40 protein-coding genes, 1 tRNA gene and 1 pseudogene (1 of these 42 running past the window's edge) are annotated in these 57,671 nt (G+C 36.9%); 19 read left to right on the top strand and 23 right to left on the bottom strand.

Going from position 1 to position 57,671, the window contains the following annotated elements; genetic code table 11:
- The 11 genes from nspC to uvrA all read left to right on the top strand — a co-directional run.
- Nucleotides 1-455: the final stretch of a carboxynorspermidine decarboxylase gene (gene nspC / locus B3P17_RS13235; protein ID WP_252639095.1), read on the top strand. It extends 688 nt beyond the left edge of the window; the window shows 455 of its 1,143 coding nt (coding positions 689-1,143); the start codon falls outside the window, past its left edge; its stop codon occupies nucleotides 453-455.
- 381 nt (nucleotides 456-836) lie between these two features.
- Nucleotides 837-1,487 (top strand): ribulose-phosphate 3-epimerase, encoded by a 651-nt coding sequence (gene rpe / locus B3P17_RS13230; protein WP_252639096.1) that lies wholly within the window; start codon nucleotides 837-839, stop codon nucleotides 1,485-1,487.
- Between the two features lie 33 nt (nucleotides 1,488-1,520).
- The gene (locus B3P17_RS13225; RefSeq protein WP_291105817.1) at nucleotides 1,521-3,494 is read left to right on the top strand and encodes a ComEC/Rec2 family competence protein; all 1,974 of its coding nucleotides are present in this window, start codon (nucleotides 1,521-1,523) and stop codon (nucleotides 3,492-3,494) included.
- A gap of 45 nt (nucleotides 3,495-3,539) precedes the next feature.
- Complete coding sequence (locus B3P17_RS13220) at nucleotides 3,540-4,586, top strand: DHH family phosphoesterase (RefSeq protein WP_252639098.1); 1,047 nt, start codon at nucleotides 3,540-3,542, stop codon at nucleotides 4,584-4,586.
- Nucleotides 4,587-4,597: 11 nt separating this feature from the next.
- Nucleotides 4,598-5,215 (top strand): DUF4827 family protein, encoded by a 618-nt coding sequence (locus B3P17_RS13215; protein WP_252639099.1) that lies wholly within the window; start codon nucleotides 4,598-4,600, stop codon nucleotides 5,213-5,215.
- Nucleotides 5,216-5,248: 33 nt separating this feature from the next.
- Nucleotides 5,249-6,634, top strand: coding sequence for a phosphoglucosamine mutase (glmM, locus tag B3P17_RS13210; protein WP_291105814.1), 1,386 nt, complete (start codon nucleotides 5,249-5,251; stop codon nucleotides 6,632-6,634).
- A gap of 102 nt (nucleotides 6,635-6,736) precedes the next feature.
- A complete protein-coding gene (locus B3P17_RS13205; RefSeq protein WP_252639101.1) occupies nucleotides 6,737-7,423 on the top strand; it encodes a DUF2461 domain-containing protein in 687 nt (228 codons plus the stop codon).
- 52 nt (nucleotides 7,424-7,475) lie between these two features.
- On the top strand, nucleotides 7,476-8,372 hold the full coding sequence (locus B3P17_RS13200; protein ID WP_252639102.1) for a diaminopimelate dehydrogenase: 897 nt from the start codon (nucleotides 7,476-7,478) through the stop codon (nucleotides 8,370-8,372).
- Between the two features lie 120 nt (nucleotides 8,373-8,492).
- Nucleotides 8,493-9,317 carry a 4-(cytidine 5'-diphospho)-2-C-methyl-D-erythritol kinase gene (ispE, locus tag B3P17_RS13195; RefSeq protein WP_252639103.1) on the top strand — a complete coding sequence of 275 codons (825 nt, stop codon included), beginning with the start codon at nucleotides 8,493-8,495 and terminating at the stop codon, nucleotides 9,315-9,317.
- Between the two features lie 143 nt (nucleotides 9,318-9,460).
- The gene (locus B3P17_RS13190) at nucleotides 9,461-10,438 is read left to right on the top strand and encodes a lytic transglycosylase domain-containing protein (RefSeq protein ID WP_252639104.1); all 978 of its coding nucleotides are present in this window, start codon (nucleotides 9,461-9,463) and stop codon (nucleotides 10,436-10,438) included.
- Between the two features lie 41 nt (nucleotides 10,439-10,479).
- Nucleotides 10,480-13,317 (top strand): excinuclease ABC subunit UvrA, encoded by a 2,838-nt coding sequence (gene uvrA, locus B3P17_RS13185; RefSeq protein WP_252639105.1) that lies wholly within the window; start codon nucleotides 10,480-10,482, stop codon nucleotides 13,315-13,317.
- Nucleotides 13,318-13,735: 418 nt separating this feature from the next.
- On the opposite strand, the gene B3P17_RS13180 is transcribed toward uvrA, so the two are convergent.
- Nucleotides 13,736-14,527 carry a tetratricopeptide repeat protein gene (locus tag B3P17_RS13180; RefSeq protein ID WP_291105810.1) on the bottom strand — a complete coding sequence of 264 codons (792 nt, stop codon included), beginning with the start codon at nucleotides 14,525-14,527 and terminating at the stop codon, nucleotides 13,736-13,738.
- A gap of 160 nt (nucleotides 14,528-14,687) precedes the next feature.
- Here B3P17_RS13180 and B3P17_RS13175 point away from each other — a divergent pair, with 160 nt between their 5' ends.
- The 6 genes from B3P17_RS13175 to B3P17_RS13150 all read left to right on the top strand — a co-directional run bounded on the left by B3P17_RS13175 (nucleotide 14,688) and on the right by B3P17_RS13150 (nucleotide 25,313).
- Complete coding sequence (locus tag B3P17_RS13175; RefSeq protein WP_252639107.1) at nucleotides 14,688-15,287, top strand: RNA polymerase sigma factor; 600 nt, start codon at nucleotides 14,688-14,690, stop codon at nucleotides 15,285-15,287.
- A gap of 516 nt (nucleotides 15,288-15,803) precedes the next feature.
- Nucleotides 15,804-16,331, top strand: coding sequence for a FecR family protein (locus B3P17_RS13170; RefSeq protein ID WP_291105807.1), 528 nt, complete (start codon nucleotides 15,804-15,806; stop codon nucleotides 16,329-16,331).
- Nucleotides 16,332-16,444: 113 nt separating this feature from the next.
- On the top strand, nucleotides 16,445-19,750 hold the full coding sequence (locus B3P17_RS13165; RefSeq protein WP_252639109.1) for a TonB-dependent receptor: 3,306 nt from the start codon (nucleotides 16,445-16,447) through the stop codon (nucleotides 19,748-19,750).
- 12 nt (nucleotides 19,751-19,762) lie between these two features.
- Nucleotides 19,763-21,406: a RagB/SusD family nutrient uptake outer membrane protein gene (locus B3P17_RS13160; protein WP_252639110.1), complete on the top strand. Its 1,644-nt coding sequence runs from the start codon at nucleotides 19,763-19,765 to the stop codon at nucleotides 21,404-21,406.
- A 128-nt stretch (nucleotides 21,407-21,534) separates the two neighbouring features.
- Nucleotides 21,535-24,162, top strand: coding sequence for a glycoside hydrolase family 2 protein (locus B3P17_RS13155; RefSeq protein WP_252639111.1), 2,628 nt, complete (start codon nucleotides 21,535-21,537; stop codon nucleotides 24,160-24,162).
- A gap of 230 nt (nucleotides 24,163-24,392) precedes the next feature.
- Nucleotides 24,393-25,313, top strand: coding sequence for an AraC family transcriptional regulator (locus B3P17_RS13150; RefSeq protein WP_252639112.1), 921 nt, complete (start codon nucleotides 24,393-24,395; stop codon nucleotides 25,311-25,313).
- Between the two features lie 129 nt (nucleotides 25,314-25,442).
- Here B3P17_RS13150 and rhaD read toward each other — a convergent pair whose 3' ends face one another.
- From rhaD to B3P17_RS13050, 20 genes and pseudogenes are all read right to left on the bottom strand, one after another.
- Nucleotides 25,443-26,243, bottom strand: a complete 801-nt coding sequence (gene rhaD / locus B3P17_RS13145; protein WP_252639113.1) for a rhamnulose-1-phosphate aldolase — start codon at nucleotides 26,241-26,243, stop codon at nucleotides 25,443-25,445.
- A 10-nt stretch (nucleotides 26,244-26,253) separates the two neighbouring features.
- Nucleotides 26,254-27,278, bottom strand: a pseudogene (gene rhaT, locus B3P17_RS13140) (L-rhamnose/proton symporter RhaT).
- A gap of 33 nt (nucleotides 27,279-27,311) precedes the next feature.
- On the bottom strand, nucleotides 27,312-28,571 hold the full coding sequence (locus B3P17_RS13135; protein WP_252639115.1) for an L-rhamnose isomerase: 1,260 nt from the start codon (nucleotides 28,569-28,571) through the stop codon (nucleotides 27,312-27,314).
- A gap of 10 nt (nucleotides 28,572-28,581) precedes the next feature.
- Nucleotides 28,582-30,060 (bottom strand): rhamnulokinase, encoded by a 1,479-nt coding sequence (locus B3P17_RS13130; RefSeq protein WP_252639120.1) that lies wholly within the window; start codon nucleotides 30,058-30,060, stop codon nucleotides 28,582-28,584.
- Between the two features lie 128 nt (nucleotides 30,061-30,188).
- The gene (locus B3P17_RS13125) at nucleotides 30,189-30,872 is read right to left on the bottom strand and encodes a response regulator (protein ID WP_252639126.1); all 684 of its coding nucleotides are present in this window, start codon (nucleotides 30,870-30,872) and stop codon (nucleotides 30,189-30,191) included.
- 5 nt (nucleotides 30,873-30,877) lie between these two features.
- On the bottom strand, nucleotides 30,878-33,547 hold the full coding sequence (locus B3P17_RS13120; protein ID WP_252639131.1) for a sensor histidine kinase: 2,670 nt from the start codon (nucleotides 33,545-33,547) through the stop codon (nucleotides 30,878-30,880).
- Complete coding sequence (gene kdpC, locus B3P17_RS13115) at nucleotides 33,544-34,119, bottom strand: potassium-transporting ATPase subunit KdpC (RefSeq protein ID WP_252639132.1); 576 nt, start codon at nucleotides 34,117-34,119, stop codon at nucleotides 33,544-33,546. The genes B3P17_RS13120 and kdpC overlap by 4 nt, the downstream gene beginning before the upstream one ends.
- Nucleotides 34,120-34,125: 6 nt before the next feature.
- Nucleotides 34,126-36,201 carry a potassium-transporting ATPase subunit KdpB gene (kdpB, locus tag B3P17_RS13110; RefSeq protein WP_252639133.1) on the bottom strand — a complete coding sequence of 692 codons (2,076 nt, stop codon included), beginning with the start codon at nucleotides 36,199-36,201 and terminating at the stop codon, nucleotides 34,126-34,128.
- 12 nt (nucleotides 36,202-36,213) lie between these two features.
- A complete protein-coding gene (locus B3P17_RS13105) occupies nucleotides 36,214-36,861 on the bottom strand; it encodes a potassium-transporting ATPase subunit KdpA (RefSeq protein WP_291105801.1) in 648 nt (215 codons plus the stop codon).
- Nucleotides 36,854-37,891, bottom strand: a complete 1,038-nt coding sequence (gene kdpA, locus B3P17_RS13100) for a potassium-transporting ATPase subunit KdpA (protein ID WP_291105799.1) — start codon at nucleotides 37,889-37,891, stop codon at nucleotides 36,854-36,856. Before kdpA ends, B3P17_RS13105 begins: the two co-directional genes overlap by 8 nt.
- 11 nt (nucleotides 37,892-37,902) lie before the next feature.
- Nucleotides 37,903-37,992 (bottom strand): K(+)-transporting ATPase subunit F, encoded by a 90-nt coding sequence (gene kdpF / locus B3P17_RS13095; RefSeq protein WP_006844131.1) that lies wholly within the window; start codon nucleotides 37,990-37,992, stop codon nucleotides 37,903-37,905.
- Nucleotides 37,993-38,274: 282 nt separating this feature from the next.
- Nucleotides 38,275-39,915, bottom strand: a complete 1,641-nt coding sequence (locus tag B3P17_RS13090; RefSeq protein ID WP_252639137.1) for a RagB/SusD family nutrient uptake outer membrane protein — start codon at nucleotides 39,913-39,915, stop codon at nucleotides 38,275-38,277.
- A gap of 75 nt (nucleotides 39,916-39,990) precedes the next feature.
- A complete protein-coding gene (locus B3P17_RS13085; RefSeq protein ID WP_409517030.1) occupies nucleotides 39,991-43,134 on the bottom strand; it encodes a SusC/RagA family TonB-linked outer membrane protein in 3,144 nt (1,047 codons plus the stop codon).
- Between the two features lie 499 nt (nucleotides 43,135-43,633).
- On the bottom strand, nucleotides 43,634-44,437 hold the full coding sequence (gene pyrF / locus B3P17_RS13080; RefSeq protein ID WP_291105797.1) for an orotidine-5'-phosphate decarboxylase: 804 nt from the start codon (nucleotides 44,435-44,437) through the stop codon (nucleotides 43,634-43,636).
- Nucleotides 44,438-44,493: 56 nt separating this feature from the next.
- The gene (gene prfA / locus B3P17_RS13075) at nucleotides 44,494-45,579 is read right to left on the bottom strand and encodes a peptide chain release factor 1 (RefSeq protein WP_252639141.1); all 1,086 of its coding nucleotides are present in this window, start codon (nucleotides 45,577-45,579) and stop codon (nucleotides 44,494-44,496) included.
- Between the two features lie 297 nt (nucleotides 45,580-45,876).
- On the bottom strand, nucleotides 45,877-46,386 hold the full coding sequence (locus tag B3P17_RS13070; RefSeq protein WP_252639143.1) for a lipid-binding protein: 510 nt from the start codon (nucleotides 46,384-46,386) through the stop codon (nucleotides 45,877-45,879).
- A 52-nt stretch (nucleotides 46,387-46,438) separates the two neighbouring features.
- Nucleotides 46,439-48,007: a SusD/RagB family nutrient-binding outer membrane lipoprotein gene (locus tag B3P17_RS13065; protein WP_252639148.1), complete on the bottom strand. Its 1,569-nt coding sequence runs from the start codon at nucleotides 48,005-48,007 to the stop codon at nucleotides 46,439-46,441.
- 20 nt (nucleotides 48,008-48,027) lie between these two features.
- A complete protein-coding gene (locus B3P17_RS13060) occupies nucleotides 48,028-51,111 on the bottom strand; it encodes a SusC/RagA family TonB-linked outer membrane protein (RefSeq protein ID WP_291105794.1) in 3,084 nt (1,027 codons plus the stop codon).
- Between the two features lie 1,843 nt (nucleotides 51,112-52,954).
- Nucleotides 52,955-53,302: a hypothetical protein gene (locus B3P17_RS13055; RefSeq protein WP_252639151.1), complete on the bottom strand. Its 348-nt coding sequence runs from the start codon at nucleotides 53,300-53,302 to the stop codon at nucleotides 52,955-52,957.
- Between the two features lie 133 nt (nucleotides 53,303-53,435).
- A complete protein-coding gene (locus tag B3P17_RS13050) occupies nucleotides 53,436-54,383 on the bottom strand; it encodes a M28 family peptidase (RefSeq protein ID WP_252639152.1) in 948 nt (315 codons plus the stop codon).
- Between the two features lie 400 nt (nucleotides 54,384-54,783).
- Between B3P17_RS13050 and pheS the strand changes: the two genes are divergently transcribed.
- On the top strand, nucleotides 54,784-55,803 hold the full coding sequence (pheS, locus tag B3P17_RS13045) for a phenylalanine--tRNA ligase subunit alpha (RefSeq protein ID WP_252639154.1): 1,020 nt from the start codon (nucleotides 54,784-54,786) through the stop codon (nucleotides 55,801-55,803).
- Between the two features lie 185 nt (nucleotides 55,804-55,988).
- Nucleotides 55,989-56,062, top strand: a tRNA-Arg gene (locus B3P17_RS13040).
- Nucleotides 56,063-56,287: 225 nt separating this feature from the next.
- Here B3P17_RS13040 and B3P17_RS13035 read toward each other — a convergent pair.
- Together B3P17_RS13035 and B3P17_RS13030 are read right to left on the bottom strand one after the other, a co-directional pair.
- On the bottom strand, nucleotides 56,288-57,271 hold the full coding sequence (locus B3P17_RS13035; RefSeq protein WP_422653399.1) for an ISAon1 family transposase: 984 nt from the start codon (nucleotides 57,269-57,271) through the stop codon (nucleotides 56,288-56,290).
- On the bottom strand, nucleotides 57,267-57,671 hold a 405-nt coding region (locus tag B3P17_RS13030), incomplete at its 5' end, for an ISAon1 family transposase N-terminal region protein (protein WP_291105789.1). The genes B3P17_RS13030 and B3P17_RS13035, both read right to left, overlap by 5 nt.

Raw genomic sequence — 57,671 nt, 5'->3', positions numbered from 1 at the left:
AGTATCCTAATCTAGAGATTATCATGGAACCGGGAAGTGCTTTTGCTTGGCAAACAGGAGTCTTGGTTTCTACAGTGGTAGATATTGTAGAGAACAGAGGGGTTAAGACAGCAATACTCGATGTGTCTTTTGCATGCCACATGCCCGATTGTTTGGAAATGCCTTACAAACCGCATATCAGAGGCGCATATCACGAACCTGTACAAGGACTACCCACTTATCGTATGGGAGGAAGTAGTTGCCTGAGTGGCGATTTTGTTGGAGAATGGTCTTTTGATGAACCTCTTCTTATAGGTGATAAGATTATATTCGAAGATATGATTCATTATACAATCGTGAAGACTACTATGTTTAATGGTATATCTCATCCGGCTATTGCTCTTTGGAATAAGTCTAACCAGTTAGAGATTTACAGGGAATTTAGTTACGAGGATTATAAAACTCGTATGAGCTAGAATGTTAAATATTAGATCATAAACAATATAGATATAAGGTTGGCGTTTCATAGATAGAACTAACTTATTTAAGGAAATCGCCTATGAAAAAAAACTATACTCATAAGCTGTGCAAAAGTGTTGATAATGAAGGGGAGGTTGTCGCACCTGCCAAAAGTACACTGGACTTTCTAAAACAATTTGCACGAACATATTATGCTGAGAAATCTTTACCAAGATCACTAAATGAGTTTTGTGTGAATTAAGAAATCTCTCAGAAAAGAAATAAAGGGTATAGACTTTTTATGTTTGTACCTTTTTTCTTTTTGTCACTTGTGCTCTTTTTCGTATTTTTGCTTTAAAGGATGATAACATCAAATTTATAACTTATAATTCAATAGTATGCACCATAAAATAGCTCCGTCATTATTGTCTGCTGATTTTCTTAATTTGCAAGCCGATATAGAAATGGTAAACAATAGTGAAGCCGATTGGTTTCATTGTGATGTAATGGACGGAACATTTGTTCCCAATATCTCGTTCGGTTTCCCGATAATTAAGCAGATCAGTAAAATGGCAAAGAAACCATTGGATGTACATCTGATGATTGTAAATCCCGATCAGTATATTCCTGTTGTAAAGGATGCAGGTGCATATATGATGAATGTGCATTACGAGGCTTGTGTACATCTGCATCGAACTATTGCTGCAATACATGATGCGGGGATGAAAGCTGCCGTTACTTTAAATCCTCATACTCCTGTTAGTTTACTCGAAGATATACTTCAGGATTTGGATATGGTATTGCTTATGTCTGTAAATCCGGGCTTTGGTGGTCAGAAATTTATAGAGCGCACACTCGATAAAGTGTCTTGCCTCAAAGATATGATTGTAAGACGAGGATTGCATACACTTATCGAAGTAGATGGAGGTGTAAATTTGGAAACGGGAAAACGCTTGGTTGATGCCGGAGCTGATGTTTTGGTTGCCGGGAATGCTGTATTTGCAGATGCCAACCCGACAGAAATGATTCATAAACTGAAAAGTCTGTGATAGACTTGATGTAGTATTAACAGGTGCTGTGGAATGAGAAATCCATTCTCGAAAATACCATTCCTTTTCCTTCTGCTCTCGCTGATTGTAGGTATTCTGTTTCTGTACTATTTTAAGAACGAATATATAAGCATAGTCTTTTTTCTGTCAGGAAATATGGCTATGCTTTTGTCATATCTTATACCAAAGGATCGTCAATTCTCTTTACGCTGGCTCTTTGGTTTGGGTGTGGTTTTAGCAACGGTCGGGATAGGTACTTTCTCTACAGCATATCGTCAGTACTTATCTGAATATACTTTTTCGGGGACAAGAAACCTTTATAGAGGTATTGTAACAGACTCTCCTCAAGAAAAAGCTAAGACTGTTGCATATAGGGTATTTTTGCCCGATGAAGATAAGCAGGTAGTCTGTTATTTTCAAAGAGATTCGTTGATCTCCGATCGATTGAATCCGGGGGATGAGTTCCTTTTTTATGGTGAGGTTCAGCCCTTCCGAAATATGGGTAATCCCGATGATTTTGATTATGTCAGGTATATGTACAATCAGAACTTTGTAGGTTCTGTTTATGTCTCTTCAGACGCTTATAAAAGGACAGGAGAAGTCTCATCTAACCTTAAGTATCAAGCTTTGCGTTGCAGACAAGCTATTCTCAATTTCTATAAGGCTTTGGATCTGAAAGAAACTGAGTACGCTGTTTTGTCAGCATTGACTCTTGGCTATCAGAATGAATTAAGTGATGATCTGAAACAAGGATTCAGGACGACGGGAACCGTACATGTTTTATCCGTCAGCGGGTTACATGTCGGTATTATTTATGTAATGATAACTTTCCTGCTGGGCTTTGTTCATCGAAATTCAAAGTCCTATTGGATAAAGCCAGTCCTTATAATTCTTTTATTGTGGGGATATGCTTTTGTTACGGGTTTGCCTCCTTCGGTAGTTAGGGCAAGCGCAATGTTAAGTGTGTTTTGTGTATCGGAAATAGTTAAGCGAAAAAGCTTTTCTATTCACGCCTTGTTCATCGCTGCATTCTTTATGCTTTTAGTCAACCCTTTCTCTTTGTTTGATATTGGGCTGCAATTAAGTTTCATGTCCGTGCTCTCTATCTTATATCTTCACCCAAAGATGTCGGGTCTGATTAAGATAGAGAATAAGTATATAAGATATATCTGGCAGATGTTTGCTCTTTCAGTTGTTGCGCAGTTGGCTACATTTCCTATTTGCCTTTACTATTTCGGAACGTTCCCTACATATTTCTTTATTGCCAATCTGATTATAGTCCCTGTCGTTTCTTTGATTATGTATGCTGCGGGAGGAATTGTCTTTGCAAAGGTGTTGAGTTTTGTATTCTCTGATTTTAGTTATTACTTATACTATCTTCCGGTGAAACTTTTACAGGTATTAATTAGTTTTATGACCTACGCAATTCATTTATTTGAACAATTACCCTTTGCTCTTTTGCAAAATGTAAAAGTTTCCTTTGTCGACTTGTTGTTGATCTTTACGATGATAATCGGGATATTGCTTTTCCTTATATATAAGAAATCGAAGGCTTTAATTGTATGCTTAACCGCAATATTGATATTGCTTACGAGTCATGTTCACAGCAAGGTAGTTGATGATACAGAAGTGATAACTGTTTATAATAGAAGTCAGGCTTCAGAGATAAAATGGAGTAAGTCTGGGGTTCAAACAGATATCCTAACGGGTGATACGACAAGTGGCTATATATACATTAGTAATCAAGCAAACAATATGCTGATTTTGTCTTCTGATAACTGGAAAGAGAAGGCAACGGAAGAAAGATTCAAGGTGAACAACTTGGTGCTTACTCACTGTAACAGTTTCTCTTTATATTCTTTAACTCAGCTCTTTTGGATAGAAAATGTGGTTTTAGATGCTTCATTATCAAGATATACTAGGCACCGACTAGCTAAAGAATGTCAAAAACTAAATATTCCTTATCATGATGTAACTCAAAGTGGTGCATTTAGTTTGATTTTTTAGTACTTTTGTTGTTTGTATTTTAATTAGAATAAGGAGTTCTTGTAAATGATATCGAAAATAATAGCTAGTCAGAAGATAACAGCGGTAGAAGAGCTACTCGATCAATATGACAAAATTGTAATAGTTACCCATGTTTCTCCTGATGGAGATGCTATTGGATCTTCTCTTGGTTTGTACCATTATTTGAATGACTTGGGTAATGATGTAAATATTATAGTTCCTAATTCATTTCCTGATTTTTTGAAATGGATACCCGGAGCGAAGGATATTTTTGATTATGAAAAATATCCTGAATATGCTCAAAAGCTTATAGCAGAGGCTGAGCTTATCTTTTGTCTCGACTTTAATGTGCCAAAGCGGTCACACCATTTGGCTCCATTTATTGAGGCTGCTAAGGGAAAGAAAGTCTTGATAGATCATCACCCTGATCCAACAGAGTTCTGTGATGTGATGATTTCATACCCTGAAATATCATCTACTAGCGAACTCGTGTTTCGTCTGATCTGTCGTATGGGCGATTTTGAAGTGATGAGTTATAATACTGCTACTGCTATTTATACCGGTATGATGACCGATACAGGAGCATTTACTTACAACTCCAATAATATTGAAATATATTATATCATAGGAGAATTACTGAAAAAAGGAATAAATAAAGATCAGATATATTCGAATGTATATCACAACTATACCGAAGATCGTTATCGCATGTTAGGGTATACATTAAGTGAGAAAATGAAGGTTTATCCTGAATATAACTCAGCTCTCATTTGGCTGACGAATGAGGAGCAAAGTCGATATAATGTAAAAAAAGGTGATACTGAGGGTTTTGCGAATTTACCGTTGAATATAAAAGGAATTATTTTTTCAGTTTTTATTCGTGAAGACAATGATTTTATAAAAATTTCGTTTCGTTCACAAGGAGACTTTCCTAGTAATCAATTTGCTTCTAAATGTTTTAACGGTGGTGGTCACCTGAATGCAGCGGGAGGAGAGTTTTACGGAACAATGGATGAGGCTATCGCAATATTTGAAAAGGCCTTACCCGAATTTGGTGACTTATTGAAAAAGAATAATATACTTACTAAATAACATAAATATAAATGAAAAAAATCATTGGTGTTATATTTGCTTTTATCGGATTTGCTATCATATTTGTTGCATGTGGAAGCGAGACTTATGCCGATAAGTTAAAGAAAGAAGAGAAAACAATCAATCGCTTTATCGATACATCGGGTATAAAGGTGATTAATAAATATCCCGAAACCAGAGTTTTTAAAGATAAAGAATATTTCAAAGACCCTAATACCGGTATTTACATTCATGTGATTGATTCGGGAACAAAAGACAAGATCAAATTAGGCGACTATGTGACCATGCGATTTTATGATACAAAAATGCTGCAAACAAACCCGGATACTTTAATTACGAATGATATTCAAGGGGTTACTGAATTTGCATATATGTACATGGATTATGGAAATACCAGTTCATACTTATTTAGTAACACCAACTATATCTATAGCTTGTCTAGTGAATATTATATGTACTATTTCCTTTCACCGGGATGTGCTTTACCTCTAAGTTATAATTTGGGAAATCAGGCACAGGTAAGTTTAATTGTTCCTTTTTCAAATGGATCTTATTATCAGCAATCAGGATCGTACGAGCCGATATATTTTGGACGTCTGAAATATACAATTGTACCTGATGCCAAATAAGTCTTAGACAGTTACTACATTAATATAATAAAAATGACCTTAATTAAATCTATTTCAGGAATTAGAGGAACCATTGGCGGTAGAGTCGGCGATGGATTGAACCCTTTAGATACTGTGAAATTTGTATCAGCCTATGCAACTTTCATTAGAGAAAGTAAGAATAATGATTCAAACAAAATAGTTGTTGGACGCGATGCCCGTATGTCTGGTAAGATGATGGAACAGATTGTTACCGGTACTCTTATGGGGATGGGTTTTGATGTTGTAAATATTGGTTTGGCCACAACACCTACTACCGAGTTGGCCGTAACAATGGAAAAAGCATGTGGTGGAATTATACTCACAGCAAGCCATAACCCAAAACAATGGAATGCATTGAAGCTTCTGAATGAAAAAGGAGAATTCTTAAATGCAAAAGAAGGAGAAGAAGTTCTTCGTATAGCTGAGGCCGAAGATTTTGATTATGCACATATAGATCATGTTGGTACGCTTTCAGAAAGAGACTATACAGATAAACATATACAGGCGGTTTTAGATTTAGAGCTTGTAGACGTAGATGCCATTACAGCAGCAGACTTTGAAGTAGCTATCGATTGTGTAAACTCTGTGGGCGGAATTGTGCTGCCTAAACTATTAAAAGCTTTGGGAGTAAATAGAGTCAATGAGCTTTATTGCACACCGAATGGTGATTTCCCGCATAATCCTGAGCCTCTGCCAGAGCATCTCAAAGATATATTTACAATGGTAAAGACCACACCTTCTGATGTGGGCTTTGTTGTAGATCCGGATGTAGACCGTTTAGCTATTGTATGTGAGAATGGAGAGTTTTTTGGAGAAGAATACACGCTGGTTGCCGTTGCAGACTATGTGTTGAAACATACTCCGGGAAATACTGTATCCAATCTGAGCTCTAGCCGTGCTTTGCGTGATGTAACCCGTAAGTACGGTTGTGAATATAATGCTTCTGCAGTAGGAGAGGTGAATGTAACTACGCTGATGAAGGCTACCAATGCCGTGATCGGAGGAGAAGGAAATGGTGGTGTTATCTATCCTGCAAGCCACTATGGACGTGACTCTTTGGTAGGTGTTGCATTGTTCCTTTCCCATTTGGCACACGAGAAGAAAAAAGTAAGTGAAATACGTGCATCATATCCCGAATATTTTATTGCGAAACAGAAGGTACAGTTAACACCAAGTATCGATGTCGATGCTATACTGAAAGCTGTTAAAGAAAAATATGTTCAATATGATGTAACAGATATAGATGGTGTGAAAATAGATTTCCCAGACAAATGGGTGCACCTTCGCAAGTCGAATACCGAACCTATTATCCGGGTGTATTCTGAAGCTCATTCGATGAAAGAGGCAGAAGATATCGGAGCTGAGGTAATGGCTGTTATAATGCAACTTGCAAAATAAAAATAGAATAAATAAAGAATAGCAGTTTTGTAAAAAGCTGCTATTTTTTTACCTTTATATTTAGGAATAAAAAATTATCATATATAAAGGATTAATATAGATATGAAAGAATTAACATTCAAAGGCTTTACTCCAAATACTTTTCGGTTTCTCAAAGACCTGAAAGAGAACAACTATAAAGAATGGTTTGATGAGAATAAACATGTATATGAGAAAGAGCTGTTGAATCCATTAAAGGCATTGGTTACAGCTTTGTCTCCTGCAATGCATAATATCGATCAGTCTTTTGAATTGCGCCCCCACCGATGCCTATCGAGGATATATAGAGATACACGTTTTTCGAAGAATAAAGATCCCTATAAAGATTTTATGTGGATGGCTTTTCAGATCCCCGTAACAAACGATATATGGAAAGATTATCCGGGATACTTTATGGAGATATCGGCTACCGGATATACGCTTGGCTTAGGGCTATTTCAGCCAAAGAAAAAAGTAATGGATGCTTTCCGAGACGAGGTTACTTATGATGCTGAGGAATTTCAGCGAGTAACTCAAGCTTCTGTATTAGATCGGGGGTATGTAATAAATGGCGAGGAATATAAACGTCCTATCCCTAACGATTTGCCGGAGTACTTCCAAACATGGATACAACGCAAAGGGATATGGGTAAGTAAGACAAAACCTGTAGGAGAGGAGTTGTTTTCTCCTGATTTTGCCAATTTGATAAAAGACGATTTTCTTGCTATGGAATGGTTATACAACTTTATGAAGGAAGCCACTCAGATATAATCTAATAATAGGTAATTATAGTTATAAATCTAACAAATATAAATCAATATCAATGAATAAAATTAGAGCAGCTATTGTAGGTTACGGAAATATCGGACAGTATGTATTGGATGCAATTATTGCTTCACCCGATTTTGAGGTGGCCGGTATTGTCCGTCGTGATCCATCGAATGTGCCTGATGAACTAAAAAAGTATCAGGTCGTAAAATCAATAAAAGAACTAAAAGACGTGAGCGTGGCTGTCCTTTGTACTCCCACTCGCAGTGTTGAAGAATATGCTAAAGAATGCCTGGCGTTGGGTATCAATACGGTAGATAGTTATGATATACACGGTGGTATTGTAGATTTACGACGTGAGCTAGGTGCTGTGGCCAAAGCAAATAATACGGTATCTATCATATCAGCAGGATGGGATCCGGGTACAGACTCTATGATTCGCTCCATGTTTGAGTTTATGGCACCCAAAGGTGTAACATATACTAACTTCGGTCCGGGTATGAGTATGGGACATACTGTTGCCGTAAAAGCTATTAAGGGAGTGAAGGCGGCATTGTCGATGACTATTCCACTGGGCACTAGTATTCATCGTCGTATGGTATATATTGAGGTCGAAGAAGGCTATAACTTTTCTGATGTAGCGGCAGCAATAAAAAGTGATGATTATTTTGCTCATGATGAAACACATGTGATGCAGGTTGAAAATGTAGACAACCTGAAAGATATGGGGCATGGTGTGAATATGGTTCGCAAAGGAGTGTCGGGTGCAACTCAGAATCAGCTCTTAGACTTTAATATGAAGATTAATAATCCGGCTTTAACAGCTCAGGTGCTAGTTGCTTCGGCTAGAGCAACAATGAAGCAAGCGCCGGGAGCTTATACAATGATAGAGGTTCCTGTTATCGACTATATATATGGAGATAAAGAGGCTTTAATAAAAAAACTAGTGTAAATAATTATATCAAGAAATCTGCCTCAAAAGTTAGGACTCCGTTTGTTTTTATTATAAACAAATGATTTGCTTTTGAGGCAAACTGTCAAAAATCATTAGACTTATACTCAAAACTGAAATATGATAACCTTTCCCAATGCAAAAATAAATTTAGGGTTGAATATAGTATCAAAGAGACCTGATGGATATCACAACCTTGAAACAGTTTTTTATCCTTTAGCAATAAAAGATGCTCTTGAAATCATTGTAAAAGATGGGCAAGGTAAGGATACTTTTTTCGAATCAGGGATTAAGGTTGATGCAGAACCCGAAACAAATTTAGTGATGAGGGCTTTGTCCCTGATGCGAAAATATTATAATTTCCCATTTGTGGAAGTTCATTTATTAAAGAAAATACCTTTTGGTGCAGGCTTGGGTGGAGGATCAGCTGATGCTTCGTTTATGCTGAAGCTGTTGAATCAAACTTTTCAGTTGAATGCGTCTGATGAGGAACTAATTAGATTGGCTGTCCAGCTTGGAGCCGACTGTCCCTTTTTTATATATAATCATCCCGTATTTGCCACAGGAATAGGTGAGGTTTTCGAAAAGATTGAATTGTCTCTTAATGGCTATTATTTTGTACTGATAAAGCCTGAGATACATGTTCCTACAAAAGATGCTTTCGCTTTGATTTCACCAAAACAACCAAAACAGTCTCTGATGGAAATCGTAAAATTACCTCTTGCAGAATGGAAAGGTTTGATGGTAAATGATTTTGAGGAAAGTGTGTTTGCTAAATATCCGGCTATAGGCGATATAAAGAATAGTTTGTACCGACAGGGTGCGCTGTATGCTTCAATGTCGGGTTCAGGTTCATCCGTTTTTGGTATTTTTACAGAACAAGTTGAGGACTTGGAATCTGTTTATAAGAACTGTTTTTGTCAACAAGGAAAATTCGAATACTAAAAACAGGAAGGGATGTGATGCTCAAAAATTTGTGCTTTAAGATAAATTATAGATAAGCAATGTTTGCCGGACTTTTACTTCCAGAAATAAAATTGTACCTTTGATAGCTATTTTTTAATGAAATATTACAAAACTAGCGATAAATGAAGAAGGTTTTATTATTCACTATTCCAGTAGTTTGTGTCTGTGTTTTAGCCTTTGCGTTATTGTCAAATAATAGCCATAGCGAAACAGAGTCTAAAGCTCCTTATGTCTTATCTATGACGAAATCTATAGAGATTCCAGAGAAGGTTGATTTTGCAGGGGAGGAGATAAAGCTTGACAGATACGATCTTCATGAGAGATTCGATAGAGAGATAAACGGATTTACATATTTACATTCGACGACGTTATTACTTATAAAAAGAGCTAATCGATATTTTCCTATTATTGAACCGATCTTAAAAGAAAATGGAATTCCTGAAGATTTTAAATATCTGGCGGTAATAGAAAGTAGTTTAGACCATAGAGCAGTATCTTCAGCCGGCGCTGCCGGACTATGGCAGTTTATGCCAAAAACCGCACCCGGATATGGATTAGAGGTTTCTTCTGAAGTGGACGAAAGATATTCGATAGAAAAATCAACTCGGGCTGCATGTAAATATCTGAAGGAAGCTTACAGCAAATATGGCAGTTGGACAAGTGTGGCAATGTCATACAATGCCGGACAGGGACGTATCAGCGGAGAGCTGGATAAACAACAGGTTGACGAAAGTCTTGATCTGTGGCTCGTTTCTGAGACTTCGCGCTATTATTTTCGAATGTTGGCTATAAAGCTGGTATTTGAAAATCCATCTAAATATGGGTTTATTCTCACAGAAAAAGATTTGTACAAACCGATTGAATTTACAAAAGTTGAAGTAACAGAATCGATTCCCGATCTGGCATCTTTTGCAAAAGAAAAAGGGTTGACATATGCACAATTGAAAGATTTTAATAGCTGGCTAAGAGATCGTAAATTAACAATTTCGGCTAAAAGCCAAAGTTCATATACAATTCTTATTCCTACACAGGAATCATTATACTACAAGAAAGGTAGTAAGGTAAGAGTCCATGATAAAGCATGGATTTCGCGTGACTAATTAAAATATGCATAATTAGACAAGGAGCGTTTGGAAATTTGATGGAGACAACTATACCCGAAGAAAAAGACGTCATAAATGTATATGGCGCACGTGTTCATAATCTTAAAAATATTGATGTAGAAATTCCACGAGATTCACTTGTTGTGATTACAGGGCTCAGTGGGAGTGGTAAATCATCATTGGCATTCGATACTATTTTTGCAGAAGGCCAAAGGCGTTATATAGAAACGTTTTCGGCTTATGCGCGTAACTTCTTGGGGGGGATGGAGAGACCTGATGTAGATAAAATTACAGGTTTAAGCCCCGTAATATCTATAGAACAGAAAACAACAAATCGTAACCCAAGATCGACCGTAGGAACAACTACCGAAATCTACGACTTTCTTCGCCTATTATATGCTCGTGCGGGAGAAGCTTATTCTTATCTCACCGGAGAGAAGATGGTTAAATATACCGAAGACCAAATCTTAGAGCTTATTCTTGAACGTTATATCGGGAAGAAAGTATATTTGCTTGCCCCCGTTGTTCGCAACAGGAAAGGTCACTACAAGGAATTGTTTGAGCAAATAAACAAAAAAGGTTATCTGACAGTACGTGTGGATGGTGCAATTCGTGAAATTATACCCGGTATGCGTCTCGATAGATACAAGATGCACAGCGTAGAAATCCTGATTGATAAGTTGGTTGTTTCCAATAAATTTGCTGATAATCTCAAAACAAGCTTGCGCACAGCAATGAAGCAAGGCGATGGGCTGATCATGATACAAGATGTAGATACAGGAGAGGTAAGGCATTTTAGCCGCCAACTGATGTGTCCGTCTACAGGGTTGTCTTATAGTGATCCTGCTCCACATTCATTCTCATTTAACTCGCCACACGGCGCTTGTCCTCGTTGCAAGGGGTTGGGAGTAGTGAATAAAATAGATATGGAAAAGATTGTGCCGAAACCACAATTGAGTATCTATGCGGGAGGTATAGCTCCATTAGGAAAATATAAAAACTCATTATTCTTCTGGCAGATAGAGGCTATCTGTGAGAAGCATGGTGTTACTATTAAGACTCCAATCAAAGATGTTCCTGAGGAAGCGATAGACGAAATCATGTTTGGAACAGAAGAGCGCTTGCAAATTAAGAACGAGTCTTTAGGAAGTTCTAATTATGTAGTCGCTTTTGAGGGGGTTGCCAAATATATTGAAATGCAGCAGGATAGTGATTCTTCTGCTTCTGCGCAAAAGTGGGCAGAGCAGTTTATCAAAACAGATGTTTGTCCCGACTGTAATGGACAACGATTGAGTAAAGAAGCTCTTCACTACAAAATAAATAATAAGAATATAGCCGATCTTGCCGAGATGGATATTCAGCATCTCTATGAATGGATACAAGATATGGATGTGCATATTTCAGAAAGGCAAAAACTGATTGCAGGGGAAATAAAAAAGGAGATCGTATCCCGCTTGTCTTTTTTATTAGATGTCGGTCTTAATTATTTATCTCTAAATCGTCCATCCGTATCTCTTTCGGGAGGTGAAAGTCAGCGTATACGCTTGGCTACACAGATAGGATCTCAGCTTGTAAATGTACTTTATATACTTGACGAGCCTAGTATCGGACTTCATCAGAGAGATAATACAAGGCTGATAGATTCGTTGAAAAAATTGCGAGATACAGGGAATTCTGTTATTGTCGTAGAACACGATAAAGACATAATGCTGGAAGCTGACTATATTGTAGATATGGGGCCTTATGCCGGCAGGCGAGGAGGGAAGGTTGTTTTTGCAGGTACTCCCGACGATATGCTGAAAACCAATACAATGACAGCTAATTATCTGAATGGTAAGCTTGAAATTGAGATACCTAAGAATAGACGCAAAGGCAATGGAAAGAAGATTACATTGAAAGGTGCAACCGGACATAACCTTAAGGGTGTGGATGTTTCCTTTCCCTTAAATACATTTATTTGTGTTACGGGTGTTTCGGGGAGTGGAAAATCGAGTCTTGTAAATGGAACATTACTACCTATTCTCAGTCAACGCCTGTATCGTTCTTTGGCTGATCCATTACCTTATAAAACGCTTGAAGGGATAGATCTTGTAGATAAGGTGATAAGTGTAGATCAATCGCCGATAGGGCGTACACCACGTTCGAATCCTGCAACCTATACGGGCGTTTTTTCAGATATAAGAAATTTATTCGTCAATCTTCCAGAATCCAAAATAAGAGGCTATAAAGCCGGACGTTTCTCTTTTAATGTGAAAGGTGGTCGTTGTGAGGTTTGTGGCGGTAACGGCTATAAAACCATCGCAATGAATTTCTTGCCGGATGTATATGTGCAATGTGAAGAATGTCATGGCAAACGTTATAATAGAGAAACGCTAGAGGTGCGATTCAAGGGGAAATCAATAGCAGACGTTTTGGATATGACCATCAATATGGCTGTAGAGTTCTTTGAGAATGTTCCTAATATACTACATAAGATTAAAGTATTGCAAGAAGTGGGACTTGGGTATCTAAAACTTGGACAACCTTCAACCACATTGTCCGGTGGGGAATCTCAACGTGTGAAACTTGCAACCGAGCTAGCCCGTACAGATACAGGGAATACCATCTATATATTGGATGAACCTACTACCGGACTGCATTTTGAGGATATACGAGTTTTACTCGGAGTACTTAATAAGCTTGTTGACAGAGGAAATACAATAATCGTTATAGAACATAATCAAGATATAATAAAAAGTGCAGATTACATCATCGATATGGGACCTGATGGTGGAATTGGAGGTGGAACTGTGGTTGGTTATGGGAAACCCGAAGATATTGTAAAAAAGGGTAATAGCTTTACTTCTGAATACTTAAGAAAGGAAATAAGCAAGTAAAATCTCAAAATAGGATTAATTTTGAAAAAAAATAGATATTATCTATTGTTAATGTGTAAAATTTACTATCTTTGCTGAGCAAATAGAGATAATATTCGTTTTTGAGATAAATACAATCGAGTCAGGTGAAATTACCGCTTCAATAATGAAGGATCGCTTTGTTATTTACAATCAAAAATACAATATAAAGAAACACAGAGTTGGTTCCTGAAATACATTTGAACCAAGTAGTCAGGCTGCAATCAACTCTATTGTGTAGTTTTGTAAAGTTTGTGTTAAGGTTGGGAAGTCTGCGAAGGTGATTTCGCGGACTTTCTTTTGTGCAGAACGAATCTACAGCATAATCCTAATTCTTGGAGAAAAGGTTATATCTATATTTATTTATCTGAATAGTGAAGGTGGGTTAGCCAATACTTATTTATTGGTCTATTTTGCTTTTTACAATCTTAATGCTTGTTTCTACCTCTTTTCTTAGATCAGAATCATCGTTGTTATTTAACATTTCTATTACAGTTTGGTAATCTTGCAGCGCATTATTGTATTCTTCCATTTCATAGTAAGTATTTCCTCTATTATAATAAGCTATCGCTGAATTTTCGAGCTTTAAGGCTTTGTTATAATCAAGTATGGCTTTGTCGTAATGTTCAAGTTTTTCATATACTAACCCACGATTGTTGTAGGCACTGGCATAATCGGGCTGTAAGTCTATTGTTTTATCAAGATCTAACAAAGCTTTATCGTATAGTCCCATATTGCTATATATTGAGCCTCGGTTATAATATGACATAGCGTCTTTGGGATCGAGGTCTATAATATCGGAACATACATTCAATGTTCGCATTTCATCTCCCATCTGATAATATGCTGTAGCAAGGTGTACATATGTTTTCAGTAACACCTTATTTCGCCATTCGGTATCTTTTTTATATTTTTCATCATTATTTATGCGTTCGATGAGGGTATTTAGCATATCTACTTTCTGTTGAGGAGTATCTAACTTTTTTAATGCAAAATATAGGTCATTATTAAATTTAACTAAGCTCTTTTCTCCTTTCTTTTTCTGACGTGCTATCAAGAAAAACATTAAGGCAAATGATAATAACATAATCCCGAACATTGCCATAATGCCAATTATGCCTATATTTACAAACCAAGACGAGTTACACGAGGTAAACAATAAAGACAACGATGATATATATATAATCCTCATTTTAAATAAAATAAAGTGTTGATACAGTTTTAAGCGGCTTCCTTTGCAAATTTAGATAAAAAGATCAATTATAGAAACTTTCGGACAAAAGCTATTGAGCATTTTGGTCTTGAATATATAAAATTAGTAGATTTGTATCGTTAACCTTTCTTAATTCAGTATGTCTCTAAAACTACATGTGCGTATAGATCAACAGATGGACGATTCTGACTTATTCTTTTTGATACAGAAAAGTAATAAGGAGGCTTTTACTATCGTATATAATAGATACCATAAACAATTGTATCTATTAGCATATACATATCTGAAAGATAGAGATATGTCGGAAGATGCCATTCAGCATGTTTTTTCTAAATTATGGGAATTTCGTAAGGATATTAAGATTAAAGCCAGCCTAAAGAATTTTCTTTATACTATTACGAAAAACTATATACTAAACCAGATCAGAGATAATAATACTGCTATAAAAAAGAATTATGAGTTAGCTTTATCTGTAGAGTCTTATGAGGATAATCTATTGGATATTATTGAGCAAAAAGAATTAATGATGCTTTTCAGAAAAGCATTGGAGATGTTGCCTCTACAAAAAAGGCAGGTTTGTTTATTGAAAATGGAAGGAGAATTATCGAATCAAGAAATTGCTGATAAAATGGGAATTTCTATCCATACGGTAAAGACTCATTATGCGCAATCAATTAAACTATTAAGGGCTCACTTAGGAAAAATGTTAATAAGTATTTTATTTATCATTCTTTCATAGACTATGTGTGTCAATAATATATGAAAAATACTAACATATTATATTATAATTCGTATTAAAAATGGAAAGACCATCTGAAGAAACGATAAGAAAAGTTGTTGATGGTATTGCAACACTCGAAGAAACTGCAACGGTAGTAGAATGGTTTGCTACCGAGGAAGGACAAATGTATCTGTCTCATGAGATGGATATGCGTTCTTTTAATGCAAAAGAAGGCTATGAAGAGCTTTTTGTTGATCATGAAATTCCATCAGATAAAATGTTTAATGAAATACTTGCCAGGGAAAGGCGGCGAAAATTGCGTCGTACAATATACAGAGCAGCTGCTATCGTCATACCATTTATTTTGTTGCTCGGATTGGGGTGGCAGGTTAATAAAAAAGTAGATCTTTTTGGTAAAACAGAGTATGTTGATGTATATGTACCTAAAGGTGAGCGATTACAGGTTCTGTTTCAGGATGGAACAAAAGCGTATCTCNNTCGGATACCCATTTGCGTTACCCTAAAAAGTTTAGTTTGTTTGACAGAAAAGTTTTTTTGAACGGAGAAGCCTATTTTACAGTAGATAAAAACCCTGACAGACCTTTTATTGTACAAATAGATGATGATATGGTAAAGGTCTATGGTACAGAGTTCAATGTTAAGGCATATTCTACCAGTAATCTAATATATTTAGCTTTGGATAATGGTAATATAAGCCTTATACCTTTTACAAAAGGACAATATTACATAAAGCCGGGAGAAAAACTTGCTTATGATCGAAAAACCGGTGAATGTAGAATTACGAAAAATGAGGATACAGGTTTTGTTTCGTTATGGAAAAAAGATATTCTCGCATTTAAAGATACACCTCTAAAAGATGTTATTGCAGATCTCGAACGTTGGTATAATGTTTCTTTTACAGTAGAAGACAGGCGAGCTTATATTTACTCATACACCATTGTTTCGGAGAACGTATCATTAGAGAAAATTTTAAAAGACTTAGAAAAGATCTCTCCTGTAAAATTTACTCTTGATGAAAACACGGTGATTGTCAGCATGTAATAGCCCTACTAAAATAAAATTATAAAAAAAATACACTTCCTAGTCATACTTTTTTTATCCTCGTGGGTCTATTATGTAAAGGACCTATTTTTTAACCTTAAAAAATGTAAACTATGAAACGTGTAATTTTAGCTTTTCTGGTTATGTTTCTGTGTACGACGATAACAGTGTCTGCACAAAAAGTAACTATGAATCTTCAGCAGGCGAAGCTGGAAAAAGTTTTATCAACAATTGCCGAACAGACAGGTTATACTTTTGCATATAGCCAGCCTGTAGTCAATACCGATAGAATTGTAAGCATTGAGGTAACAAACACAGACTTGCCTCAAGTGTTGCAGAAAGTTTTTTCTGGAACAAACATCTCTTACGAAATAAGAGATAAGAAAATCCTTCTTTCTGAAAAGAAAGACGTTAATCAGGATCCCAAGACAACACAACAAGCTCAAAAAATTACAGTAAAAGGAATTGCCCTAGATGAGGCCGGAGAACCTTTGATTGGTGCCAGTGTGTCAGAAAAAGGCACAACAAATGGAACGATGACAGGGGTAGATGGCGATTATAGCTTGACGGTTCCGGCAAATGCTACTCTTGTAATCACCTATGTTGGTTACCATCCACAAGAAGTCGCATTGAAAGGACAAACAACAATGGACTTTACATTAAAAGAAGATTCTCAAGTGCTTGATGAAGTAGTTGTTACAGCATTAGGTATAAAAAAGAAAGAAAAATCTTTAACTTATTCGACTCAAGTTGTCGGAGGAGATGAGCTGACAAGGACTAAGGATCCTAATATGATAACAGCCCTGGCTGGTAAAACTGCAGGGGTTCAAATTAATAGGAGTGCCTCAGGATTAGGTGGTTCGGCGAAAGTTGTTATTAGGGGGAATCGTTCCGCATCAGGAAATAACCAGCCTCTTTATGTAATTGATGGTGTTCCGATGAATAATGCAATTACAGATCAAACTTCTACTTCCATTGGAGGTACTAATGATGCCGGAAATCGTGATGGTGGTGATGGTATATCTAATCTGAATCCAGATGATATTGAATCAATGAATATACTGAAAGGGCCATCAGCTGCAGCTCTCTACGGAAGTCAGGCTGCTAACGGTGTTATCGTTATTACAACAAAGAAAGGGAAAGTGGGACGTACATCGATTAGCTTTAACTCTAATACAACATTTGATAATGCAGCTTATGGTATTCCTGATTTTCAAAATACTTATACCGGAGCAGAAAAGAGTTGGGGAGATAAGATTACAAAAGATTCAAAGTCCGACTACACAGGGGAGTTCTTTAATACTGGAATAACAACTATAAACTCAATTGCTTTAAGTTCAGGTTCGGAAAAGATGCAGACATATTTCTCTTATGCGAATACTTACGGTAAAGGAGTTATTGAGAATAATACTCTGAATAAACATAACTTTAACTTTCGTGAAACAGCAAACTTTTTCGATGATAAACTGACGCTTGACGCTAATATCAATTTATTATATCAAAGGTTAAATAATGGGTCTACACCAGGGGGATATTATATGAATCCATTGGTCGGTCTATATCATTTCCCAAGAGGTGGCGTTCAGGGAGGCGAGTCGTTCGATTATTATAAAAATAATTATCAGCGTTTTAACGAAAGTCGCAACTTATATGTACAGAATTGGTATGGTGGATTCTCAGATATGGATCAGAATCCTTATTGGTTAGTGAATAAAACCCCAAGTGAAGATGTTCGATTACGTACTATTGCAAATCTATCTGTAAATTACAAGATAACTAAAGATTTAAATATTCAGGCAAGAGGTACAGCTGATTATATATCAGATAAATATAATCAGAAGATGTATGTAGGGACTCATAACAATCTGGCTGGAGAAAATGGTAGATATATTACTTACGAAGCAACAATGCTAAGTACTTATGCGGATTTGTTAATGACTTATCAGAAAAAATTAAATGATAAATTTTCAGTATCTGCATCCTTCGGTACAAGTGTTACAGATCAACGAAATAAGTCGCTTCGATTAGACTCTCGTCCGAGTACCTTGTTCTTTCCAAATGTATTTACAGTTGCCAATATCGACCTGAATGGAGGTTATATTACAGAAGAGGATCTACATACTCAATCGCAATCTATCTTTTTTGCAGGACAAATAGGTTTTGCAGATTGTTTATTCCTTGATGTTACAGCAAGGAATGATTGGACTTCCACATTAGCATATACCAAAAGTGTAGATAATGGTTTCTTTTATCCTTCAGTAGGTTTGACATGGGTTATTAATGAAGCTGTTAAGCTTCCAGAATTCATTAGTTTTGGAAAAGTCAGAGGTTCTTGGGCAAAAGTAGGAAACGGTTTGCCTCCATATATTAGCCATCCAATCAATTCGATAGGTGCTGGTGGTTCTCTAATTCAAAATGGCTATGCTCCATTTACTGAATTGAAACCCGAGATGACAAAATCCTGGGAGTTTGGTACAGAATGGAAATTCTTGAATAACCGAATTGATTTTGATTTTACATTCTACAAAACGAATACAACAAATCAGTTGTTTACGATGCCTGCACCTTCAGGATCTGGTTATTCCTACTATTATATTAATGCAGGGGACATCGAAAATAAAGGTATAGAAATCGTATTAGGAGGTAGTCCGGTAATGACTAATGATTTTCTTTGGAAAACTTCAGTAAACTTTGCAAAGAATAGTAATAAGGTAAAAGAACTTGCTGAAGATCTGGATTTCTTTAAGTTTGGAGATCAAAATTCTAATAACTATCAGATGCGTTTATATAAAGGGGGAGCTTTTGGAGATATTTATGGTAGAACATTTGCTAGAGATGATAAAGGGAATATCTTGTATAACGATCAAGATCTTCCTTACGCATCAACAGGCGATTTTGAGAAAATAGCAAATAGTGCCCCTAAATTTAATTTAGGTTGGAGTAATACATTCAAATATAAAGACTTTACATTATATTTCCTTATAGATGGACGTTTTGGGGGCGATGTATTATCAATCACTCAAGCTGATCTTGATCTGTATGGTGTGACTAAAAGGACAGGAGATGATAGAAATAGAGGATATGTGAACTTTGATGGTAAACAAATCAAAGATGTAAAAGGGTTCTATGATGCTGTTGGCGGACGTAGTGGTATTACTGAATATTATGTGGAAAGTGCTACAAATATAAGGTTGAGAGAGCTATCCTTTGGCTATAGATTACCAGCAAAACTGTTTGTTAATAAGTTTGTAAGGGGTTGTGAACTTTCATTTGTTGGAAAAAATTTATTCTTCTTTAAGAATAATGCGTCGTATGATCCAGATGCATCTTTATCTACCGGAAATAACTTACAAGGTATAGATGTTTTTGGTATGCCATCATTGAGATCATTTGGATTTAATTTAAAATTAGACTTCTAAAATCTAGAAAATATGAAAAAGATATTAAAACATACAATTGTCGGATTTTTATTATTGGGATTAATCACTTCTTGTACTGATAGTTTTGAAGACCTCAATAAAAATAAGATAGGGATAGATGAAGAGCAACTTTCTTATGATTTTAACCAGATAGGGGCTTATTTTCCGGGAATGCAGCAAATGATATATTGCAATTTTAATTGGGGATGGGGTACAGACTGGACTTTTCAGGTAATGCAAAATCTAAACGCGGATATATTTTCTGGCTATCTATGCCCGGCAACAGCCTTTGGTGGTGTTACAAGTGATAACAGAACATATTCCTATAAGCCAGGATGGAGTGATCCTGCTTGGGATTATACATATGCTTATATGATGCCCAGTACGCTTATTGTTAAAAAAGAGTCGGAGAAAGATTATGACTTTTATGGACATTTTGATGCTATCAACAAAATACTAAAAGTAACAGCATTGGCTCGTTTATCTGATATATATGGGCCTGTTATCTACTCTACTTATGGAGATTCAAAAACAGGAGGTACATATGATTCTGTTGAAGAATTGTATAAGAATTTCTTTAAAGATCTAGATACAGCTGTTCAAGTACTTAATGAATATGTAAATGCAGAAGAGACTCGTAATGCAAAACCTTTTGCTAAATTTGATATGGCATACGGAGGAGATTATGTTAAATGGATACAATATGCCAATACATTACATCTTCGTTTAGCTATGCGTATTGTTAAAGCTGATCCCAATTTAGCTAAAACAGAAGCCGAGAAAGCTATAAAAGCTGCATATGGTTTGATAGAAGATAATAGTGGTAATTTTACTATTAGTGGAAAAGGATATTTTCATCCACTTACAGCAATTGCTAAATGGGGAGATACCTCTATAAGTGCTAATGTCGAATCAATTTTATCTGGATATCAAGACCCTCGTTTACAAGCCTATGCTTTACCCGTAAATGCAGGAGAACATATTGGTCAAATAAAAGGAATGCGTCAGGGAATTCATAATTTGGCAGAAAACAAGTATGTGCCTGGTGGAGATCCATTGCTTTATAAGATTTCTCCTCCTATTCATATGAATGATAACTCTATGCCTGCAATATTGCTGGTTGCTGCAGAAGCAGATTTTCTTCGCGCAGAGGGTGTCTTGAGAGGATGGAATATGGGAGGTGGTACAGCCAAGTCTTATTATGAATCAGGAATAACAAAATCTTTCAGTCAATGGAAAGTTTCTCTTAGCGATTACTTCAATAGTGATAAGCTTCCGGCAGCGTTTACAGATCAATTACAACCTGCTACAGAAAGTAGCCCCGCAGTATCTAAAGTTTCTCCAAAATGGGATGATGCTGCAAGTAATGAGATTAAACTAGAAAAAATTATTACTCAAAAATGGATTGCCGGATTTCCTGAGGGATATAATGCTTGGGCTGAATATCGCCGCACAGGCTATCCTAAATTATTCCCTATTACTAATAATACGAGCGGAGGTGCTGTTCCAACAGAAACGGGATTCCGTAGAGTTGAATTCTCTGAATCAGAAGTAAGTGGTAATGCAGAGGGAGTTGCTGATGCAATTAAAAAATTAGGAGGTCCAGATTTGCCTATAACTCGTATTTGGTGGGATGTGAACAAAGCCAATTTCTAATCAATTTTAATGTTTTTGGGGATAGAAGAATGCAAGATTATATCTTGCATTCTCTTTCTCCATATTTACAATTTTCTGTATATTTTCATCTACTAAGAAAAACAGATAAATTACTCAAGTCAAATGCCATGATTTACAAAAAACTATTATCAGTATTTATTTTATTATGTCTTCTTTTTTCGGTAAACTCTTGCCGTGAACAAGAGGAGAATATACATCAAAAAATTAATCTAGCTACTAACTGGTATATTCAATCGTCTGATAGCATAGAAGGTAAAGGACACTTTGTATCTAGTTCTCAACAGTCGATAGAGAATTGGTATAGAGCAACAGTTCCATCTACAGTGATGGGTGTTCTTACTACAAATGGAGTTTTTCCTGATATTTTTGTAGGAACAAATATTAAAGATATAGATAAAATCCAGTTTGATAAACCGTTCTGGTATCGTAATGAATTTGCATTGCCTGAGTTGAATAATAATCAGCATGTATCTCTTTGTTTCGATGGAATATCATATTATGCAAATATTTGGTTGAATGGAGAATTAATAGCCTCAAAAGATTCTATATATGGAACATACCGTCATTTCTCTTTTGATGTAACCCCACATGTAAAATCAGATAATAATGTTTTAGCTGTAGAAGTTTTTAGAGCCCGCCCCGGAGATCCTAATACAGGATTTGCCGATTGGAATCCTCGCCCGGCTGACGAAAGTATGGGAATATACAGAGATGTATATTTATCTATAACAGGTAATGTAAGATTGAATAATACATATGTGAAACCTGAAGTAAATACTGAAACGTTAGAGGAAGCGTGGCTTACAATAGAAACTGAAGTTGAAAATCTTACAGATCAGGAAATTTCAGGAGATTTGGTGGGAGAAATAGAATCGAAAGAATTTTCTTATTCGGTTACTTTGGCTCCTTACGAAAAGAAAAAAGTAAAGATAACATCGGTTGAGGCGGCAATATTACACATCAAAAATCCTCGACTTTGGTGGTGCAATAATATGGGTAGCCCCGAACTTTACAATCTGGACTTAAAATTTAAAACAGATAATACTGTATCAGACAGAGAAGATATAACCTTTGGTATACGTCAAATAGAATCTTATCTGACAAAAGAAGGATATAGAGGTTTTAAACTAAACGGAAAGAACGTTTTGCTAAAAGCAGCCGGATGGACAGACGATATATTTCTGCGCGATACTCCTGAGAGCAACGAAATACAGGTGCAGTATGTCAAAGACATGAATATGAACATGATTCGCTTCGAAAGTTTTTGGGCTACAAGCTCTAATATATATGATTTGTGTGATAAATACGGAATAATGGCTGTTGTAGGTTGGAGTTGCCAATGGGAGTGGGAGGCATATTTTGGAAAACCATGTGATGAAATGTATGGTTGTATACTCACCGATAAAGAAATTGATCTTATTGCAGAATCTTTCTCCACACAAGTGCTATGGTTGCGCAATCATCCGAGTATTATATCTTGGATGCCTGGAAGTGATATGCTTCCGACCCCAAAATTGGAAGAGAAATATTTGGCATTCTTAAAAGAGTCAGATAACAGAATCTATGTAGGTGCTGCAAAAGAGAGGACTAGTGAACTGTCGGGTAAAACAGGAACTAAAATGGCGGGGCCTTATGAGTATGTAGGACCAAACTATTGGTATATTGATACTCTTTATGGTGGTGCATTTGGCTACAATACCGAAACAGGAATAGGAGCACAACTTCCGGTTTTAGAATCGATCAAGAAATTTATACCTGAAGATAAAATGTGGCCGCTAAATGATACTTGGAATTTCCATTGTACGACCTCTACAGCTGCAATGAACTCGTTGAAAGAACTGACAACTGTTATAAATAATAAATACGGACAGGCTAAAAATCTGGAAGATTATCTAATGAAGGCTGATCTTGTCAATTACGATGGCACTCGAGCTATGTTTGAAGCATTTAGAGTAAATATAGGCAAAACCACAGGTATTGTTCAATGGATGTTAAACTCAGCATGGCCATCTTTGTATTGGCAAATGTACGATTATTACAAAGTGCCTACGGCTGCTTATTATTCTGTGAAGAAGGCGAATCTACCGCTTCAGCTAATCTATAATTATGGAAATAATAGTATATATGCCGTTAATGAACAGCTAAAAGACATAAGCGGTTACAAGGCTATTGTACAGGTTTTTGATATAAACTCTACCGTAAAAGAGAAAAAAGAAATACTATTAGATATCAGAACAAATACATCTGTCAATATTTTACAACTAGCACCTCTAAAAGAAAATATATTTCTTGCTTTAGAAATATTCAATCAGCAAGGTGAGGTGGTCGCTGATAATTTCTATTGTTTATCTTCTAAGCCAGATGAATATTTGTGGGATAAAACCGACTGGGTGCATACTCCTGCTAAAAGTTATGCGGATTTCAAGAGTTTATCTACTTTAAAAACAGTTGAGTTAGATATTCAGACAAACAAAAAGGCAGAGCAGGATAATATAATTTATACTGTAGAGATAAAAAACCCATCAGATAAAATAGCATTTATGGTAAATCTGAAATTAAAGGATAACAGAGGAGAGATGATTACCCCTGCTTTCTGGTCCGACAATTATATAAGTATATTACCCGGACAAAAGAAAATCCTGGAATGTAAGGTAAATAAAGGTACTATTAGTAACAATAATATAAAGTTGGATATTAAAGGGTGGAACAGCCCGTTGTTGGAGGTTAATATTTAAGGCGCAATTGAATGTAAATTGAAAAACCACTATTATTTGAGAGAACCCTAAAAGTTGACAACTTTTAGGGTTTATTTATATACATGGGTCTCTGATACATTAGACAAATTGATATATAGATTGTAAGAAATGATATTTTTACCATTATTCATACTCAAATGTGCCTCAATCTAAATGTTTTGCTTTTAATTTGTACTCATAATCTTTGCCTTATTCTTTTTTGATATTACATGAAAAATTCAATTCATCTGAAATATTTAATAGTGAATGAAAGCGACCAGCTTTGGGGCTTGACAATTAATTCTGTGGGATATCAGTCTATTACGCCTCAGACGGTATATCCTCCAAGAAATCATCCTACACGCTACTTGTTCTCAACAGAAAGGGGGCGTATTCTGGATGAATATCAGTTATTATATATAACAAAAGGGAGTGGAAAATTTATTTCTAATAGCATCGAAACAAAAAGATTCCAATCGGTAAAGGACGGAACTATATTTTTACTGTTTCCCGGAGAGTGGCATAATTATATGCCGGACAAAAACATCGGTTGGGATGAATATTGGATTGGTTTTAACGGAATAAATATTGATAATAGGGTTGCCAATGGATTTTTCAATCAAAAGAAACCAATTTTTCAGGTCGGGTTAAACGATCAGATCGTAGCTTTATACAAACAGGCAATTGAAATAGCAGCAGAACAAAAATCAGGGTTTCAACAAATGTTGGCCGGAATAGTCAATCACTTGTTAGGGTTGGCATATTCTTTAGATAAGAATTATTCCTATGAAGGTTCCGAAGTTATAAATCACGTAAACAAAGCAAAAATACTGATTCTTGAAAATTTCAGAGATATAAAACCGAAGGATATTGCAAACGAATTGAATATGAGCTATTCCAGCTTTCGTAAGGTTTTTAAAGAATACACCGGATTTGCACCTTTGCAATATATTCAGGAACTAAAAATACAAAAGTCGAAAGAGCTATTGACCAATACCGCCATTCCTGTGAAAGAAATTGCTTATCTGATGGGATTTGAAAATCAAGAGTATTTTTTTACTGCATTCAAAAAGAAAACAAATATTACTCCTTTAGAGCATAGAAGATTTACTCAGGGAGTATGGGAAGATAAAACGAATAATGGGTTTTAGCCTTCGGCCTGTCATAATAATCTTTGTATCATTTTTTTATCCCTTAAAATAGAATCCATCCAGATTTTTCTTTTTCATATTGTTATGTAAGAAAATCCGGATGGATTCATTATTAGTCTTATAGCTGTATCAAATCTGTATATTAAAAGGTTCTATCAGACCTTTTATTTGTTCTTTGGTTAATCCCTCAGGTGTGTATCCGCAAGTTTTGGCAAATGCATATATCTGCGCCGACTTAGAAAGTGTGTCGATCAAATCGAACGTATCTGTCAGATTCTCACCCACGGCAAATACTCCATGCTTTTCCCAAATTACAATATCATGTTTATCGAGTACCGGAAGTGTTATTTGCGCTATAGCTGTAGTTCCGGGCACTTCGTAAGGCACAAGACCTATACCTCGAGGTACAACGATAAACGTTTCAGGGTGCATTCCCCATAATAGATCGTTCAAAGCCTCGCTGCTTTTCAGCTCAGGAATATGGGATAATGCAATAAGATCTGTTGGATGAGTATGTAATACCAGCCTGTTTTTTGATCCTTTTTTCTTGAATGAAGATAAAATAGAAAAATGTGAGGCTAATTCAGATGTTGGCTTTACGTTTTCTACTGCGATAACATCATAAGAGTTGCCATCTTTGGAAACTCTCACGATAGAGCCATTTTTTAAAGGGTCTTTTGCCACATCTCGCATTCGTTTTCCTGTTCCGGTTACGTAGAAAAAGTCACCGGACAATTCTATCATATTCTTAGGAAGCTGAAAACTTGACAAAGGGGGTATGTCTTTGTTTTCATCTCCGACAATATCAGTTATATTTATTGAAATATTTCCGGCATTGCGTTCTGCCCATCCTTTTTGCCACAGATAACCCGCAATTTCGGCTACTTCATCAAGCTGTTCTTTCAGCTTATCGTTAATATTAAAAATCATTTTCTATTATTTAAAGTTGTGGATAAATTATCGAAAATATCAAAATTGCTAATCCTGTTACAAGTATTACAATCGTCTTTTTCTTTACACCTTGCCATTCTTTGAGTATGATACCCCAAATATTACTAAACAAGNNCGTGACATCAGGATGCTCCACGAAAAAGCCATCATAACACTTCCCGGCTCGAAGAAGCTTTGCCCTACTCCTAATCCGAAAAACTGAGAATACCATAATAGCCCTGCCAAATCGCAGAATATTAGGTTGTTAATCCAGTTGGATGCTGTGATTGTCGTATAATCTTTGAAACTCTTATTCTTATAGTTTTGAAACAAGCAGTAGCATGCATTTGTAACAAATCCTCCAATAGTGACAAGGAATATAATGGGGTTCAAAGTCAACAAGCTTTCTGAGCCCAATGAGAGGATGTGAGCCTTAATAGGTGCTCCGGCTTCGAGACCAAGATTGAAGCAGGCACTCATTACTCCGGCTAATATTGCAATGAGTAAGCCTTTCTTTAAGGCAAAATCTTTTACAGCCTTTTTCTTTTCAACCTCACTCATGTTGCTCGACTTCAATGCTCCTGCATACCCGATAACGGCTATCCCTGCAATGGCAATACTCACTCCGGTAAGTAGAACCAATCCTTCGCCACTAAACAGATCTTGCCCTTTGAGCAAAGCCGGAATTAACGTTCCGAATGCCGAACATGTACCCAAAGCGAGAGACTGCCCTAACGCAATTCCCAGATAACGCATGCTCAGGCCAAATGTTAAACCTCCAATTCCCCAAAGAATTCCATAGCCGACAGATTTATAAACAGCGACGCTTTGCTGTAAATAAACATCGAAAAGGGACAGCCCGTCCGGCATTGCCAGGAGTGCTCCGACAAAAGGAAAAACCAACCAAGCAAAAATACCTTGTATCAGCCAAAAACACTCCCATGACCAATTTTTTACTTTATTGATCGGAACATAAGAACTGGACTGCCCCAAGCTCCCTATTGCAATTATAACCAAACCTATTATTGTATTCATACTAAGAATGCTTTTTTCGCTTTACAGATATTTTTATATCCTTTTAGCTGTTACATCTTTTTCATACTGTTGTACTTCCCTAATATAGTTTTCTCCTACAGCGATGTTATTCTTGAGACAGAAATAGTCCCAAACAGCATTCCAAGGCAGAGCTTTGGCTTCTTCAAGAAGTGCAAGACGTTCAAAATATTGTTCGTTGGCTTCGTAGTCCCGTAATGTTGCTATTGGCTCAAGCAAAGCTTGTAATAGAGCTTTCTGTGTAGCTCGTATGCCGATCACGTATGCACCTATACGGTTGATAGATGCATCGAAGAAATCGAGACCTATATGTACACGATTCAATGCATCTGCCCGGATAATTTCTTTTGCCAGTTCGATAACATCATCATTCAGTATAACTACATGATCCGAATCCCAGCGAATAGGACGACTTACGTGTAGCATTATCTCGGGAGTATATAATAGTAATGATGAGATTTTGTCTGCCACATTTTCGGAAAGATGGAAGTGGCCTGTATCCAATGTTACTATTTTTTGTTTCTTTGCTCCATAACCCAGGTAGAAATCATGAGAGCCTACTGTATAACTCTCCAGTGCAATGCCAAAAAGTTTAGACTCTAGACAATCTTTCATATTGAGATATTCTGTCGCAAATATATCATCTAATGATTGTTCCAATATCTGACGATATTTGTAGCGGTTTACTGTCAGGTCTTTCATACCATCATGTATCCACAAGTTCATGATACACGGATCATTTTGGAATTTACCCATTTCCTCAGCCACAGCACGACAACGCTTTGTATGTTCAATCCAGAAGTCGCGAATCGCTTTGTCAGGATTTGCAAGTGTTAAATCTCCGCTTTTAGGATGGCCGAATGAGGTAGAGTTGAAATCCAGTTTTAAAGAATTTTCTGTAGCCCATTGCATCCAACCCCTAAAATGAGAAGGTTCGACCTGATCTCTGTCTACTGCTTTATTGCCAAATTCACCATATATCTCATGTAGGTTTAAACGATGGTTTCCTCCTACTAGGGTTAACACTTTTTCAATATCGGAACGTAACTCGTCAATATTACGAGCTTTACCCGGATAATTTCCCGTAGCCTGAATACCGCCGCCTCCTACATTTGTCAGATTTTCAAACCCCGTTACATCGTCAGCCTGCCAACAGTGAATAGAGATTGCAACATCTTGTAATGTCTTAAGTGCAGCTTCTACATCAACGCCTATTTCCGAATAGCGTTCTTTTGCTATTTCAAAAGACTTTAATACTAATTCATTTTTTTTCATGGTCACTTCTTTATTTTTCTATTAATTTCAAAAATTTTTCGTAAGCGTTATTCCACAATTCAGTATCTTGTGGTTCATAAGATTCAAGGGTAAATGACTCGTTGATTATAGTTCTTATCTCCTTAAGAGACTTTACCAAGCCCAATCCTTTGGCCTGCATCATGATATTTCCTATGGCTGTAGCTTCGTACGGGCCAGCTACAATGGGAAGACCTGTTGCATTAGCTGTAAACTGGTTTAATAATTTATTTTGTGAGCCGCCACCTATAATATGTAAAACTTCGATAGCGTGAGGAGATAATTCGCAAAGGCAACTTAATACATATTTATATTTTAAAGCAAGGCTTTCAAAAATACAACGTATAAATTCAGCATCTTCTTTTGGTGCACTTTGTCCGGTTTCGGTACAGAATTTTATAATAGATTCTATCATACTCTCCGGATTGGCAAAGACGGCATTGTCCGGATCAACAAAGCATTGAAAGCCTTTTGCTGTTTTTGCCATTTTTATAATCTCATCGTAAGTGTAGGTACGTCCTAACTGTTCCCATTCTTTACGGCATTGCTCCAGCAGCCACATGCCTGTGATGTTTTTTAGAAAACGAATTGTACCTTCAACCCCACCTTCGTTTGTAAAGTTCATTTTATATGATTGCTCATTTATAATGGGCTCATCTACTTCTATGCCCATCAACGACCATGTGCCGGAACTTATATATGCAAATTTCTTATTCTTTGCAGGTATTGAAACAATAGCAGACGCAGTGTCATGACCTGCTACTGCAATTATCGGAATTGTATTTAATCCACACTCTTTAGCTATTGAGTCTCGAAGCAATCCGACTACTTTCCCCGGTTTTATTAGTGGAGGAATGACAGAGGGATGTACTTCTATCGCTTCTAGTAGTTTATTCTCGATCTTTTTTGTTAACGGATTAAGAAACTGAGAAGTAGAAGCTATAGTATATTCACAGGCTTTGTTCCCACTCAAAAGATAAGATAACGCATCGGGAAGAAACAATATCTCTTTTGCAGATTGTAATGCCGCCGATTTTTCCATCTTGGCAGCATATAGTTGGAATAAACTGTTAAAGTTCATGATCTGTATTCCGGTAAGCTTGTATACTTCTTCTTTTGGGATGAGTTTGAAGTATTTTTCAGGACTTCTTTCTGTATATGGATCTCGGTAAGAACGAGGAAGACTCAATATTGTTCCGTCTTCGGCCACATAGACAAAATCGACTCCCCATGTATCTATACCTATTGCATTAATTGCTATATCCAAAGACGATGCTGCTCGCATGCCTTCCTTTATGGAGTTGTATATAGAATATATATTCCAGTAGTACTTTCCTTGTATCTGTAATATATCATTGCCAAACCGGGTCAACTCTCGCAATTCCAATTTTCCATTATCAAACGTTCCGAGTATAGAACGTCCGCTAGTTGCTCCCAAGTCAAAAGCTAAAAAGTTGAAAGTGTTATTCATGTTTTAAAATTTCTATTCATCACAAAAGTAGATTATAGAAATTTCAAAAAATTACACAATATGATTTTGATATTTTACAATATGATTTAAATAATGAATAGTGCTAGTTGTAAAGGCGGGGCTTATATTTATAACCCGAACCGATATCCTATACCTGATTCGGTAACTAATAGAGTCGGTTTAGTGGGATTGTCTTCTATCTTTTTTCTCAATTGGGCAACAAACACACGCAGATATTGGGTTTGCTCTACATATCCATATCCCCATACTTCTTTGAGTATATACTGATGGGTGAGCACACATCCTTGGTTTTTAACAAATAAACTTAGTAATGAGAACTCTGTTGGTGTTAGGTCTAATAATTCATCTTTTTTCTTCGCAATGTGGTTTGCTATATCCACAGAGAGATCTCCAATTTGAAATACAGGACTCTCGTTTACCATTTGCCCCTGTCTTAGTGATGCTCGTATGCGGGCAAGCAGCTCTCCTGTTCTAAAAGGTTTTGAGAGGTAATCATTTGCTCCCTTATCGAGAGCATGTACAATATCTTCTTCCGAATTGCGTACCGATAAAATAATTATTGGCTTATAAAACCACTCCCTCAGATTTTTCAATACATCTATTCCGTCGATATCAGGTAAACCCAAATCGAGGATAATAAGTGAGGGTTGGTGTGAAGCCGCCATCAGAAGTCCCTCTTTACCCGTGGTGGCCTCTATCGTTTTGTATTCGCTGGCCGAAAGAGTTATTTCCAATAGTCGGCGTATTTGAGTTTCGTCGTCTATAATCAGAATCGTATCTGTATTATTCATCCTGCTTATGCGTTTATGTAAGATACTTTTGTCGGTATTTTTATTGTGAAGCGTGCCCCTCCATTCTGCCTGTTTTCTACACTTATTGTCCCTTTATGAGCTTCAACAAATCCTTTAGCAATAGATAGCCCCAATCCTAACCCACCTGTTGTTTTATGTCCTGTTTTGAAGAACTTATTGAAGACAAAAGGTAGTGTGTCAGGTGCAAAACCTGGCCCTCGATCCATTTCCTGGATAATCAGATATTCATTATCATAGAAAGACTTCAAGCGGATTGATGTTCCCGGGGTTGAGTATTTACATGAATTATATACTAAATTATGCAATACCTGTTCCATCAGCCCGAAATCGAGTTTGACTAAAGGCATTGTTTGCGGTACAACAATATCCAACCGGTAAGGTTTCAGTTCGTCTCGTAGATTATCCGTTACTTTGTTAAACAAATCATTCATGTCGCACCAATCGGTATGCAATGTAATCTTTCCTGTCTCGAGGCGCGATATATTCAATAGATTTTCTACCAGACGGTTCAGCCGTCCCGATGCTGTGAGTATTTCGTTATATAGCTCCTTGCGTACTTTTTCGGGATGTGAATCGGCTAGGAGAGTGTCCGATGCTCCCATAATTGTAGCAATCGGAATCCTTAACTCATGAGATATGGAGTTGAATAGTGTTTTGTACAACTTATCAGACTCGTCAAGCAGATTTGCTTTTTTTGCTTGTTGAGCAAGATCATGATGCTCCAACGTATTCGATATTTGTGTAAGGAATGTATCCCAAAATAGCTCAGTCTCTCCGTTAAATTTCTTTTTAGGTTTTATCGCAACAACTCCCGCTTTCGTTTTCATTCCTTTCAAAGGATAGAAAGTATATTCACTTAAAGAAAGAGTGTCAGTGTATTTTCCTGCCTTTTTCGAATGTTTGAAAACCCATTGTGCAATACTATATTCCGATTCCGTAAAGTCTCCCGGCTTCGCATTTTGTTGTTTTTTCTTTAATCTACCTTCTCCATCTTGAAGAAGAAAATATGCATCTACGCCAAAATAGTTGTTTATATCTTCTTTAGAAACCTCTAAAATCTTTTTTGTGTTTTCTGCATTTACAAGTTGTTTGGTCAGGTGAAATAAAGCGTTTGTTTTTTCGGCTCTCTTGCGTGTCAATCGTTCCTGCTTCCTTACTTTGGCTGTTAGTGTTCCCGTCACTAATGCTACCGCAAAGAACATACAGAATGCCAATAAATCCTCGGGTTGAGTTATCTTTAATGTATATTGGGGTGTTATGAAAAAGAAATCCCATGCTACGGCGCTTACTGCCGAAGCCATCATGATAGGACCCAAGCGGAAAAACATGGATAGGATGAGGATTACAAATAGTAGAATAAAAGATATCGACTGATACCCTGTCTCCCTAACAATAGGTAAGCAAAGCAAAACAGTAGCCAATACGGCTATAAAAGCTATGATGTAATGTTTGTATGACGATGAAAAATCCGGATAAGAAACTAACTTTCTTTTATATTGTTTTGCTTCAAACCCCGGTTCTATAACGTAAATGTCTATTTCTCCACTTTCTTTTAGTAACCGATTGACAAAGTTGTCACGAGAAAATAGCGATGAAAAGAAACTCTGTTTGCCCGATTTACCAATAATAATATGCGTAATGTTTTCTTTATGTGCAATATCCAGTGTCGTGGAGACGAGGTCGCTTCCTGAGGTTATTATTACTTCTGCACCAAACTCTCGGGCAAGATCAATATTTTTAGATAATTGTTCTTGTTGCTCTTCATTCAGCACCTGTGTGTTTTCCACATGCAAAGCGACGAGGTCTGCACCCATCGTATATGATAAATTTTTTGCCCATCGTATCAGCTTGGCAGAAGATTTACTTGGCCCTACAAGAACCAGCAGATGCAACCCCGACTTCCACGGACCAGCTATTTGTTTCTGCTGCATGTAAGATTTAAGCTGTTTATCTACCCTGTCGGCAACAAGGCGGAGCGACATCTCACGCAATGCTGTTATATTCCCTTTCCTGAAAAAGTTTTTTGCGGCTTCTTTCGATTCCGGTAAGGCGTATATCTTGCCTTCTGCCAAGCGGTCGAGAAGAACATTTGGAGTGATGTCGATCAACTCCACATCATCTGCCATTTCAAACAGCTCGTCCGGAATAGTCTCTTTAACGGTTACCCCAGTTATCTGGGCTACGGTATCGTTTCTACTCTCCAGATGTTGGATATTGACAGTAGTATATACATTTATACCATTGTCGAGTAACTCTTGTATATCCTGATAACGTTTTGCATGGCGACTTCCTTCTGCATTGGTATGTGCGAGCTCATCTACCAAAACCAGATAAGGATGTCTCAAAATAATGGCATCCAAATCCATCTCCTCAAGAGAAGTTCCTTTATATTCTATTTTTGTACGGGGGATAATTTCGAGCCCCTCTAATAGGGCGCTTGTTTCAGGTCGGTTGTGAGACTCTATATATCCTACCACCACATCAACTCCTTTCGACAAATCTATATGTGCCGTCTGTAGCATCGAATAGGTTTTGCCTACACCGGGAGACATTCCGAAAAATATCTTCAACTTCCCACGTTTCTTGATTTCCTCTTCCTGATTTATCGAAGTTAAAAGCTTATCAGGATCAGGACGATTTTCTTCCATTTTCATTTCAACTTATCCAGTTCCAAATTTAGCATAAAAACATTTACTCTCTTACATCCGAATATACCAAATTGAGGTGACTCTATCACTTTATCTACTAACATATTTAGTTTTTGCTTTTGTCCTTCCGAAAATCCTCGGGCTTCAGATATGCGTTGTATTTGTATCTTTGCTGCCTCGGGCGAGATATGCGGATCTAATCCACTAGCCGAAGCGAATAACAAATCTGCTGGGACGATGGTTTCATTAGATAATTTATTCTTTGTGATGATGCCTGTTTTTCGTATTTGCACAAGCTCGTATAGCTTCTTACTTGTCAGGCTGAGGTTCGAGCCTCCCGATGCCAGCGTGTTATAATCCGTTGCCGATGGTCGGGGATTGAAATAGATAGCTGTATCTGTTTTTTGACCGATTAGTTCACTCCCTCGCAATATGCCATTGACCTCAACTAATGAGCCATTGGCCTTTGATGGAAAAGCCAATTGAGCAATTCCGGTTATGAACAAAGGATAGATAACGCCTAAAAGCAGAGTCATTATTCCCAATATTTTTAATGATATAATTAATTGACTTTTCATATTTGTTCAGAATATTTGTAATAACATATCTATTAGTTTGATTCCAATAAAAGGTGTTGCAATACCACCAAGCCCATAAATACAAAGATTACGGAGTAGAGATTTAGATGGTGATTCAGCTCTGTATTTTACTCCTTTCAGGGCAAGAGGTATCAGAAATATAATGATAAGGGCATTGAATATAATCGCACTTAAAATTGCATTTTCGGGAGAAGACAAACCCATAATATTCAATACCGACAAAGCTCCTTTACCTGATATTCCGGCATATAATGTAACAGCTATTGCCGGAATGATTGCAAAATATTTAGCTACATCATTGGCTATACTGAATGTAGTTAATGCACCGCGGGTCATAAGCAATTGTTTCCCTACCTCTACCACCTCTATCAGCTTAGTCGGGTTGCTATCCAGATCGACCATATTTCCTGCTTCCCGTGCCGCTTGTGTGCCGCTACTCATAGCTATGCCAACATCCGATTGGGCAAGAGCAGGAGCATCATTTGTGCCATCACCGATCATTCCCACCAGATGACCGCTCGATTGCTCTTCTCTTATTTTTCGAAGTTTGTCTTCCGGTTTTGCTTCTGCCAAAAAATCATCTACTCCGGCTTCTGCTGCAATGGCGGCGGCCGTTAACGGGTTGTCTCCGGTAATCATCACTGTTTTTATTCCCATTCTGCGCAATTGAGTAAAGCGTTCTTTAATACCCCCTTTCACAATGTCTTTCAGGTGTATAATACCTAACACCTTGTTATCTCTTGCTACTATTAGGGGAGTGGCTCCCTGTTGTGCCAACTCATCAGACTTCTGTTTTATATCTTCAGGAAAGAATCCGTTATTGTTAAAAACGAAAGAACGTATCGCATCTACAGAGCCTTTTCTTATTTTTTGTATCTTTCCATCAACAGTTATATCTACACCACTCATTCGGGCTTGTGCGGTGAAAGGGATAAATTCGGCTTCTATACCCGCAAGGTCACGCCCTCGAATATTAAACTTTTCTTTAGCCAAAACTACAATCGAACGTCCCTCGGGTGTTTCATCGCTCAGAGAAGATAGTTGTGCCACATTGGCTATTTCATTTAAGCTAACACCTTCGGTGGGAATAAAATTGGTTGCCATACGATTTCCCAAAGTGATTGTTCCTGTTTTATCCAGCAACAATACATCCACATCACCTGCGGCTTCTATTGCACGTCCGCTGGTGGCTATTACATTATGCTTCATAAGCCTGTCCATGCCGCTGATACCAATAGCACTCAGCAATCCTCCGATAGTCGTAGGGATAAGGCAGACCAAAAGGGCAATTAGTACAGGTAAACTCAAATTGTTGGATTGCGGTAGTCCTGATGCGTGTAGACTATACCCGAAAAAAGAAGGTAGTGTAGCCACAGCAAGAAGAAAAACAATAGAAAGTCCCGAAAGTAAAATAGTCAAGGCAATCTCGTTTGGTGTTTTCTGCCGTTTTGCTCCTTCCACTAATGCGATCATCCTATCGATAAATGTGTGTCCCGCATCGGAGGTTATTCTAATAATAATCTTGTCGCTTAGTATCTTTGTTCCTCCAGTCACTGCATTTCGGTCGCCTCCGCTTTCTCGGATTACAGGAGCCGATTCTCCGGTTATTGCCGACTCATCTACGGTTGCTATTCCTTCTATGACTTCGCCATCGGATGGAATAATATCCCCGGTTTCGCAGATTACAACATCATCTTTTTTCAAATTTTCGGCAGCTACAATTTCTTCCCTTCCATCTTTCAGAAGGCGGGCTTTAGTCCGGGAACGATTGGCTTTCAGACTCTCTGCCTGAGCTTTGCCTCTCCCTTCGGCAATAGCTTCCGAGAAATTAGCGAATAAAACGGTTATCCATAGCCATAATGCTATTTGTAAGTTAAAAGTAGAGAATACTCCGTCTATCGTGCCTTCCAAAACAATGATGGTTGTAAGCAAAGCCCCGATAGCAACAATAAAAATAACCGGATTTTTGATTAATAAACTTGGATTTAATTTGATAAAGGACATTTTGATAGCCTCTATCAATATTTTTTTATCTAAGAAACTTTTATTTTGACTTTTCATTATTTTGGCGTTTTAAAATAGAACTCCGTTTTGCATTAGTATATGGTCTACAATTGGCCCTAACGACAAAGCAGGGAAAAATGTCAGACCACCAACTATGATAATAATTGATATAAGTAATCCTACAAACAATAGATTATCAGTTCGAAACGTACCTTGAGACACCGGGATGATTTTCTTTTGAGCAAGGCTTCCTGCTATCGCAAGCACAGGAATAATAATACCGAACCGCCCGATAAGCATCCCCAAAGCTATCAGGAGATTATAGAAAACGGTAGATGCATTGAGTCCTGCAAAGGCACTACCATTATTGCCTGCGGAAGAAGTGAAGGCATACAGTATTTCTGATAATCCATGTGAGCCTCCATTATTCAGGCTCGACAGTCCTTGCGGAATAGAACATGCAATAGCTGAAAATAATAGAATAACAATAGAAGGGCTAAGTATTGCTATAAGTGCCATTTTCACTTCAAAAGCTTCTATTTTTTTACCCAAATATTCAGGAGTACGACCAACCATAAGACCTGCAATAAATACAGTGAGTATAATAAATATGACAATACCATATAAGCCTGCACCTGCTCCGCCATAAACGACTTCACCCAACATCATATTTATCATGGCTACCATTCCCGAAAGAGGAGTGAGGCTGTCATGCATGGGNNGATGCAGCAGTTGTGACTGTTGACCATAGCACACTATTTGTTATTCCAAAGCGGGTTTCTTTCCCTTCCATATAAGCGATATTGTGCCATGCCTCGGATTGGTGGAATTCAGAATACAAAGAGACAAAAAGACCAGCTCCAAATAAAATAAACATAGCTGTAAATATCGCCCAGCCTTGTTTTTGTGATTTCACCATTTTACCGTAAGTGTATGTCAAAGCCGCAGGGATGAGCAAAATGGATAAAAGTTGCAGAAAGTTGGAAAAAGGTGTCGGGTTTTCAAACGGATGGGCACTATTAGTCCCAAAGAAGCCACCTCCATTTGTACCCAACTGTTTGATTGCAATTTGAGATGCTGCTGGACCTTGTGGTATAACTTGTGTATTTCCTTGCAGGGTTGTGACATGGGTGTAACTATCAAAATTCTGGATTACTCCTTGTCCAGCCAATAAAACTGCAAGTAGTATGGATAAAGGAAGTAAGATATAGAGTGTAGAACGGGTGATGTCTACCCAGAAATTGCCTAGTACATCTGTTGTCTTCCCTTTTATTCCACGTATTAGAGCTGTCAAAACAGCAATCCCTGTTGCTGCGCTTAAGAAGTTTTGCACTGTAAGTCCTATCATTTGGCTGAAATAGCTCAGACCTGTTTCTCCTGAATATGATTGCCAGTTGGTATTGGTTATAAAGCTCACCGAAGTGTTAAATGCTGTGTGCCAATTCATATTCCCTATCTGCTGAGGATTTAATGGTAGCCATTTTTGTGTTACTAATACTAAGAACAAGAAGATAAATCCTATCAAGTTAAATAGTAACAATGCCATGGTGTATTTCTTCCAATTCATCGATAGGTTTGTATCTACTCCGCATATTTTGTATATTAACTTCTCCGGTTTGCTAAATATCGGAGTTAATATATTCTTCTCTCCATTTAATACTTTGGCCATAAATGAACCCAATATAGGTGTCAACGCTATAAGTAAAAATAGAAAAAGGAAGATTTGTATGTAATCATTGATTTCCATATCAATTATCATTAAAATTTTTCGGGTTTTATTAATACATAAATAAGGTATCCTAGAATGAGGATAGCTATAATTGCTCCGATGATATAAGTTATTTCCATATTTTATATTCTTTTTAATTACGATACAAAGCTATGGTGAAAGTTGTAAGGATTTTGTAAAGAAAATAGATGAGGTATAAAGATTTTATAAAGATTTTGCTGAGCCTTCTGAAGTTCTTATAAAAGGTAGTTGGGTAGCGTAGAGTAGGGGTGTCTTCGAATTAAGTTTCGGATTTAAAATAAAACAAGGCAATAGTCGAAAATAATATTTTCTCGTATTGCCTTGCTTGTTAAATTATTGAAGAGCTTGTTTGTCGATAATATTGCTCTTGTTCAAAAAGATCATTGATATCCTTTATTTTGTGTCAGCTTTCCATTTGATTTGGTAACTTGAACTGCCGGATAAGGAAATACCATCATATAGTCTTGATATGGATTTTTTATCTTATAATCTTGATAATCTGCGATTTCAAATGTCGACTCAGGGTTAGCACGATCAGCATACTTTCGTACCCGTGGATGGGAATTTAACTCTTTGTTAGCTAAAGCCTTAATAGTGGCATTCGAAGAGCGATTCCAGCGTTTCAAATCGAACAGGTGGTCTGTGAATTCAAAGGCCAGCTCACAACGACGCTCATGATACAAATCAGCCATTGTTGGTGTATGATCGAGAAGTGCAAGATTTGATCTTTGACGTACTGCATCAATATCCTTTTTGGCTTTATCCGCCTGATTGGTCATCAGATATGCCTCGGCACGGAATAGAAGCATTTCAGCAAAGCGGATAAGTGGAAAATTGATGCGGGCAGTAGGCCAGTCTCCACTTGTATTCACATAACCGGCTTCAGACGCATTTGCATATTTGAACGGATCCATATATTTATTGATCATAAATCCGGCTTCTATATCTGATGTTGAATAGAATTTACGAGTTGTACCCCAAAACTGGAACTCCTGGTTATATTCAAGGATAGAACGTTTCAAACGATCGTTTCCTACTCCATCTTTCAACATTTCTTCGTAAATATCGTATGATGGTTTGTTTTGTCCCCAACCATTAAAGATACCCCATCCTTTGTTTTCGAGAACAACTCCGGGAAACTCACTACCTCCACCGTTTGCTCCACCATCCGAAGGGATAGACCAGATATATTCACTATTCCAGAATTTAGAGAAATCGGAAGAAAATACTTCGGCGAATGTAGGTGCTAGTGCACGTCCGTAATTTGTTTCCAACGAATTTACCATATCTATTACATTCTTCCATTGAGTTTCGTCCCATGTTGCCCAATAGGCATAAACCTTAGCTTTGTAAGCAACGGCAGCAGCCTGATGTGCACGACCTTTGTCTTCGTCTGCGTATGCTTCAAACTTTGGAAGATAAGTGATCGCTTTGTCCATATCCTCAATAATATACTTGTAGTTATCTACAACAGATGCTTGTTGCGGAGGAATAGAGTTGTCATAGCCGTTCGGAAAATCTTCGTAGCGAACAAACGGTGCTCCTTGTTCGTTGGTTCCATATCTATACGCCATAACGAAGTGAGACATCCCGCGCATAAAATATGCTTCTCCCAGGCTTCGGGTTTCGATGCTGCTAAGGGTTGTACTCTTTTGCTTTTTCAATAGCTCCTGAATTACCCAGTTGGAATAAGCAATATTTTCATAAAATAGAGTGAAGTTATTGTTCAAAGGACTTTCGTCTCCCGTATAAGCAAAAGTAGCCAATGTAGGAAAACCACGTGTACGTCCCCAAACGATGTCGCATGCAGCGCCTTGTTCCCAAAACAGGTCACGACCATATGATGTTTCTCTGTGAAGAGGTTTATATAAAGCTGTTATTGCATCTATAGCCTGCTGGTCGTTCTTAAAGTAAGAAGTGGTAGTAGGATTCCCTTCCGACTGAACATCCAAAAAGTCGGAGCAGGAGCTAAAAGCCAGAACAAATAAGACTAATGCAATTATAATTTTTTTACTATCCATATACGTTGATTATTAATGCAGATCCTGTAATTAGAATGATCTGCTGGTTTATTTAATTAGTATTGAATATTACTTTTAATATGTAAGTTTTACTCCTAAAGATAGAACTCTGGATACCGGGTATTTAATTGCATCCCATCCTCCTGTTTCAGGGTCCATTCCTGAGTAGTTGGTGAATGTATACAGATTCTCTCCACTCACATAAACAGACATATTGCTGTTGCGTTGAGCAAGGTGAGATGATTTGCGTAGTATGCTGCTCAAGTCATAAGAAATAGTCAAGTTTTTGAAGCGCACATACGAAGCATCTTCCAAATACCAATCTGATGCAGTAGCAAAGTTGCCGTTAGGGTCTGATTTTGATAGACGTGGTATATTTGATGATGTATTTGTCGGACTCCATGCATTCAATATTTCGTTTGAGCGGTTAAAATTGCCTTCAACATCACTCAAAGTCATATATTTACCTACGTATAACGATTGTGCACCTCCTACACCCTGGAACATAGCACTCATTGATACTTTCTTGTAAGTGAAGCCCAGAGTTAATGCAAATGTTGTTTTAGGTATTGCACTTCCACAATATTGACGGTCGGCAGTGTTGATTACTCCATCATTATTATAGTCTACAAACTTCAAGTCTCCCGCTACAGCATTTGGTTGAATACGTTTTCCGTCTTTATCTACATACGCAGCAGCTTCTGCATCGCTTTGGAAAATTCCGTCTGTCTTTATTAAGAAATAAGAATTCAAAGGCTGTCCTTGTGCAGTTTGATACAGGTAAGGAAGGTTTCTGAATGATGTATCATCAGTCCATACACCCGGTGTGCCATCTGCATTTTTTACACCGATATCAGATACCCAGTTTCTCAAGGTAGAGAAGTTCCCTGAAACATAATAAGACATGTCTTTGTTGATACGGTCTGACCAGTTGGCCTGTACTTCAAATCCCCTGTTGCGCACTTCACCCTGATTAATCCACATGGGATTTAGTCCTATTGTCGTTGGCCAATCCAAAGTTTTACGCTGTATTAGGTTGAAGGTTCTTTTGTCAAAATAATCGAGTGATAGGGCTAAGCGATCTCTAAACATACTTACGTCTAGACCAAAGTCGGTTTGTTCCGAAGTTTCCCATGTCAGATCCGGATTAATAGCCAGGTTCTTGTAAATACTTGTACCCCATTTGCCTCCTGACGGAACACCGTATTGACCTGAATTGTTACCTGTATTTTCTTCTTTAGTGAGGATCAGTGATTTGTAATTCCTGCCTATTGATGCGAGATTACCTACACGTCCCCATGATGCACGTACTTTGAGTAGGCTCAATAGGTCTGTTTTCTTAAAGAACTTTTCGCTCGAAATTTTCCATGCTAGTGTAGTTGCAGGAAAATCACCATAATTATTTTCTTTAGGTAAACGTCCGGCATAGTCGCGACGCCACGATCCGGTGATGAAGTATCTGTCGTCGTAAGAATAAGCCAACCGTGCTATTAGCGAAACATTTGCATCGGGGCCACTAAGATAGTCCTGGGCTGTTGTAGACCCTGCATAAGCCAGATATTGTAAAAAAACTGATTCGTCGGCAAAATCTGTTCCTGTTACACTCAATCCTCGTTGTTCGTAGTGATCAGCAGTAGTAGACAGGAGTCCGCTTACCGAATGTTTGCCAAATATTCCGTCATAAGTCAGAGTGTTTTCGGTTTTCCACTGATCTGAGCGATAAGTAGATTCGTTCAGGGTATTTGACATGTTTGGTTTACCTACTTCATCACGGATAGGTGTGAAATTCTTATAGTAATTGCTTGCTAAATTATAAGAAAAACGGCTGGTAAACTTAAGACCATCTATTATGTTAGCAATCTCAAGAGTTGTATTTGTCCATGTATTGCTTGTTTTATTGTAATTATTATCTGCAAGGAGTAAGCGAACAGGGTTAATAGCATCTCCATGAATATCAGCAAAGTTTGAACCATATTTTGCAATATATGCAGGATCTTCAGTAGTTACTCCTCCATAAGATCCGTCTAAAGGATTGTATACTGTAGCACTACGAGGCATATACAGAGCGGAAAGAATAGCTCCCGAATAAGCACTTCCTGTATCAATTCCTCGGCTTTGTGTATTTTTCCATACAAAATCTTCAGAAATTGTTACCCACTTATTCAGCTTCATACTTGCATTGTAGCGTAGGTTTATTGACTTATTGAAAGTATTGATCAATGTTCCCTGATCGTTGTCATAAGAAAATGATATACGGTTTTTAAAGCTTTCCGTTCCTACATTCAATGCTACATTGTGACGTTGGTATGAGGCTGTTCTAAAAATTTCATCCATCCAATCGGTTCGTGTGGTCCCTACATATGGGTTGCGGCTAATATCCCAACCAATAGGTAATGTGAGACCTGCATTACTGTAAGAGGTTTTACGCATTTCTATTTGCTGTTCTGCCGTTAAAGATTGAAGGAGATTAGTAGCCTGACGTGTACCGAATATACCTTCATACGAAAGGGATGGTTCACCTTTCTTTGCTTTTTTTGTGGTAACCAAAACCACTCCACCTGCTCCCGATTGAGCTCCGTAAATGGCAGCTGATGCAGCATCCTTAAGCACAACAATAGATTCAATGTCATTCATTGATGCAATAGGCATTCCCGGAACGCCATCGACCACCCAAAGTACGTTGTCCCCATTTTGAGATCCTTGTCCACGAATAACAATATTGGGAGTAGTAGTAGGGTCTCCACCATTAGAGCTAACGGTTACGCCGGCCAACTGTCCTTGAAGCATATTTTCGGTAGAGCTTACGGGACGAACGGTTAATTCATCGGCATTGCTTATAACACCTACTGCAGCAGACAAATCCTGTTTGCGGGCATTGCTTCCATAACCTAGTACTACAACCTGATCTAGCGATTGGGCATTTTCAGTAAGCGTTACGTCAATAATTCCTGCATCGGCAACACGCTCCACTGTTTCATATCCAATGAATGAATAGCGTATAATAGACTGTTTGTTAGGAACGTCTAATGTATACTTCCCATCCAAGTCTGTAATTGTACCTATGGTTGTCCCTTTTACAGACACACTTACACCCACTAAGGGTAATCCTTCTGAGGATACAGTTCCTTTTACTTGCGTACTTTGTGCCCATACGCTCTGCGAGGAAATGGACATAAAAGTAAGAAACATGAAAATTTTAAATAAATACTTCTTTAACATAAATTTTGCTTTATATTTAAATTATCTCAAATTGCAGAGGCAAAAATAGATGTTAAGCCAAAAGAGATAGACAATATTATATTAAGTATTTATTAATTATTTCTTACAGAATATAAAGGTAAATTTCATTGTTATCTACCCCTTTAAAGGCGATTTCATCTATCTGCCTGTTTAGGTTAACGTGCTGAAAATATTAAAATGAATATTATATGAGCTGGTCTTCAATTATTCTGAATTTCATTTATTGAAATTTGCTACAAAGGAATAAAAAAGTTGTATCTTTTTTATAAAAAAACATAATATTTTTACTTGCGGATTATTAATTTTATAATTGACTTATTTTTTTGTTCAATTATGTCTTGAATATATTAATAGAAAAACTCCGAAGTCGTTCCTGTAAACAACTTCGGAGTTCTTTTATTTGTATGTCTAATATTACAATCCTTGTTTCTTTAAAATAAAAACTAGAAAGGATTTAATATCGACGGGTGAAAAATGATCAAGTTAAATTCGCTAAGTATGTAGCCATTTCTTCTTGTATTTTTTTTGCTTCGGCTGTCGCTGCAAAAGCAAAGTTTACAGAGCTGTCTGCATAAATTATCGCACGAGAAGAATTTACAAGTAATCCACATTGCGAATTCATCCCATACTTTACGACATCGGCAAGGCTTCCANNCAGTAAAAAATGATTTGGCGCATATTTGCGAATATCAGCAAACATTTCTCCTTGTGTAGCTCCTACTACATACATCAATTGCTCCTCTGTAGCCCATTCCTGAGATTTTTTGAGTACCTTTTCGAAAAGACGCTCGCCGTTCTTATCTTCTGTCAACTGGAAGTCATAAGAACCCTTATTAGAAGTAAGGGCTAATAGGATAACCCATTTATTAGCATATTTAATAAAAGGCTTCACGCTATCTTCTCCCATATAAGGAGCTACGGTGATAGCACTGGCTTTCAGGTCTTCGAATGCAGACATGGCGTACATCTCCGATGTATTACCGATGTCTCCTCGCTTAGCATCTAGTATAATAAATTGATCGGGGTATCTCAGACGAATATATTCTATCGTTTTGTGTAAAGCCACGATCCCTTTTACACCCTGGCTTTCGTAGAATGCAGTATTGGGTTTGTATGCAACACAATATTTTGCAGTCGCATCTATTATTGCTGTATTGAAAGCATAGATAGGATCTTCTTCATCTAATAAAAAAGAAGGGATTTTATTTATATCGGTATCTAACCCCACGCAGAGGAAAGATTTTTTTCTTTTAATATTCTCAAATAATTCTTGCTTTGTCATATTTGTATCTTCAAAATTAGAGTCGCTTTTGTCTTATTTCTAATCCTTTTTATTTTTTACATTTCGCTTTCTTTAAGTCTTTCGGTATTTTCCGCAATTATCAATTGGTCTATAATTGGCTGGATTTCTCCATCCATTACTGCAGATAAGTTATATAAGGTTAGATTGATTCTGTGATCAGTCATTCTTCCTTGCGGATAATTGTATGTTCTAATCTTAGCCGAGCGGTCGCCTGTCGATACCATTGTCTTACGTTTCGAAGCTATTGCATCCATATATTTAGATAGCTCTATATCATAAAGCTTTGTTCTCAACATTTGCATAGCAAGCTCTCTATTGGCTAATTGAGATCTTGATTGCTGGCATACAACGACCAGACCTGACGGCTTGTGCGTTAGCTGTACTTTGGTTTCAACCTTATTTACATTCTGTCCTCCCGCACCACTCGAACGGGCAGTCTGCATTTCAACATCAGCAGGGTTTATCTCCACGTCAACCTCCTCGGCTTCGGGTAATACGGCAACAGTGGCAGCAGAGGTATGTACACGTCCTTGAGTTTCGGTTGCAGGGACACGTTGAACGCGATGCACTCCTGATTCGTATTTTAGAATGCCGTATACGCCTTCGCCAGTTACAGTAAATATAATTTCTTTGAATCCCCCGGAAGTTCCCTCGGTAACGCTTGTAATCTCTGTTTTCCAGCCTTTTACTTCACAGTATTTCTGATACATACGATAAAGGTCTCCTGCAAAAATAGCGGCTTCGTCACCTCCTGTTCCTCCACGTATTTCCATGATTGCATTTTTGCTATCTTGAGGATCAGCCGGAACTAAAAGAAACTTTATTTCTTCTTCCAACTTAGGCATACGTTCATTAGCGGCATCCATTTCCTCTTTTGCAATTTCTCTTAATTCAGAGTCATCTTCGTTTTCAAGGATACCTTTTGCTTCATCTATCGTGGCTAGTAGCTGTTTGTATTCTCTACGTGCTATATCTATTTTTTCTAAATCGCGATATTCTTTATTCAGTTTGACGTATCTCTTCATATCAGCAATTACGGCAGGGTCTGTAATAAGTTTCCCTATCTCTTCAAAGCGGATATTCAGTGCATCAAGTCTTTCTAATAATGACGAGTGGGCCATATTCTTAATCTATCTTATATTTAATTGGGGGCAAAGGTACTGAAAAAGGTGTCTAGATTATTACTAAGAGATGGAAAATTTGATTAATAAATAGCAATTGAGTATCTCTGAATAGAGGCTTCGTTATTCAATTTTTTAAGGTTTGTATAGTTGTAAGTATATAAAAAAGCAAAGAGACCGAATTCGGTCTCTTTAAAGTTTGACGCATCACTGCATTAAAAGCGTGTTTGTATAAAGAGCGCGTAATTGAAGGAGCGCGCTCACTCTCCTTTTTATTGATACTTTCAACTTATATGATCAATCTTCAGACCATCCTGTAAAACGATAGCCTTCAGCTGTATACGTCTTTCCGGGAAAGCGAGAATTCGTAAAAGTGAAATGTATCGAATCGGAAACAGTACCTGAGGGAGCAGTGGCTCCTTTCAAAATAATCTTTCCATCTGTCAATGTAAATGTATTTGTTGAAGAAGCAACGTTTCCTGCTAGATTTTCGATATTACTTCCTGAAAAACTGAGCGTTGTTAAGTCGCAATTGATTTTACCATTAATAGAGTAAGCATTTGCTCCACTTAGTGAATAGCTACCAATACGTATCCAACATTGAGTTTTTGATTCATCAGAAGTATTAGAAATTTCACAGTAGTTTTTATATACCTGTTTTCCGGCTTCATCTTTTACAATCACTCTATACTTGCCTCCCAAAGGATGGATAGAAGAGTATTCTATTTCATAGTCTCCGTATGTTTCGCAAGATGCAAATCCTAGGAGTAATAATAACAGGACTGAAATATATCTTATTTGTTTCATATTATTTTCTTTTAAAAAACTGAGTATTTAATTAAACTTAGCTCTACTATAATTAATTTCCTTGAGCTACTTGCCACCATAATGGTTCTTGAGTTGGTTTTGTGGCAGGCGCATTTACATTGTAGAGAGCCGATACGTTAGGAACCGGAAGCCGACGAGGTATTTCTCTGGCTTGTAGCACCGTTGTCCCCGGGCGGACTAAAGACCCTAGTTCGTAGCCTTCTTCAAGTCCGGGTGCTGTATTACTTACACGTACTTTTTCAGCATCACTGATTGCAGGTATTCCTGTACGGTTACGATCCATCCAAGCATCCCAAGCATTGGCTTTTGCTGCAGCTACCCATTTTTGAGTTAAGATAGATTTTAGCATTGTGCTTAAAGAAGAACTTTTGAATTCATATACACCTCCTGTTTTAATGAAGTCGGTAGCATCAAATCCCCAGCGTCCAAAGGCTTGTTTTACACCTTCATCGTATGCTGTTTTTGCCTCAGCTGTTTTTCCTGCTCTTGCTTGTGCTTCTGCTATCATAAAGTAAGCTTCAGCTGAATTCATTAAATATGTAGTATCTGAATATGCTTGTTTATATCTTGATGAATTAACAAGCGGTACAGCTTCTGAAGCCCCAACAGTCGTTGATGGTTTAGTTCCGCAAGGTAAACCTTCATACAATTGTCTATAAGTAGTAAGAACTTGTCCTTCTTTAATAGCTTCTTTAGCAGCAGTAGTTATTTCGTAGATTTGTTCTATACGTGGATCATTGGCTGCAAGTAAGAATTCAAGGAAAGTATGACATGCCCGTATATTCTCCTTAGTATTTAATTGGCGAATATTATACTCAAATAAAGGATTTCCTTTATTGGTTGCATCATCAAATACAGTAAAAGCAAAATTGCCGGTAAATAATCCTCCTTGGCTTATTAAGTCTGCTATTTTAGTCTTATTCGATTCATAGTCACGCAAATATATTTTTAATTTTAAGCTTTTTGCTAAGGCTACCCAAGAAGCAATCTTACCTTCAAAAAAGTAATCTTGTTTTTCTATTAGAGGATTCATCCCTCCTGATGCACTGGGGGCTTTTGCTATCGCCTCATCTAACATCGCTATAATACCCGGATATACAACCGTTTTGCTGTCATCATACTTTGGCGCTGGATATTTTTTTATATCCAATGCTTCAGTAAAAGGTATATCTCCGTATAAATCTGTCAGCACGTGATAGTTGTATGCAGTTAAAATTTTACCGATAATCCAATAGTTCCAAGCTTGTTTTTCTTCTGCCAAAGACATCATAATTTTGAGATCCTGTAATGTGTTGGCATAAGTATTGGTCCAGAAAGCATTATATGATTCTTGATTAAGACTGTAATTGACAGTAGTATTATACTGGTTGGTGGAGTTTCCCTGAGTAACATATTGACTCCATAGACTCCCAATCAATTGCCCATTTAATCCCAATTGAGCAATAGTACTTGCTTCTGCCGATGGGAGAAGACTCTCTAAGCTGGCATTTGGTGGATAGTTGGCATTGGTGTTCACATCCAAATAGTTATCGCAAGACGTAAATGTTCCGCTTGTTAACAGTAGCAATAAAGCTATATATATTAAATTCTTCTTTTTCATTTTTCTTCTTTATTAGATTATTAAAACTCTACTTTGATAGCTCCACCAAAACTGCGATAAGAAGTACCACTAGATATTTCACCAAATTCAGAAGTCAAGTCGTTGCCCATATTGGCTACTTCAGGATCTACATAATTATTCTTCTTTGGTGTAAATAAGAAGAGGTTGCGTCCTATAAAGCTTAAAGTAACTTTGCTTAATGGGGTAGATTTTAATGCTTTCTTTGGAAGATCGTAAGAAAGTGTTACTTCTCTGATTTTGAAGAAATCTTTTGGTATTACCATCTCATTACGTACTAGAGGATTATAAGAATAGTTACCTAGTGTATAATTCATCTGATTAGCCATAACAGGAATATTATTTTCCACATATTGACCGCCTACTATTTTCACAGAGTTTGGATAAATAAATGAGTTACGCTCATTATACACTGTTTGTGTTGAGTTTCCGTTAAAGTGAGTGATGTATGATGTATTCGAGGCCATCCATCCCCCTTTATGCCAGTCACCAACAACTGTAAGTCTAAAATCCTTAAATTTAATAGAAGTGTTCAATCCTAAAATAAAATCAGGCTGTGATGATCCTATTACTTCTTTTTCTGTAATAGATTGAGTAGGGAATCCGTTTGTATTTACAATCATATAACCATAGTAAGGGCTAGTTTTGTCAGTTACACGGTCTACTGATGGAACTTGGAATGTTCCAATTTTTTCTCCTACTTTCATTCTATATTCAACACCACGCCAGCTGTAGATATTGTATTCTTGCAATCCATCCCAAAGTTCAATAACTTTTCCTGTATTTTTTGTAAATGTTGCATTTACATCCCATTGCCAGTCTTTTGATTTTATAGGTGTGAATCCAGCAGCTAGTTCTATCCCTTTATTTTCCAATTCTCCAACATTTCGAGTTTCGGATGTATATCCGGTTTCAGGAGCTAACGTAGCATTTATTATCTGATCCTTTGAGCGTTTGTTGTAATAGGCAAAATCCAGGCGAACACGATTGTCAAAGAAATTTCCTTGAACACCAAATTCGTATTCAGTTGTAATCTCCGGCTTTAATGATTGACTCGGCAATCTATTGTATTCAGTTAAGCCTAATACGCCATGAATAGGAAGATATGTATAATAGCTATTATATGGTTCGAACCATGATGAGGTACGATATACTCCAGCGTCATTACCTGTTTGTCCCAAAGCTGCTCTTAATTTCAAAAAGTCAATTTTGCTATCTTTTAATGACGGAAATAATTCTGTAAGAATAAATGAAATATTACCCCCTCCATAGAAATAAGTGTTTTCATTTTTAGGTAGAGTTGATGAATTGTCAGCACGAGCTGAAAGGTTTAGGTATGCAAAACTTTTGTATCCTAATTCAGCTTGAGCAAATAAACCGATAAGTCTTCTTTTTTCAGAATATTGCTGAGAGACAGCCGCAGATCCTGAGTTTTCCAGACTATACCAATCAGGAACACCTAATCCGTTTACATATCCTCCTGTGTATGCATATGTCCGTTGATTTAAGTTCCATCCGGCTGTACCGCTAAGAGTAAAGTCTGATACTTTATAATCTGCAGATAAGAATGCTGTGGCATCAAGCTGATCTCTATTATATCTATTATTCGAATAATAACCGTTCTGGGCAGTAGCACCTCCTAAATCGCTATACGATCCTGGTATAAATGAATTTTTAGCATTTATATTTTCTCTGCTATAGTTAAGGAAATCGCCACCCAGACGTGCTGTAGCTTTTAGGCCACCCAACAACTGATAAGAGGCTTCAACTTTGCCATATGTAGNNACCATCCAATAAGGATTTGTTGCATAAAAAGTGTAATAGTTATCAAGATTATAACGTTCGTCGTTGTAGTTTTTCATTGAAGCGATATCGATGTCGACAGGATTTTGTAAAAGTTCGATCTCCATTTGTTCTGTACGACGGATATCTTTACGTGCATAGTTAACAGATACATCTATGGCTAGCTTGTCCCATTTAGCATTACCACGCAAAGAGAATGTGTTGCGAGAATATGTGTCTGCATTATTCGGTAATGTTCCATTGCTGGTTACATTTCCATAAGAAACATAAAGACCAAGATTCTCTGTGCCATAACGAAGAGATACAACATTATTCAATTCGTGACCTGTCTTGTAAAAATTGCGGATATTATTTTTCACATAGGAAAAAGGTTTCGTCATCGGTTCTGCTAACTGATCAGAGCCCCACTCGTGGATACTACCATCAAGGCGTGGTCCCCATGAACCGTTTTCGGCCCTATCCCAAGCACCCCAGCCTTGTCCATAAAGATCCTGAGTTTGCATTACACGAAGAACATTTGAAGCCGTAAATGCTCCATCGTATGTTACTGTTAGCTTTTCGCTTTTGGCTCTCTTTGTTGTGATCATAATAACTCCATTCCCTGCACGAGATCCATATAGAGCAGTAGCAGAGGCTCCTTTCAATACAGTAACCGATTCTACGTCTTCAGCGTTTATGTCATTGGCGCTATTGCCAAAGTCTACATAGTCTGTTCCTGAACGTTCATTTGTGATCGGCACACCGTCTACAATGTACAAAGGATTGTTGCTGTTAAATGAAGAGATACCACGAATTAATACTTTTTGAGATGTACCTGCCGGTCCTGAAGCGGAAATATTTACTCCGGCTATTTTCCCATTTAGTCCACCCATTACAGATCCGGATTTTGCAGCTGATATTTCATCCGATTTCACTTGAGTCGCAGCATACCCCAATATTTTTTGATCGCGCTGAATTCCCATTGCTGTTACAACGACTTCATCTAAAAGCTTGTCGTCGTTTTCCATCACTACCCGCATATTTTGAGTAGCTTTAGTTTCAATGCTCTTCATTCCAACCAGATTGAATACCAGCGTGTTTTTACCATCCGGAACATTTATTGAAAATGTTCCATCCAGATCGGTTACTGTTCCGACTGTAGTTCCTTTCACAACAACAGAAGCACTTATTACAGGCTCACCATTTGTATCAATAACGGTTCCTGTAATCTTTGTTGTTTGTGCGGCAATATACCCTATGCTTAACAGTAAGCAGGATAAAATCAATAACAACTTTTTCTTCATACTTGTACACATAAATTTATTAATATTAACACAATACGCCTATTGAGTAGTATCGAACGGAACTTCCTTTTTCACTATTTTTTCCGTTCGTATACTTATTGGTACTAGTTGGCGAGCTATTAGGGTCGCTTATATACTTAAAGAATACAACTTTGAAGGGGAATCATTTTAAATAAAGGGTGAAGAGCCCTTTTGTGATTCCTTTGATTTTGATTGTCTTCTTGTGTCATATTTATATAGTTTTTGTATATAAATATTTTTGGCATGATAAAGCTAATTAAAGGTATTACAGTTGTATATCTGTAATCTGAAGCTATGTTAGCTTTGATTTCCTTTATCTTTATTTTCATTATAGAACACTACTTTTATTTAGAGGTAAGTTTTGAGAGTAAACTTATTTCCAGGAGCAAATGTAAACTAAATTTTTGTAAAAAGAATAAAAATGTAATGTTTTTTTTAAATTTGGTTTCATAATGATTCTTTTTGTGTCGATTTGTTGGCTTGAAATGATATGTTTTGAAATATCTTATTTTGTTGATTGTTTCTGTAAAACATAAATTATTACATATTTTAAAACATAATAAATAAATTTATGTAAAAGTATGCCTCTTCACCGAAGTTGTAAATACCTATTACATGGTATTTATATACCATGTAATAGGTATAGATGGGGATGTTCATAGAAATAAAATTTAAAATAGGTCTTATAAAAAGGTATATAAAGTTTCAGGAAAAGCTAGAGGTGCATATTATATCTTTAGTTAATAAAATATTATCTTTATATATCCATTTGCTAATATAAATTATGGACAGAAAGAAAAAGACAGGTACGCACAGAATATTCCAAATTTTGAAGCGTGTAAAGAAGCTTTGGAAAAAGGATATTAATGTCTATTTTATTTCAGGGATGTGCTATAATTGTAGTGTATTTGATAAGATAGTGCTACCGAAGGGATATAAGAAGAAATATATTGAATGGCACGTTCCCATTTCTGGACAGTCGTTGCAGGAATATGCTTCTGTTATGGCAAAAGAGATTGATACCTCCAGATCATATATACTGATAGGATATTCTTTTGGTGGCGTTATTGTTCAGGTAATGAGTTATTTCTTATCTCCAATAAAAACCGTACTTATTTCGTCTTTTAAAAGAGACGAAGAGATCCCAATGTTATTTCGTGCAGCTAAAAGAACAAATGTGGCAGACCGCATTCCGATGCGCGTGTATGCTTCAACAGAGCTTATAACGGATCTTTTTAACCGTTTTGTTTATAATGTGCCAACATCAGAGCTGGCTGAGGTAATGACCTTTGTTGATCCTGTTTATATTAAGTGGGCTATTGAGCAAATTGTAGGTTGGATGCCCGAAAATAAATGTAAACATCTCTATCATATACACGGAACCGAAGATCAGATTTTTTCTTATGAACATATACGAAATGCATTTCCAGTAGAAGGTGGGGATCNNGATGGTGGTAAAAAAAGCTGATGCGATAAGTACTATTCTTAGTGGTATTCTTTTGATTAAAGAAAATTAGACTTTCAGAAATCGTGCTAGAGTATATTTATGGCAACTGCAATCCTAATTCTTTCTAGTGGGATAGTCAATACTATTAATAACAACATCGGCATGACTAGTTTGTAAGGATTTTAATCATTGGATTGCAAATTAGAAGGGATGATGGGTTATTTAATTATTATTCAAAATCAATCTGAGTATCAAGCTCCCAAATCCCCAAAACCATAAAAAGATAACTGTTAGAAGACTTATAAGTGCCCATATCCGTTTCTTTTTAGTTGTAAACATCTCAAAATATTTAAAATAATCTAAATATCTATCTTTCTAGTCTATCAGGAAATAAGCAAAAATATATGAAGGAACACCTAACAACAAGAGTAAATAATCATCGTTTATATTTTTTGCAATATTAACTTCTTGCAAACAAATTAAAACAGAATTTATGGAACCCAATATAAATAGATATACTAGAGCATAAAAATGCATACCAGCAAGAGTTATCTTTATTCCATTCTTTTTATTTTCCGAGACTTCTTTTACTGCTTTAATGACTTCTTCTCCTTTTTTATTGTTTTTAAATAAGAAATTATTTATCGGATAGACCGATATTTCATTTATTAATAACCCTAATTTATAAAGATTGAAATATATCAAATTACAAAATTTTATCATATCAGATTGTTTTGTTGTTCTTTTTTACTGGGACTTTCTTTCTAGAAACTATAAAGAGTTCGCATAACTATTTCTAATTGCTGTCTCTAGTATANNATATTCGTCTCCTATGTATGCACTGGTAAATTCTCCACTATTTTTTCTTTTTCACAGATGTAGGTTTGTCGATGTTAATAATCGCATAGTAAATCGCGTCAATAACTCCTGCCATTCGTTTAAAATCCAGACGATCCATTTTGTCTCCCGGTTTATGATAATTGTGATTGCGATAGAATGCACTATTGGTAATCATCATAGCATCAAAGCCGAGTGCCCAATAATTGCGATGATCTGAAAAATCTACTCCTTTTATCATTCCGGGACTTGTCAGGCTTTTAGTTTTAATTGTTTTTGCGTTGTAAAATTGCTTGGAGAAATCTTTTACAAATTGTCCATGTCCTATTTTCTTTGTTAAGAGTATAAAGTCTCCCTTATTGCCATAAAAAAGCTTCATTGGGGCAAATGGATAACTCTGTGAACCTTCAGCGTCATTGAAGAATCCGATCATTTCTATAGCCACCATCCCGTAGACGGAGGTGTTCGCTTTTTTCAGTTCGCTGGCATGGATGTAACTGCCCATAGATTGAGTACCGAAGAAGGGTGGTTCTTCGAGGGTATATGCAACTAGCTCTATGGGGCGTGTTAAGTTTGATCGACTAAATAACCGAGCTAATTCCAGTATAGCAGTTACGCCAGATGCATTATCGTCAGCACCTTCTTGTTCTCCGCAAACATCGTAATGAGCACCGATTACTACCAAAGCTTTTTGTTGTTTTGTACCAAACCGACAGATAACATTCTTATAATTAACATTGTCAACAGTGTATGTTTGATAATATGTTGTATCTGCATATTGGCTAAATTCTGTGAATATATAGTTTGCAACCTTGTTGAGTGTTACTGTATCCTCAAAGTTGCGAAACCCTTCTGTTTTGGTAATAGCAGTCAGATGCTTTTGTATACGCTCTATATCAGACTGAGCATGCAGATTATGTGTGACAAATAAAAGAGTGGATATTATAAAAGTGTATATAAGCTTCATTTTTGCGATCTGTAGTTTAATTATGACAAATATAGTTTAATATTCAAGATTTCCTATTTGTTTTATTTCTTACAGGCTAAATTATCTAGTATTAAGATACTTGTTATTATTTGTAAATAAATTAAAGTGACAATTTATAATATTACGGATAGCTGTTACTTTTGTTACTTTTTGATGTTTATATATTTGATATAGTGTTGTTTGTGTTTTATTTGATTTTGCGAGAAATTGTAACCTTTTTTGATTTAACGGATACGTGAGATTGAGAAACTCTAGTTTTGTAAAGATGATGAAAAGTTGGGGTGGCTTCTGTGTTAAAATGATTGATAATAAAAAGAAAAGTGTATTTTTGTATTCCAAAGTGAAAAACTTATAAAAGTATAATTCATAATTGAAGTTTATGATTGATAGAATAGATAAGCTGTTGGCAGAAATTGAGGGACTGAAAGCTTCTAAAGCAGATGAGATAGAGGTTTTACGTATTAAGTATCTTAGTAAGAAAGGTGAAGTATCGGCTTTGATGAACGATTTTCGCACTGTAGCTGCAGAACAGAAACGGGAGGTAGGTATAAAACTAAATGAACTAAAAGAAAAGGCTCAGGAGCGAATAAATCAGTTGAAAGAATCTTTAGAAAATTCTCACACTGTGGATGAGGCAATCGACCTTACTCGTACTGCTGCGCCCATCGAGCTTGGTACTCGCCATCCGCTATCAATTGTAAGAAAAGAAATTTGTGATATTTTCCGCCGTTTAGGCTTTTCTATAGCCGAAGGCCCTGAGATAGAGGATGACTGGCATGTTTTCTCTTCTCTTAACTTTGCGGAAGATCATCCGGCTCGTGATATGCAGGATACGTTCTTTATTGCACGAAGCCCTGAAATTGTATTGCGTACACACACTTCTTCTGTTCAGACTCGAGTGATGGAGAAGCAACAACCACCGATACGCATTATTTGTCCTGGTCGAGTGTATCGTAACGAAGCTATTTCGTATCGTGCGCACTGTTTCTTTCATCAGGTTGAGGCATTGTATATAGACAAGAATGTGTCTTTTGCTGATCTAAAACAAGCTTTGTTATTCGTTGCGAAAGAGCTGTTTGGAGCAGATACCAAGATACGTTTGCGTCCTTCATATTTCCCTTTCACAGAGCCTAGTGCTGAGATGGATATTTCATGTAATATCTGTGGCGGGAAAGGGTGCCCATTCTGTAAACACACTGGTTGGGTAGAGATATTAGGCTGTGGTATGGTAGACCCGAATGTGTTGGAAAATTGTGGTATAGATAGTAAAGTATATACGGGATATGCTCTCGGAATGGGAGTGGAGCGTATTACAAATCTTAAATATAGAGTTAAGGATCTTCGTATGTTCTCCGAGAATGATCAACGTTTTCTTGATCAGTTTGAGAGTGCATATTAAGATGTACTTATCGTAAATGCTGAGCGAAGCATTTTATGCATTTTATTTTGTATTTATAAGCATCTTTAAAACAATATTATAGCTTGTTTTTGGCTTCAATAATCACTTTTGAGGAGAAAATACTTTAGAATATATTTGCATAATAAACAAAACTATTTTACCTTTGCATCGCATTTAAGGAAAACGGCTACGTAGCTCAACTGAATAGAGCATCTGACTACGGATCAGAAGGTTGCAGGTTTGAATCCTGCCGTGGTCACTTTTGTAAAGTGAATAAGCGTGTAAATCAATGGTTTACACGCTTAACTTTTTAGATACTTAGGATAGTACTTAGGAAAAGAATATTTTTGTTTCTTTCTAAAAAGCAAACTGAAAAATAATCTGCAAATAATTTGCGTATGTAAAAAATTATTGAATATATTTGCATCGAATAGTTGAGTCGAATTTTATACCATCAATCCTAAAAGTTGGTTGATAATTTATTTTATGTAAAAATCTTAGTCAACCTAAATATGAAGAATGGTATATCTCTTACTCCTCTAAATTGACTTCTAAAAGCCTTCACTTTTGCATTGAACGACTCAGCCGAAGCATTAGTGGATCTATTTTCAAAGTAGTTGCATATGGTCAGATAGTTGTTTTGCATTGTTTTAACAACTGATTTAAAGAATTTCATATTCAGCTTCTCAACTTCTGCATACCATTTATTAAGCTTTGTCATGGCTAATCCGGGAGAAATTCGTTGATTATAAATAGTGTTCAGTTCCATGGATATTTCATAAGCTTGTTCAAGATCGGGGTATTCTCGAAAAAGTATTTCGGCTCTTTGTTCTTGTGTTTTAGTCCATTTAGATCTATTTTTTAGCACAATATGTCTACTTCTAGCTAAAAGTTGTTTTCTCGTATCTCCATTTTCAAAAGTATGAGGGATATATTTTCTACCCAGTTCTTTGGCTAAATCGATCTCATCATTTTCCAAATCAATAGCTTTCCAGCGATGATCTACTCGCATATCAGAAAGAGCTTCACCCATAAGTCGTTGAACATGGAACCTGTCGCTAACCAACTGAGCATTAGTAAAGCAAGAACAAGCAATACGTTTCATAGTAGCTGATAGATCTAATGTTATTTCTTTGACTTTCTTGCGTTTGGAATGCGGTAATAATTTTAAGATACGAATAACAATATCGCTACTAACTCCCTTTATCATAGCTACCAGTGTCCCTTTTTTGCCTTTAGCGGATTTGTTGGTCACAATAGTATAAAGTTCACCTTGAGACAAACAGGTTTCATCAATACTAAGCTGCTCTCCCATATTTTCCTTGAAAAGCACATATTGATCAGCATGAGCAAGCTGATTCCAATCTCTGTACGAAGAAATAAACTCTTTATACTGATAGTTAAGTTGTTTGCCACAAACACCATAAAATCGGGCGATAGTGGTGATACTGACAGACTCTGATTCAATTCGTAGCTTTTAAAAAAGCCACGAAATCAGCCGTAAGCTTTGTGCCTTCGTAAGCAATATTGTATTGGCAGCTAACAATTTCCCGACTCTCAAGCAAGAGCCATTTGCGACGACGAAGATGCAGATAAACCTCTTTGCCACGAATAGGAAAATCCTGAACAGTATATGCCCCGGTAAAACCATAAGCACTGATAGGCTGATCTTTATACTCTAGAGGAATAACTTTCCTTTCATCTAAATAGATATCTAATCGAGCGTCCTGATTATCCAATTGAACAATATCAAAATAATCGAATAGCCAATCGGGTAAAAAGGCCCGTAAAACTTCTGTTGAATCCAATCTTTTTTTACAAAGATAGAAATTTTGAGAAGTTATCAACCGACTTTTAGACTTGAGCCA

This window comes from Dysgonomonas sp. UBA7630 (assembly GCF_002483985.1).
Lineage (GTDB): Bacteria > Bacteroidota > Bacteroidia > Bacteroidales > Dysgonomonadaceae > Dysgonomonas.
Note: the sequence above shows the minus strand (reverse complement) of the source record. Positions and strands in the feature narration are given on the sequence as shown.

Bases quoted from the DNA above. Each gene is read 5' to 3' on its own strand.
- B3P17_RS13175 (WP_252639107.1), top strand. From the start codon at position 14,688: ATGTCTCTAAAACTACATGTGCGTATAGATCAACAGATGGACGATTCT.
- prfA (WP_252639141.1), bottom strand. From the start codon at position 45,579: ATGGCCCACTCGTCATTATTAGAAAGACTTGATGCACTGAATATCCGC.
- kdpF (WP_006844131.1), bottom strand. From the start codon at position 37,992: ATGGAAATAACTTATATCATCGGAGCAATTATAGCTATCCTCATTCTA.
- B3P17_RS13205 (WP_252639101.1), top strand. From the start codon at position 6,737: ATGAAAGAATTAACATTCAAAGGCTTTACTCCAAATACTTTTCGGTTT.
- B3P17_RS13105 (WP_291105801.1), bottom strand. From the start codon at position 36,861: ATGCATGACAGCCTCACTCCTCTTTCGGGAATGGTAGCCATGATAAAT.
- B3P17_RS13180 (WP_291105810.1), bottom strand. From the start codon at position 14,527: ATGAGGATTATATATATATCATCGTTGTCTTTATTGTTTACCTCGTGT.
- B3P17_RS13070 (WP_252639143.1), bottom strand. From the start codon at position 46,386: ATGAAACAAATAAGATATATTTCAGTCCTGTTATTATTACTCCTAGGA.
- B3P17_RS13065 (WP_252639148.1), bottom strand. From the start codon at position 48,007: ATGAAAAAGAAGAATTTAATATATATAGCTTTATTGCTACTGTTAACA.
- B3P17_RS13155 (WP_252639111.1), top strand. From the start codon at position 21,535: ATGATTTACAAAAAACTATTATCAGTATTTATTTTATTATGTCTTCTT.
- B3P17_RS13160 (WP_252639110.1), top strand. From the start codon at position 19,763: ATGAAAAAGATATTAAAACATACAATTGTCGGATTTTTATTATTGGGA.
- kdpC (WP_252639132.1), bottom strand. From the start codon at position 34,119: ATGAAAAGTCAATTAATTATATCATTAAAAATATTGGGAATAATGACT.
- B3P17_RS13085 (WP_409517030.1), bottom strand. From the start codon at position 43,134: ATGTTAAAGAAGTATTTATTTAAAATTTTCATGTTTCTTACTTTTATG.
- pheS (WP_252639154.1), top strand. From the start codon at position 54,784: ATGATTGATAGAATAGATAAGCTGTTGGCAGAAATTGAGGGACTGAAA.
- B3P17_RS13055 (WP_252639151.1), bottom strand. From the start codon at position 53,302: ATGATAAAATTTTGTAATTTGATATATTTCAATCTTTATAAATTAGGG.
- ispE (WP_252639103.1), top strand. From the start codon at position 8,493: ATGATAACCTTTCCCAATGCAAAAATAAATTTAGGGTTGAATATAGTA.
- B3P17_RS13120 (WP_252639131.1), bottom strand. From the start codon at position 33,547: ATGAAAATGGAAGAAAATCGTCCTGATCCTGATAAGCTTTTAACTTCG.
- B3P17_RS13220 (WP_252639098.1), top strand. From the start codon at position 3,540: ATGATATCGAAAATAATAGCTAGTCAGAAGATAACAGCGGTAGAAGAG.
- uvrA (WP_252639105.1), top strand. From the start codon at position 10,480: ATGGAGACAACTATACCCGAAGAAAAAGACGTCATAAATGTATATGGC.
- B3P17_RS13200 (WP_252639102.1), top strand. From the start codon at position 7,476: ATGAATAAAATTAGAGCAGCTATTGTAGGTTACGGAAATATCGGACAG.
- B3P17_RS13150 (WP_252639112.1), top strand. From the start codon at position 24,393: ATGAAAAATTCAATTCATCTGAAATATTTAATAGTGAATGAAAGCGAC.
- rhaD (WP_252639113.1), bottom strand. From the start codon at position 26,243: ATGATTTTTAATATTAACGATAAGCTGAAAGAACAGCTTGATGAAGTA.
- glmM (WP_291105814.1), top strand. From the start codon at position 5,249: ATGACCTTAATTAAATCTATTTCAGGAATTAGAGGAACCATTGGCGGT.
- rpe (WP_252639096.1), top strand. From the start codon at position 837: ATGCACCATAAAATAGCTCCGTCATTATTGTCTGCTGATTTTCTTAAT.
- kdpB (WP_252639133.1), bottom strand. From the start codon at position 36,201: ATGAAAAGTCAAAATAAAAGTTTCTTAGATAAAAAAATATTGATAGAG.
- B3P17_RS13130 (WP_252639120.1), bottom strand. From the start codon at position 30,060: ATGAATAACACTTTCAACTTTTTAGCTTTTGACTTGGGAGCAACTAGC.
- B3P17_RS13215 (WP_252639099.1), top strand. From the start codon at position 4,598: ATGAAAAAAATCATTGGTGTTATATTTGCTTTTATCGGATTTGCTATC.
- B3P17_RS13125 (WP_252639126.1), bottom strand. From the start codon at position 30,872: ATGAATAATACAGATACGATTCTGATTATAGACGACGAAACTCAAATA.
- B3P17_RS13190 (WP_252639104.1), top strand. From the start codon at position 9,461: ATGAAGAAGGTTTTATTATTCACTATTCCAGTAGTTTGTGTCTGTGTT.
- B3P17_RS13050 (WP_252639152.1), bottom strand. From the start codon at position 54,383: ATGAAGCTTATATACACTTTTATAATATCCACTCTTTTATTTGTCACA.
- B3P17_RS13165 (WP_252639109.1), top strand. From the start codon at position 16,445: ATGAAACGTGTAATTTTAGCTTTTCTGGTTATGTTTCTGTGTACGACG.
- B3P17_RS13225 (WP_291105817.1), top strand. From the start codon at position 1,521: ATGAGAAATCCATTCTCGAAAATACCATTCCTTTTCCTTCTGCTCTCG.
- B3P17_RS13135 (WP_252639115.1), bottom strand. From the start codon at position 28,571: ATGAAAAAAAATGAATTAGTATTAAAGTCTTTTGAAATAGCAAAAGAA.
- B3P17_RS13090 (WP_252639137.1), bottom strand. From the start codon at position 39,915: ATGGATAGTAAAAAAATTATAATTGCATTAGTCTTATTTGTTCTGGCT.